This is a genomic window from Geomicrobium sp. JCM 19055, from assembly GCF_000698185.1.
Taxonomy (GTDB): Bacteria; Bacillota; Bacilli; order Bacillales; family Marinococcaceae; genus Geomicrobium_A; species Geomicrobium_A sediminis.
In genome coordinates this window covers 1-57671 of sequence record NZ_BAXL01000008.1, presented here as the reverse complement: position 1 = coordinate 57671, position 57671 = coordinate 1, and the positions used below count along the sequence as shown (strand labels likewise).

The 57671-nt window shown below is 42.0% G+C and carries 53 protein-coding genes, 1 other RNA gene, 18 pseudogenes and 1 other annotated feature; of the genes and pseudogenes, 18 read left to right on the top strand and 54 right to left on the bottom strand.

The genetic code is table 11. From position 1 onward, the window contains the following. Positions 1 to 269 precede the first annotated feature (269 nt). The 10 genes and pseudogenes from JCM19055_RS26300 to cymR form a co-directional block, all read right to left on the bottom strand. Entirely contained in the window at positions 270 to 434 is a 165-nt protein-coding gene (locus tag JCM19055_RS26300; RefSeq protein WP_152549813.1) for a DUF3918 family protein, read from the bottom strand. A gap of 53 nt (positions 435 to 487) precedes the next feature. Then, a complete protein-coding gene (locus JCM19055_RS08500) occupies positions 488 to 697 on the bottom strand; it encodes a hypothetical protein (RefSeq protein ID WP_042413399.1) in 210 nt (69 codons plus the stop codon). Between the two features lie 84 nt (positions 698 to 781). After that, on the bottom strand, positions 782 to 1138 hold the full coding sequence (locus tag JCM19055_RS23310) for an ATP-binding domain-containing protein (protein WP_052366108.1): 357 nt from the start codon (positions 1136 to 1138) through the stop codon (positions 782 to 784). After that, on the bottom strand, positions 1104 to 1853 hold the full coding sequence (locus JCM19055_RS23305; RefSeq protein ID WP_052366107.1) for an AAA family ATPase: 750 nt from the start codon (positions 1851 to 1853) through the stop codon (positions 1104 to 1106). The genes JCM19055_RS23310 and JCM19055_RS23305 overlap by 35 nt, the downstream gene beginning before the upstream one ends. Beyond that, positions 1850 to 3055: a helix-hairpin-helix domain-containing protein gene (locus tag JCM19055_RS23300; protein ID WP_052366106.1), complete on the bottom strand. Its 1206-nt coding sequence runs from the start codon at positions 3053 to 3055 to the stop codon at positions 1850 to 1852. The genes JCM19055_RS23305 and JCM19055_RS23300 overlap by 4 nt, the downstream gene beginning before the upstream one ends. A 24-nt stretch (positions 3056 to 3079) precedes the next feature. Continuing rightward, positions 3080 to 3559, bottom strand: a complete 480-nt coding sequence (locus JCM19055_RS08490) for a tetratricopeptide repeat protein (RefSeq protein ID WP_370543062.1) — start codon at positions 3557 to 3559, stop codon at positions 3080 to 3082. A gap of 17 nt (positions 3560 to 3576) precedes the next feature. Continuing rightward, entirely contained in the window at positions 3577 to 3747 is a 171-nt protein-coding gene (locus tag JCM19055_RS27260) for a hypothetical protein (RefSeq protein ID WP_193745364.1), read from the bottom strand. Next, positions 3744 to 4855 (bottom strand): annotated as a pseudogene (mnmA, locus tag JCM19055_RS08485) (tRNA 2-thiouridine(34) synthase MnmA). The gene JCM19055_RS27260 and the pseudogene mnmA overlap by 4 nt, the downstream one beginning before the upstream one ends. Before the next feature lie 5 nt (positions 4856 to 4860). Next, positions 4861 to 6024 carry a cysteine desulfurase family protein gene (locus JCM19055_RS08480; RefSeq protein ID WP_042359443.1) on the bottom strand — a complete coding sequence of 388 codons (1164 nt, stop codon included), beginning with the start codon at positions 6022 to 6024 and terminating at the stop codon, positions 4861 to 4863. 30 nt (positions 6025 to 6054) lie between these two features. Beyond that, entirely contained in the window at positions 6055 to 6474 is a 420-nt protein-coding gene (gene cymR, locus JCM19055_RS08475; RefSeq protein ID WP_042359442.1) for a cysteine metabolism transcriptional regulator CymR, read from the bottom strand. 228 nt (positions 6475 to 6702) lie between these two features. Between cymR and JCM19055_RS08470 the strand changes: the two are divergent. From JCM19055_RS08470 to JCM19055_RS08460, 3 genes and pseudogenes are all read left to right on the top strand, one after another. Continuing rightward, a pseudogene (locus JCM19055_RS08470) lies at positions 6703 to 7974 on the top strand (replication-associated recombination protein A). Positions 7975 to 8045: 71 nt separating this feature from the next. Then, positions 8046 to 8660: an RsfA family transcriptional regulator gene (locus JCM19055_RS08465; protein ID WP_042359441.1), complete on the top strand. Its 615-nt coding sequence runs from the start codon at positions 8046 to 8048 to the stop codon at positions 8658 to 8660. 122 nt (positions 8661 to 8782) lie between these two features. After that, on the top strand, positions 8783 to 9091 hold the full coding sequence (locus tag JCM19055_RS08460; RefSeq protein WP_042359440.1) for a MerR family transcriptional regulator: 309 nt from the start codon (positions 8783 to 8785) through the stop codon (positions 9089 to 9091). A 209-nt stretch (positions 9092 to 9300) separates the two neighbouring features. Here the strand turns inward: JCM19055_RS08460 and ssrS are convergent. Further along, a non-coding RNA gene (ssrS, locus tag JCM19055_RS25325) (6S RNA) lies at positions 9301 to 9486 on the bottom strand. Positions 9487 to 9605: 119 nt separating this feature from the next. On the opposite strand from ssrS, the gene JCM19055_RS08455 reads away from it, so the two are divergent. Beyond that, on the top strand, positions 9606 to 9890 hold the full coding sequence (locus JCM19055_RS08455) for a hypothetical protein (protein WP_052366104.1): 285 nt from the start codon (positions 9606 to 9608) through the stop codon (positions 9888 to 9890). A 5-nt stretch (positions 9891 to 9895) separates the two neighbouring features. Here JCM19055_RS08455 and aspS read toward each other — a convergent pair. From aspS to JCM19055_RS08405, 12 genes and pseudogenes are all read right to left on the bottom strand, one after another. After that, positions 9896 to 11664 (bottom strand): annotated as a pseudogene (gene aspS, locus JCM19055_RS08450) (aspartate--tRNA ligase). A gap of 29 nt (positions 11665 to 11693) precedes the next feature. After that, a complete protein-coding gene (hisS, locus tag JCM19055_RS08445; RefSeq protein ID WP_042359439.1) occupies positions 11694 to 12956 on the bottom strand; it encodes a histidine--tRNA ligase in 1263 nt (420 codons plus the stop codon). A 54-nt stretch (positions 12957 to 13010) separates the two neighbouring features. Next, positions 13011 to 13237 (bottom strand) — a binding site (T-box leader). Positions 13238 to 13293: 56 nt separating this feature from the next. Beyond that, positions 13294 to 13738 (bottom strand): annotated as a pseudogene (gene dtd / locus JCM19055_RS08440) (D-aminoacyl-tRNA deacylase). 11 nt (positions 13739 to 13749) lie between these two features. Beyond that, positions 13750 to 15947 (bottom strand): annotated as a pseudogene (locus JCM19055_RS08435) (bifunctional (p)ppGpp synthetase/guanosine-3',5'-bis(diphosphate) 3'-pyrophosphohydrolase). Between the two features lie 122 nt (positions 15948 to 16069). Continuing rightward, positions 16070 to 16585, bottom strand: a complete 516-nt coding sequence (locus tag JCM19055_RS08430; protein ID WP_042359438.1) for an adenine phosphoribosyltransferase — start codon at positions 16583 to 16585, stop codon at positions 16070 to 16072. Between the two features lie 110 nt (positions 16586 to 16695). Beyond that, on the bottom strand, positions 16696 to 18693 hold the full coding sequence (gene recJ / locus JCM19055_RS08425) for a single-stranded-DNA-specific exonuclease RecJ (RefSeq protein WP_052366103.1): 1998 nt from the start codon (positions 18691 to 18693) through the stop codon (positions 16696 to 16698). Then, positions 18656 to 18922 (bottom strand): hypothetical protein, encoded by a 267-nt coding sequence (locus JCM19055_RS23295; protein WP_052366102.1) that lies wholly within the window; start codon positions 18920 to 18922, stop codon positions 18656 to 18658. The genes recJ and JCM19055_RS23295 overlap by 38 nt, the downstream gene beginning before the upstream one ends. A gap of 67 nt (positions 18923 to 18989) precedes the next feature. Beyond that, complete coding sequence (locus tag JCM19055_RS08420; protein WP_042359437.1) at positions 18990 to 19301, bottom strand: lipopolysaccharide assembly LapA domain-containing protein; 312 nt, start codon at positions 19299 to 19301, stop codon at positions 18990 to 18992. Continuing rightward, entirely contained in the window at positions 19298 to 20230 is a 933-nt protein-coding gene (locus JCM19055_RS08415; protein ID WP_042359499.1) for a cation diffusion facilitator family transporter, read from the bottom strand. The genes JCM19055_RS08420 and JCM19055_RS08415 overlap by 4 nt, the downstream gene beginning before the upstream one ends. Positions 20231 to 20300: 70 nt before the next feature. Further along, positions 20301 to 21236 (bottom strand): protein translocase subunit SecF, encoded by a 936-nt coding sequence (gene secF / locus JCM19055_RS25320; protein ID WP_152549321.1) that lies wholly within the window; start codon positions 21234 to 21236, stop codon positions 20301 to 20303. Next, positions 21220 to 22536, bottom strand: coding sequence for a protein translocase subunit SecD (secD, locus tag JCM19055_RS25315; RefSeq protein ID WP_081833550.1), 1317 nt, complete (start codon positions 22534 to 22536; stop codon positions 21220 to 21222). Before secD ends, secF begins: the two co-directional genes overlap by 17 nt. Positions 22537 to 22617: 81 nt before the next feature. Further along, positions 22618 to 22926: a post-transcriptional regulator gene (locus JCM19055_RS08405; RefSeq protein ID WP_042359436.1), complete on the bottom strand. Its 309-nt coding sequence runs from the start codon at positions 22924 to 22926 to the stop codon at positions 22618 to 22620. A gap of 112 nt (positions 22927 to 23038) precedes the next feature. Between JCM19055_RS08405 and spoVB the strand changes: the two are divergent. Further along, positions 23039 to 24593: pseudogene (gene spoVB / locus JCM19055_RS08400) on the top strand (stage V sporulation protein B). 51 nt (positions 24594 to 24644) lie between these two features. On the opposite strand, the gene JCM19055_RS08395 reads toward spoVB, so the two are convergent. Next, a complete protein-coding gene (locus JCM19055_RS08395; RefSeq protein ID WP_265181957.1) occupies positions 24645 to 25205 on the bottom strand; it encodes a DUF421 domain-containing protein in 561 nt (186 codons plus the stop codon). Between the two features lie 224 nt (positions 25206 to 25429). Between JCM19055_RS08395 and JCM19055_RS08390 the strand changes: the two genes are divergently transcribed. Next, a complete protein-coding gene (locus tag JCM19055_RS08390; protein ID WP_042359434.1) occupies positions 25430 to 25750 on the top strand; it encodes a TIGR04086 family membrane protein in 321 nt (106 codons plus the stop codon). Between the two features lie 104 nt (positions 25751 to 25854). Here the strand turns inward: JCM19055_RS08390 and yajC are convergent, their stop codons facing one another. The 16 genes and pseudogenes from yajC to hemE all read right to left on the bottom strand — a co-directional run. Continuing rightward, positions 25855 to 26115, bottom strand: coding sequence for a preprotein translocase subunit YajC (yajC, locus tag JCM19055_RS08385; protein WP_042359433.1), 261 nt, complete (start codon positions 26113 to 26115; stop codon positions 25855 to 25857). A 79-nt stretch (positions 26116 to 26194) separates the two neighbouring features. Further along, a pseudogene (gene tgt / locus JCM19055_RS08380) lies at positions 26195 to 27335 on the bottom strand (tRNA guanosine(34) transglycosylase Tgt). Further along, positions 27335 to 28375 (bottom strand): tRNA preQ1(34) S-adenosylmethionine ribosyltransferase-isomerase QueA, encoded by a 1041-nt coding sequence (gene queA / locus JCM19055_RS08375; protein ID WP_042359432.1) that lies wholly within the window; start codon positions 28373 to 28375, stop codon positions 27335 to 27337. Before queA ends, tgt begins: the two are co-directional and overlap by 1 nt. Before the next feature lie 21 nt (positions 28376 to 28396). Further along, positions 28397 to 28627, bottom strand: coding sequence for a DUF2905 domain-containing protein (locus JCM19055_RS08370; protein ID WP_042359431.1), 231 nt, complete (start codon positions 28625 to 28627; stop codon positions 28397 to 28399). After that, a pseudogene (gene ruvB, locus JCM19055_RS08365) lies at positions 28620 to 29626 on the bottom strand (Holliday junction branch migration DNA helicase RuvB). The gene JCM19055_RS08370 and the pseudogene ruvB overlap by 8 nt, the downstream one beginning before the upstream one ends. Before the next feature lie 13 nt (positions 29627 to 29639). Further along, entirely contained in the window at positions 29640 to 30239 is a 600-nt protein-coding gene (gene ruvA, locus JCM19055_RS08360; RefSeq protein ID WP_042359430.1) for a Holliday junction branch migration protein RuvA, read from the bottom strand. Between the two features lie 69 nt (positions 30240 to 30308). Continuing rightward, positions 30309 to 31032, bottom strand: a pseudogene (locus JCM19055_RS08355) (YebC/PmpR family DNA-binding transcriptional regulator). Positions 31033 to 31109: 77 nt separating this feature from the next. Then, positions 31110 to 31925, bottom strand: a complete 816-nt coding sequence (locus tag JCM19055_RS08350) for a YhcN/YlaJ family sporulation lipoprotein (protein ID WP_042359429.1) — start codon at positions 31923 to 31925, stop codon at positions 31110 to 31112. A gap of 80 nt (positions 31926 to 32005) precedes the next feature. Beyond that, positions 32006 to 32587 carry a hypothetical protein gene (locus JCM19055_RS08345; protein ID WP_042359428.1) on the bottom strand — a complete coding sequence of 194 codons (582 nt, stop codon included), beginning with the start codon at positions 32585 to 32587 and terminating at the stop codon, positions 32006 to 32008. Between the two features lie 111 nt (positions 32588 to 32698). Next, positions 32699 to 32920 (bottom strand): SafA/ExsA family spore coat assembly protein, encoded by a 222-nt coding sequence (gene safA / locus JCM19055_RS26295; protein WP_042359427.1) that lies wholly within the window; start codon positions 32918 to 32920, stop codon positions 32699 to 32701. Between the two features lie 91 nt (positions 32921 to 33011). Then, positions 33012 to 33866 (bottom strand): annotated as a pseudogene (gene pheA / locus JCM19055_RS08335) (prephenate dehydratase); the annotation flags it as partial. Positions 33867 to 33914: 48 nt separating this feature from the next. Further along, entirely contained in the window at positions 33915 to 34373 is a 459-nt protein-coding gene (locus JCM19055_RS08330) for an ACT domain-containing protein (protein ID WP_042359425.1), read from the bottom strand. Between the two features lie 23 nt (positions 34374 to 34396). Further along, positions 34397 to 35686, bottom strand: a pseudogene (gene obgE, locus JCM19055_RS08325) (GTPase ObgE). 169 nt (positions 35687 to 35855) lie between these two features. Beyond that, positions 35856 to 37241 (bottom strand): protoporphyrinogen oxidase, encoded by a 1386-nt coding sequence (gene hemG, locus JCM19055_RS08320; protein WP_042359424.1) that lies wholly within the window; start codon positions 37239 to 37241, stop codon positions 35856 to 35858. A gap of 1 nt (position 37242) precedes the next feature. Then, positions 37243 to 38173, bottom strand: a pseudogene (hemH, locus tag JCM19055_RS08315) (ferrochelatase). Between the two features lie 13 nt (positions 38174 to 38186). Beyond that, a pseudogene (gene hemE, locus JCM19055_RS08310) lies at positions 38187 to 39207 on the bottom strand (uroporphyrinogen decarboxylase); the annotation flags it as partial. 374 nt (positions 39208 to 39581) lie between these two features. Here hemE and JCM19055_RS08305 point away from each other — a divergent pair. The 5 genes and pseudogenes from JCM19055_RS08305 to JCM19055_RS08285 all read left to right on the top strand — a co-directional run bounded on the left by JCM19055_RS08305 (position 39582) and on the right by JCM19055_RS08285 (position 42852). Next, the gene (locus JCM19055_RS08305) at positions 39582 to 40616 is read left to right on the top strand and encodes a methyl-accepting chemotaxis protein (protein ID WP_152549812.1); all 1035 of its coding nucleotides are present in this window, start codon (positions 39582 to 39584) and stop codon (positions 40614 to 40616) included. Beyond that, a pseudogene (locus JCM19055_RS08300) lies at positions 40555 to 40762 on the top strand (methyl-accepting chemotaxis protein); the annotation flags it as partial. The gene JCM19055_RS08305 and the pseudogene JCM19055_RS08300, both read left to right, overlap by 62 nt. 108 nt (positions 40763 to 40870) lie before the next feature. Next, the gene (locus JCM19055_RS08295) at positions 40871 to 41161 is read left to right on the top strand and encodes a hypothetical protein (protein WP_042359421.1); all 291 of its coding nucleotides are present in this window, start codon (positions 40871 to 40873) and stop codon (positions 41159 to 41161) included. 7 nt (positions 41162 to 41168) lie between these two features. After that, positions 41169 to 42542, top strand: a complete 1374-nt coding sequence (locus tag JCM19055_RS08290; protein ID WP_042359420.1) for a methyl-accepting chemotaxis protein — start codon at positions 41169 to 41171, stop codon at positions 42540 to 42542. Between the two features lie 16 nt (positions 42543 to 42558). After that, positions 42559 to 42852: a hypothetical protein gene (locus tag JCM19055_RS08285; RefSeq protein WP_042359419.1), complete on the top strand. Its 294-nt coding sequence runs from the start codon at positions 42559 to 42561 to the stop codon at positions 42850 to 42852. Positions 42853 to 42986: 134 nt separating this feature from the next. Here the strand turns inward: JCM19055_RS08285 and JCM19055_RS29010 are convergent, their stop codons facing one another. From JCM19055_RS29010 to JCM19055_RS27255, 6 genes are all read right to left on the bottom strand, one after another. Continuing rightward, complete coding sequence (locus JCM19055_RS29010; RefSeq protein WP_265181956.1) at positions 42987 to 43361, bottom strand: hypothetical protein; 375 nt, start codon at positions 43359 to 43361, stop codon at positions 42987 to 42989. Then, a complete protein-coding gene (locus tag JCM19055_RS29005) occupies positions 43361 to 44098 on the bottom strand; it encodes a penicillin-binding transpeptidase domain-containing protein (RefSeq protein WP_265181955.1) in 738 nt (245 codons plus the stop codon). The genes JCM19055_RS29010 and JCM19055_RS29005 overlap by 1 nt, the downstream gene beginning before the upstream one ends. Further along, positions 44095 to 44697, bottom strand: coding sequence for a transglycosylase domain-containing protein (locus tag JCM19055_RS29000; RefSeq protein WP_265181954.1), 603 nt, complete (start codon positions 44695 to 44697; stop codon positions 44095 to 44097). The genes JCM19055_RS29005 and JCM19055_RS29000 overlap by 4 nt, the downstream gene beginning before the upstream one ends. Continuing rightward, positions 44687 to 45145, bottom strand: coding sequence for a biosynthetic peptidoglycan transglycosylase (locus JCM19055_RS28995; RefSeq protein ID WP_265181953.1), 459 nt, complete (start codon positions 45143 to 45145; stop codon positions 44687 to 44689). The genes JCM19055_RS29000 and JCM19055_RS28995 overlap by 11 nt, the downstream gene beginning before the upstream one ends. Before the next feature lie 167 nt (positions 45146 to 45312). After that, positions 45313 to 45657, bottom strand: coding sequence for a LiaF domain-containing protein (locus JCM19055_RS08275; RefSeq protein ID WP_042359418.1), 345 nt, complete (start codon positions 45655 to 45657; stop codon positions 45313 to 45315). After that, complete coding sequence (locus tag JCM19055_RS27255) at positions 45617 to 46081, bottom strand: hypothetical protein (protein WP_042359417.1); 465 nt, start codon at positions 46079 to 46081, stop codon at positions 45617 to 45619. Before JCM19055_RS27255 ends, JCM19055_RS08275 begins: the two co-directional genes overlap by 41 nt. A gap of 141 nt (positions 46082 to 46222) precedes the next feature. Here JCM19055_RS27255 and JCM19055_RS08265 point away from each other — a divergent pair. Then, positions 46223 to 47402, top strand: a pseudogene (locus JCM19055_RS08265) (M20 family metallopeptidase). Between the two features lie 134 nt (positions 47403 to 47536). Here the strand turns inward: JCM19055_RS08265 and JCM19055_RS08260 are convergent. The 3 genes from JCM19055_RS08260 to JCM19055_RS08250 are packed head-to-tail and all read right to left on the bottom strand — an operon-like array spanning position 47537 to position 50266. Beyond that, positions 47537 to 48280, bottom strand: coding sequence for an EcsC family protein (locus JCM19055_RS08260; RefSeq protein WP_042359416.1), 744 nt, complete (start codon positions 48278 to 48280; stop codon positions 47537 to 47539). 19 nt (positions 48281 to 48299) lie between these two features. Continuing rightward, positions 48300 to 49532: an ABC transporter permease gene (locus tag JCM19055_RS08255; RefSeq protein WP_042359415.1), complete on the bottom strand. Its 1233-nt coding sequence runs from the start codon at positions 49530 to 49532 to the stop codon at positions 48300 to 48302. Further along, positions 49529 to 50266: an ABC transporter ATP-binding protein gene (locus JCM19055_RS08250; RefSeq protein ID WP_042359414.1), complete on the bottom strand. Its 738-nt coding sequence runs from the start codon at positions 50264 to 50266 to the stop codon at positions 49529 to 49531. The genes JCM19055_RS08255 and JCM19055_RS08250 overlap by 4 nt, the downstream gene beginning before the upstream one ends. A gap of 135 nt (positions 50267 to 50401) precedes the next feature. Between JCM19055_RS08250 and JCM19055_RS08245 the strand changes: the two are divergent. The 4 genes and pseudogenes from JCM19055_RS08245 (at position 50402) to JCM19055_RS28985 (ending at position 52721) form a co-directional block, all read left to right on the top strand. Continuing rightward, positions 50402 to 50837 (top strand): annotated as a pseudogene (locus JCM19055_RS08245) (HIT family protein). 49 nt (positions 50838 to 50886) lie between these two features. Then, positions 50887 to 51995, top strand: a pseudogene (serC, locus tag JCM19055_RS08240) (3-phosphoserine/phosphohydroxythreonine transaminase). 164 nt (positions 51996 to 52159) lie between these two features. After that, complete coding sequence (locus JCM19055_RS28990) at positions 52160 to 52453, top strand: hypothetical protein (protein ID WP_052366101.1); 294 nt, start codon at positions 52160 to 52162, stop codon at positions 52451 to 52453. Then, positions 52428 to 52721, top strand: coding sequence for a hypothetical protein (locus JCM19055_RS28985; RefSeq protein ID WP_052366100.1), 294 nt, complete (start codon positions 52428 to 52430; stop codon positions 52719 to 52721). Before JCM19055_RS28990 ends, JCM19055_RS28985 begins: the two co-directional genes overlap by 26 nt. Positions 52722 to 52737: 16 nt before the next feature. On the opposite strand, the gene JCM19055_RS08230 is transcribed toward JCM19055_RS28985, so the two are convergent. Beyond that, positions 52738 to 53280, bottom strand: coding sequence for a YpmS family protein (locus JCM19055_RS08230; protein ID WP_042359413.1), 543 nt, complete (start codon positions 53278 to 53280; stop codon positions 52738 to 52740). A gap of 195 nt (positions 53281 to 53475) precedes the next feature. Between JCM19055_RS08230 and JCM19055_RS27250 the strand changes: the two genes are divergently transcribed. Then, a complete protein-coding gene (locus tag JCM19055_RS27250) occupies positions 53476 to 53601 on the top strand; it encodes a hypothetical protein (protein ID WP_265181972.1) in 126 nt (41 codons plus the stop codon). 55 nt (positions 53602 to 53656) lie between these two features. Here the strand turns inward: JCM19055_RS27250 and JCM19055_RS25305 are convergent, their stop codons facing one another. Further along, on the bottom strand, positions 53657 to 53770 hold the full coding sequence (locus JCM19055_RS25305; RefSeq protein WP_081833545.1) for a YjcZ family sporulation protein: 114 nt from the start codon (positions 53768 to 53770) through the stop codon (positions 53657 to 53659). A 308-nt stretch (positions 53771 to 54078) separates the two neighbouring features. Here JCM19055_RS25305 and JCM19055_RS08225 point away from each other — a divergent pair, with 308 nt between their 5' ends. Next, positions 54079 to 55002 (top strand): peptidylprolyl isomerase, encoded by a 924-nt coding sequence (locus JCM19055_RS08225; RefSeq protein ID WP_193745363.1) that lies wholly within the window; start codon positions 54079 to 54081, stop codon positions 55000 to 55002. A gap of 36 nt (positions 55003 to 55038) precedes the next feature. Here the strand turns inward: JCM19055_RS08225 and JCM19055_RS08220 are convergent, their stop codons facing one another. The 3 genes and pseudogenes from JCM19055_RS08220 to JCM19055_RS08210 form a co-directional block, all read right to left on the bottom strand. After that, positions 55039 to 55311: a sporulation YhaL family protein gene (locus tag JCM19055_RS08220; protein WP_042359411.1), complete on the bottom strand. Its 273-nt coding sequence runs from the start codon at positions 55309 to 55311 to the stop codon at positions 55039 to 55041. A gap of 128 nt (positions 55312 to 55439) precedes the next feature. Then, a pseudogene (yhaM, locus tag JCM19055_RS08215) lies at positions 55440 to 56379 on the bottom strand (3'-5' exoribonuclease YhaM). Positions 56380 to 56418: 39 nt separating this feature from the next. Next, the coding region (locus JCM19055_RS08210; protein WP_042359410.1) for a HAMP domain-containing sensor histidine kinase at positions 56419 to 57671 on the bottom strand (1253 nt) is incomplete at its 5' end.

Sequence of the window (57671 nt, the reverse complement as noted above, 5' to 3'; positions counted from 1 at the left end):
AAATAATCAATGACTGGATGCAATAAATACGCAAACAATCCAGCGATCATAAAAGGAATAAGTATTTTAAACAGACTAACGAGCACGGGTTTCCACACAGGTGTAAGCAAATACAAAACGTACAAACTTACTAATACGATTAGCGCGAATCCAACCCGATACATCCATTTTCGTTCCGACTTAATCACCCCCTCTTCCTTAGGATGGGCAACTAACGAATCCTTATCCAAAACGAAAAAAAAGCCAAACCACTTTGGTTTGGCAAATGTTTAAAAGGCATTCTTGTACGCCTTTTTTAACATTTTTACGTGCTTGTTTTTTTTCATCTTATTCATCCAACGTTTATGAGAACGATCATGCGTGTTCATCATATAAATGGCCGCTCCTACTGTACCGATTCCTGCTACGAGCAGGGATGACGATGTTTTGTTCATGAACCATCCAGCTCCATCCTATGATTTACAATTGGACAGTCACCAAACGTATTTTACATACTTTGCTCGTGTTCAATACAGCTTTCACGCTCAGCTTCTGAGAACACATCGTCTAATGATACGAGTGAACCGTCTTCTTCAACTTGATATACGGACAATGTTGAACCTTTCACGACGAGCTCAATGCAACATTTCCAGCAATAGTATTGATTTGCACCGATCTTTCCGATATCTTTCCACATGCAATTAGGACAATGCATGATGTAACCTCCTTGTGAACCTTCTTAATCACAAGAATGGTCAAAGAAAGCCGATGCTATACGTGGCGACTGTCACTGAGTGTAGTTTTAACGATTAGAATCGGTTTTATGATTGGTAATCGGTTCCTTAAGATGCGCAATTCTTTCGGTTAAGTAAGAATAACGGGAATGATGATCATTATGATCAATCGCAAAGGAATAAGCGCGCTCTTCACCGACCATAATTAAGTAATCACGAGCACGTGTAATCGCAGTATACAACAAATTCCGCTTTAACATCCGACGATAATTCATCACAAGAGGTACAATCACAATTGGGAACTCACTGCCTTGTGCTTTATGAATCGATGAGCAATACGCAAGCATTACTTGCTTTAAATCTTGACGTTCATACTCCACTTCAAGTTGATCAAAACGTATAATTACTTTTTCTTTTTTTATCATCGGTGTCTTTTGCACGCCGAATCGCAACAATTTCTCCACGGTCACCGTTATAGACATTTTCTTCAGGGTTATTAACGAGTTGCAACACCATATCACCTTGACGAAGCGTTAAATCGCCATACGTAATTGAGGACTGCCCTGGTTTCTTCGGATTAAACAGGTCTTGCAACTTTTCATTAAGCGCCGTGATCCCTGCTTCTCCCCGATACATCGGAACGAGTACTTGTACATCACGAGGAGCATACCCGCGGTCAACTGCTTTTTGGCAGACTTTCTCAATGAGTGGCACGATGTTCGCAGAGCTCCCTGGAAAGAATGCACGGTCATGAAGCGGTTGTTTAAAATCATCCGGCAACTGCCCTTCTTTAATGCTATGTGCAAGGTCTGTAATTGAAGAACCTTCTGCTTGTCGATAGACGAGTGACAGTCTAACAGCAGGAAGTTTACCTGAAGAAAGTAAATCACTGAGCACTTGACCCGGTCCGACAGAAGGAAGTTGATCCTCGTCGCCTACGATGATGACTTGCATTTTTGCAGGGATCGCTTTAAACAATTGATTGGCTAACCAAATGTCAATCATCGATGCTTCGTCGATAATGAGCAACTCTCCTTTTAGGGGAGAATCTTCGTCCCGCTCGGTAAACTCTGAATCATCGCCACGCCAACCGATTAACCTGTGAATCGTTACGGCATTTCTCCCCGTCGTTTCACTCATTCGCTTCGCTGCGCGACCAGTAGGAGCTGCAAGTAGATTGGTGACTTCTTCGAGTCATCCTCTGACCAACCGCGAATACGCTGAAACATTTCCACGATCGCCCGTATGACGGTCGTTTTACCCGTTCCAGGTCCACCAGTTAAAATCATCATCGGTGAGGATAATGCTAAACGTACCGCTTCTTTTTGTTGCTCGGCATACGAGATGTTGTAACGTTCTTCCATCTTGCCAAGCTCTTGTAGAAAAAGATCTTCAGAAAAGCTTTCAATTTCACGATCAACCATCAATCGCTCTAAGTTTGTCGATAATCCCTTTTCTGCAAAGTAAAGAGACGGAACGTAACCGCGATCATCATCAACGGCGACTTTTCCATCTTCAGCGAGGTCCACAATTGCTTGGAGTAATTGCTCTTCTTCTGCAAATGGTGAACGATGATTTAATATTTGTTTCGCTTCTTCAACCCATTCTGATTCAGGTAAGTAAACGTGTCCTGAGCTCATACTCGTTGCCACAATAGAATGCATGAGTCCTGCTTTTAGGCGTTTCTGATCAAGTGGCTCGATGCCAAGCTGTGTACCTAATTCATCGGCTTTAAAAAAACCAATCCCATCAATATCTTGAACGAGTCGATACGGATCAGTCTCCACAATACGTAACGTATCATTACCATAATGGCTAATGATTTTTGTCGATAACTCCATCCCAAATCCATAGTTCATGAGCTTATTCATAAACTGTGCAGATTCTTGTTCTTGTTGAAGGGTTTCTATAATTACTTTTCGTTGCTCTGCTTTTATACTCGGCACTGATTGCAAACACGTCGGGTCATTTAACATTTGATCGAGTGCTCCCTCACCTAAATGGGCAACAATCATCGCTGCAGTCTTGCGTCCTACTTTTGGGAAACGTTCACTTGATAAGTATTGAATGAGCGCCTGTCCTTCTCTTGGAATGTGCTTTTCATACGTTTCACTTTTAAACTGCTGTCCGTATTTCGGATGTTCTGTATACTGGCCCCGAAACGTCAGCAATTCACCTTCTGGTGAAGACGGGAAGTGACCGAGAACGGTAAGTGCATGCGTTTCTGCTTTCGGTTCTGACTGCTCGACATCAACAATCATTACTGTATATCCGTTTTCATCGTTACGAAAGATGAGTTGACTTACCGTCCCAGTAACATACGGCATCTCCTCTACAGTCATCCCGTCATCTCCCCTCTCTCAATACTACTCTGTCGTTCCCATTACTTGCTTCAACCCGTGTGACGCAAGCATATGATCTTTTTGGATACGTAGTGCAGATTGAAAGCTTTCTTTCGCTTGATCATGTTGTTCCAAGTACATTTGCGCAACACCTAAGTTATAAAAGGCATCTGCATGTTCGGAGTTTAGCGAAACCGCTCGTTCAAAATGCTTAATCGCATCAGCAATCATGTCTAACTTTGCGTAAGTGAGTCCACAATAAAAATGCGCTTCAGCATCTTCACGATTTAACTCAACCGCACGCATCATGCTTGCAAGTGCAAACGCATGTTGGTCTTCTTGATAGTAGCTAAGCCCAATCATAAAATGGACACTTTGGTCGTCATTAAGTCCTGAAGTAATCGCTTGTTTGTAAAACACAATCGCTTCTTGAAACTTATCAACGTGATAACAAACGTTCCCCGCACCGTAATACGCTGAAGCGTGCTGTTCATCCAATTGGATCGCACGTTGATAACATTTTAAAGCATCTTCATATTCATTGGCAGCAAGAAGAAGCGTGCGAGATTTGTATAAATCGCAGCACGATCGCCTTCTTCATTCTCAAGTGCAAGATGAAATTGTTCGAGTGCTAATTCATCTTCACCTTGGCTCATATAGTCAGTCGCTTTTTGGAACGCACTTTTACTCATGCAATCCCATCTTTCTTTTCACGAATGGCTGACTCAATCGTTCCCCCACCAAGGCACACATCGCCATCATAAAAGACGACCGCTTGTCCTGGAGTAATGGCACGTTGTTCTTCAATAAACTCCACATAGAAAGAGTCTGCACTTTTCACGTGCAACAACACGTCTTGATCTTTTTGACGATAGCGGAACTTGGCTGTTAATCGAACTGGCTCACTTGGAAGATCACCACTAATCCAATTCAAGCCACTTCCGTATAAACCGTGACTGAGTAAACGCTCGTGATTCGACCCTTGTCCAACGACGAGCACGTTGTTCTCAAGATCTTTGTCCACAACGAACCAAGGATCTCCCGCTCCACCAATTCCAAGCCCTTGACGTTGACCGAGCGTATAGTACATTAAACCTTCATGCTTGCCTTTTACTTCCCCTTCAGGCGTTCGCATTTCACCGGGTTGTGCAGGCAAATACGTTTGTAAAAACGATTTGAAATCTCGTTCTCCAATGAAACAAATACCCGTACTATCTTTTTTCGTCGCTGTTGCAAGTTCGCGGTCAAGTGCCATTTGGCGAACGTCTTTTTTCTCATACTTCCCGAGTGGGAATAGCACATGTGTTAACTGGTCTTGGCTTAACTGACTTAAGAAGTACGTTTGGTCTTTATTATCATCGTTTCCTCTTAGCATTTGTACCGTACCATCTTCTAATCGTTCGATTTGAGCATAGTGACCCGTTGCTACATAATCTGCTCCTAAAAGCATGGCATGATCGAGAAACGCTTTGAACTTTATTTCCTTATTACACATAACATCTGGGTTTGGCGTACGCCTTTACGGTGTTCTTCTAAAAAGTATTCAAAGACACGGTCCCAATACTCTTTTTCAAAGTTCACACTGTAATAAGGGATGTCGAGTTGATCGGCAACTCTAGCAACGTCTTCATAATCAACTGTTGCCGTACAGACACCCATTTCATCTTCATCGTCCCAGTTTTTCATAAATACACCGACGACGTCGTACCCTTCTTCTTTTAGAAGTGCTGCTGTAAGTGAAGAGTCTACTCCACCACTCATTCCGACGACGACGCGAGTATTGTGTTTTTCTTTGGCCATCGTATTCACCTCGTTTGCAATCTTGAACGGATTAACGCTGTGACCTCTGCAAGCGTATCCGCTGTATCTATGACTTGTTGTTCTGTATTGGTTGATCCGATACTAAATCGAATGGATGTTTTTATACGTTCATCATCGTCCCCAAACATCGCTTGTAAAACATGTGACGGCTGGAAACTCCCCGCCGTACATGCTGAACCACTGCTCACTGCCACCCCTGCTAGATCCAATTGCGCGAGCAAAGGCTCCGTTGGCACGCCTTGGAAACTGATGTTAACGATATGAGGAAGGGTACTTTCAGCTATATAATCATTTCTTTCATAGTCCACGCCGTTTGCATCAAGTCGCTCTAAAAGCATCTTCTTAAGCGTTAAATATCGTTCGTAGCGCTCTGTTCTTTCTGCTTCTCTTAGTAAAACAGCGGACTCTAGTCCAATAATAGCTGCAGCATTTTCAGTCCCTGGTCGAAGCTTCTTCTCTTGCTCACCGCCATAAGAAAGGGGCAATACGTTCGTCTGATTTTTGACATACAAAAACCCCGCCCCTTTTGGGCCGTTAAGTTTGTGGGCAGAGGCTGATAATAAGTCGATCCCTAACTGCTCAACATTAAGGTCAAGTACCGCATACGACTGAACAGCATCAGAATGGAATACCGCTTGATGAGTTCGTAACATTTCACCAATCTCAGCAATCGGGTTCACGATGCCTGTCTCATTATTGCCGTGCATGATCGTTACGAGAATCGTGTCATCTCGAAGTACAGCTTCTACTTCTTTAGCTGTAACGGCACCGTCAACGCCGACAGGCAAATACGTGACTTCAAAACCTTCCCGCTCTAATTGCTCCAAAACGTGAAGAACAGCATGGTGTTCCGCATTCGTAGAGATAATATGGCGACCGTTCTCACGATTGGCAATCGCTGTTCCTCGAATCGCTAGATTGTCAGCCTCAGTGCCGCCGCTCGTAAAGATAATTTCATCATGTCTTGCTCCAATGCTTTTCGCAACCGTTCTTCTTGCTTTATCAATCTCAACGCGTACTTTGCGACCATAACGATGAATGCTTGATGCATTTCCAATCTTTGTGCCGTCAAAGTACGGTTTCATCGCTTCAAAAACTTCTTCACGAACGGGTGTTGTTGCCGCATGATCGAGGTAAATGTCATGCATGTTTGTCACCTTCAACTTTCTATCGTTAACTTAAATGTAGAACATATAATCTTCTTGCGTATCTGCCTCTTCATAATTCGCAAGATCTAGAAGCGTTGTTGAATCAAGCACTTCTTTAATCGCATCACGAATTTTAATCCATAAATCTCGTTTTGCCGGTTCTTCGTCTTCCATCACTTCTACTGGAGTAATTGGACCTTCTAGAACTCGAATAATGTCACCTGCGGTAATATCACCTGGTTCTTTTGCCAGCATATAACCACCATAAGCGCCTCGTACGCTTTTTACAAAAATGGCATTTCTTAGTGGAGCGATTAATTGCTCCAAATAATGCTCTGATAAGTTATTATCTTTTGCGATTGACTTTAATGAAATCGGTCCTTCACCATGTCTTTTCGCTAATGCAATCATAATTGTTAATCCGTAACGCCCTTTAGTTGAAATCTTCATAATGGACACCTCTCTAACGTTAGAAACCAAACGTTTATATCTATAGTAGTTACGCGCTCGTTCATCGTTGTGCTTTACGTGCCATTATAGCATGTTCACTACTCATTGAACACAAGGCTGTACTTCTTGTCTGTTTTTGGATGTTTGTGCTAAGCTTTGAACAACTAGAACGTGTATTCGCTAGTAGATGGAGTGATTCAATTGAACCATGCCCCACTTGCATACAACATGCGACCAAGGACAGTTAATGAAGTTGTCGGTCAAAAGCATTTATTAGAAGAAGGCGGACTCATAACGCGAATGGTAACTGCTGGTATGTTGCACCCAATGATCTTCCATGGCCCACCTGGTACGGGGAAGACGTCAACAGCTATCGCCATCGCCGGTACGATGAACCTCAAATATAAGTTACTAAACGCGGTAGAGCATACGAAAAAGGATTTACAAATTGCTGCTGAAGAAGCGAAGTTGTACGGGCAACTCGTCTTAATACTTGATGAGTTCCATCGTTTGGATAAGGCGAAACAAGACTTTTTACTGCCCCATTTGGAAAGCGGAACATTAATTGTCATCGGAGCAACAACCGCTAACCCTTATCACTCCGTTAATCCAGCAATTCGTAGTCGTTGTCACATCTTTGAATTACATTCTCTAGAAGTTGAAGACATCACATCGATGCTAAAGCTCGCATTGACGGACCACGAACGAGGCTTAGGTGATGTGCACACAGAAGTAGACCCAGATGCCTTAGAACATATCGCTACTTCTTGCAATGGAGACTTACGGGCTTCTTTAAATGCATTAGAGCTCGCCGTATTGTCAACACCTAAAGATGACAACGGCATTGTGAAGATTGACGTTCGTATTGCCGAAGTATGTACACAAAAAAAAGAACTTTAACCATGATAAAGACGGTGATGGTCATTATGACGTGCTTTCTGCTTTTCAGAAATCGATTCGCGGAAGTGATGCAGATGCAGCGCTTCATTATTTAGCTCGTTTAATTGAAGCAGGCGATCTCGTTAGCATCAATCGCCGCTTACTCGTTATCGCATATGAAGATATTGGACTTGCAAACCCACAAGCTGGCGCAAGGACGTTATCTGCTATTGAAGCGTCAGAACGGCTCGGTTTTCCAGAAGCGCGAATTCCGCTTGCCAATGCTGTCATTGAACTGTGCTTATCACCGAAATCCAATTCAGCATATAAAGCAGTAGACAAAGCGCTTGCAGACATTCGGCAGTACGGCTCACCAAAGATTCCTGATCATTTGCGTGATGCTCATTATAGTGGCGCACAAGCATGAACCGAGGCGTTGGCTACTTGTATCCCCATGACTATGAACATGCAATGGTCACGCAACAATATTTACCAGATTCAATTAAAGATCATCGCTACTTGAAATTATCTGGGAAAAGCAAGTACGAACAAGCCTTTCACGATGCACAACAAAACATTAAATCTCGCACAAAGAAAAAAATAAACGCCCTCTTTCTATGAATGGAAGTATAGAGATTCCGAAGTTTGTCCATAGTAAAACTAGAATCTTTAAGTGGAAGAAGGGACGTTTCATGACAAAAGTTCGACAAGATGCGTGGTCACACGAAGATGATGTTTTGCTTGCAGATACCGTCCTCAATCACATTAAACGAGGAAGCACACAACTTAAAGCATTTGAAGAAGTTGGGGATCAACTGAACCGAACAGCTGCAGCTTGTGGATTCCGTTGGAATGCGGTCGTTCGTGATCAATACGATAACAAAATTGCAGATGCAAAACGCGAACGCAAAAACCACCAAAGAAAAGACGCGGCCAATGCAGTCGCTCATACATTTGGTAATCATAATCATAGAGAAGCGACAGCGACCGCTCAGACAGACGCGGCTAAAGAGCAAGGCGAATCGATGAGTATTGACGATGTGATTTCGTTTTTACAGCAATACAAACATCAATCGCATGATGATTCTAACGTACTCGAGCAAAACAAATCACTAACAGAAGAGAACCAACACTTACGAGAACGTTTACAAAAGATTGAACAAGACCACGATTCATTAATGCAAGTCATTAATCGTGCACGAAATATGATGTTTTTGGATGAATCGACATTAACTGATTCATTTATGAGTTCAAGTTTTCGTATGGATGAGAATGGGAATTTACAACAAGTTTCAAAAGCCGATTAGCGACTATTCCTATAGTCGCTTTTTTAGATTTTTCGATAGAAAATCTAACAATGACCCCCTTGAAGTATGTGAATTTTGCTATCATTAAGGAAACATACATAACATCAAGGGACGGGGATGTCATGAACTATAAGAAGAAGAAAGTCATCACCATCGGTGTCGTTTGTGAGTTAACAGGCCTTAGCGAACGACAAGTTCGCTACTACGAAGAACGACAACTCGTTTTTCCAGAGCGTAGCAAAGGCGGCACAAGAAAATACTCGTTCTTAGACATTGAACGACTCATGGAAATTGCGGAGAAAATGGCAGACGGTATGCAAACATTTGAAATTAAGCGTATGGACAAGCAGCGAAACGCGACGCTTCGTGAGAAAATGTTGAAAGGTCAAATTAACGCACAATTCGGACAGAGAGCTGCGAAACGTCCGTAATTGAATGGCATACAGACGAGCTTCAAGTTACTTCAGATTCATAAGAACCCTCGCACTTCTACTCATAAAGAAGGCGAGGGTTCTCTATTGCCATGAACAATCGACTTAATCACTTCGGTTAGACATTTCAGGAGTATAGTATTACTCTAAACAACGTAAAAAGGACCCACATATTGGGGTCCTTGATCATTCGTTAACTTGTTCGAATATGTAGTCCCGTTGTGCCGTATAAAATCACCAAGTTTTGAAGCCTGCAATCGCAGGTGGGTGCCTTGTTCAATACTCCGTAAGTCCCCAGCTACCGAGGCATTTACTTCCTATTGAAACGTCAAGCTCCCTAGTAAAAAAAATGTTGGCTCAAAACGTATAGTGCGCTACGAACACTACAGGACTTTAACTTGTAAAAAGTATAGCACGAACGTGTTTCTTCTGCAACAAAAGAGTAAAGAATATAGTGGTCTAAAGGTTTCACTCTTTCTTCTCACTGGGTATACTGTAACGAGGAGGGAAAATTATGAGTGAACCAATTAACAGACTACCCATTACCCATATCGTTCAAAAGATCGGGGCAATTGAAAAGCACACCGAGCATTACGATACAGATATGGTGCTTTATGATGATCGCATTACGATCGATCATGAATCCTTTGTTATTGAGAAGGTTTTTGACGTTTCTTATCGCTATCAAGAAGGCGAGATCGGCTTTTTTTTATTTACATACGTCACAAGGTGTACGAACGTTTTACATAAAAACCGATCCATCCGACTTTATTTCAAGTTTTCGCACCGTCGAACGTAAATAGTTTAACGTGGGCGTAAATGCAACTCTTTCCATTGACTAGGACTAACCTGACTTGGTGCTTCAGTGAGTAAGCAACTTGCACTCGCTGTTTTCGGGAAAGCGATCACTTCACGTAAGTTATCAACGCCTGCAAGTAGCATGACGAGACGGTCAAGTCCTAGTGCAATACCACCGTGAGGAGGCGCCCCGTGGCTAAGCGCGTCAATTAAAAAACCGAATTGATCTGTCGCTTCTTTTTCCGTAAAACCGAGCGTTTTAAACATTTGCATTTGCAATTCCGGTTCATGAATACGCTGTGAACCTCCGCCAAGCTCGTAGCCATTTAATACGAGGTCATACGCATGAGCGATGACGTTTTCTGGCTCTGTTGCAAGCTTTTCAACATCTTCTGCAACTGGACGAGTGAACGGATGGTGTAAAGCGACATGACGATCTTCATCTTTGTCGTATTCAACGAGCGGGAAGTCTGTCACCCACAAGAAGTTGTACGCATCTGTATCAATTAAGCCGAGCTCTTTCCCGAACTTCATACGAAGCGCACCAAGAACGTCGTACACGACTTTTGATTCATCAGCTGCAAACATGAGTAAGTCTCCACTTTCAGCATTCATCGCACGTTTCATCTCTTCTTGAATCTCTTCCGATAGGAACTTAGCAATTGGTCCTTTAAGCGCCAATGATTCGTCTACCTTTAACCACGCTAAGCCTTTAGCACCGTAAATTGCTGCAAAGTCTGCTAAGTCATCAATCTCTTTACGACTCATTGCGTCGCCCTGACCTTTTGCATTTAGTCCTTTTACTTTGCCACCTTTTTCAAGAGCACCCGTAAATACTTTGAAACCACTGTCTTTCACAATGTCTGAAAGTCTACGAGCTCCATAGCAAAGCGTGTATCTGGCTTGTCAGAGCCGAAACGGTTCATCGCCTCGTCGTAAGTCATACGCGGGAACGGTGTCACAATGTCTTTATTGTGTACAGCCTTCATAATGCGTGCCATCATCGCTTCTGACATTTTAAACAAATCTTCGCTATCCATAAACGATGCCTCAATATCGACTTGTGTAAATTCTGGTTGACGATCCGCTCGTAAATCTTCATCACGGAAGCAACGAACGATCTGATAATAACGCTCAAAACCAGCAACCATCAGTAGTTGTTTAAACAACTGTGGCGATTGTGGCAATGCGTAGAATTCATGTTCATGAACACGACTTGGAACGAGGTAATCTCTTGCACCTTCTGGTGTGCTCTTTGTAAGCATCGGTGTTTCAGCTTCCATAAAGTCTTGATGATCTAAGAAGTTACGAATTTCTTTTGTCACTTGATGGCGTAAACGGAACACCCGTTGCATGTTCGGGCGACGAAGATCAAGGTAGCGTTTCTTTAAACGAATGTCTTCAGAAATTTGTACGTCTTCATCGATCGTAAACGGTAGTGGTTTTGACACGTTTAAGATCTTCACTTCATCAACGTGTACTTCGACTCTTCCAGTTGGAATTTTGTCGTTGATCGTTTCTTCATCTCTTAAAACGACTTTCCCTTTTACATCAAGTACGTATTCGTTACGAATTGAATCTGCAATAGCCAACGCTGATTCGTTAATTTCTGGGCTAAATACGACCTGTACGACACCACTGCGATCGCGCAGATCAATAAAAATGACTTGTCCGAGGTCACGACGTGTACGTGCCCACCCTTTTAACTGTACGTGTTCGCCAACAATTGCTTCAGTAATTTCTTCGCTGTAATGCGTTCTTCCTACTCCTACCACTTCAACACACTCCTCATCTATTCTCTATATTAAGACGTTAAGTGAGCAACAAGGTGCTCAAAAGAAACTTGCTCTTGTTCTCCTGATTCCATGTTCTTCACATTGACGATACCACTCTCGAGTTCTTGCTCACCAATGACGATCACACGGCTTGCGTTTACTCGGTCTGCGCTTTTAAACTGAGCTTTCATTTTCTTGCCTGCATAATCTTTATCGCAACTAATGCCCGCTTGACGTAAAACATGAAGCAACGTTGTCGCTTTGTCATTCTCTTTCTCTCCAACAGCTACAACAAACACGTCTAAACTTGAGCCAACTTCAGGAAGTTTGTTTCTCGCTTCAAGCGCCATTAACACGCGTTCAATGCTTAACCCAAAGCCTATTCCTGATGTTTTTGGACCGCCAAACTCTTCAACAAGTCCTTCATAACGTCCGCCACCAGTCAGTGTCGTAATTGCACCAAACTCTGGCTCATCAAGCATAATCTCAAATGCTGTATTCGTATAATAATCAAGACCGCGCACTAAATTCGGATCAACTACATACGCAATTCCGATGTCTTCAAGCAATTGCTTCACTTTGTCGAAATATTGAACCGAAGTTTCATTCAAATACTCTTGAATGGAAGGTGCAGATTGCACGAGCTCGTGATTGCGATCGACTTTACAATCTAGAATTCGAAGAGGGTTCGTCTCAAGTCGCCCTTGGCAGTCACTACAAAATTCATCAATGCGATCAGAAAAATGCGCAACTAATGCTTCGCGGTGATTTTTACGTACTTCTTTGTCACCTAAACTATTGAGTACAAGCTTTAAGTTGTCTAAGCCACACGCTTTGTAAAAATCCATCGCAAGGGCAATCGTTTCTACATCGATCGCAGGATCGTCACTCCCAATTGCTTCAACACCGAACTGGTGGAACTGACGCATACGTCCTGATTCTGGCCGTTCATAGCGAAACATCGGTCCAATGTAGTACATCTTTACCGGCTGCGTAACATTGCCGTGCATCTTATTTTCTACGAATGAACGAGCAACGGATGCCGTTCCTTCAGGGCGTAACGATAAGTGTCTTCCACCACGATCTTGGAACGTGTACATTTCTTTTTGAACGATATCTGTGCTATCGCCAACACTACGTTGGAAAATTTCCGTTGTCTCAAAAATTGGTGTACGAATTTCTTGGTAATTGTATTTACGGCTCACTTCTCTTGCAATCGACTCCACCCATTGCCACTGCTCTGATACGCCTGGCAACAAGTCTTGCGTGCCACGAGGAATATTAAATGCCATGAAACGTCACTCCTTCTAAATTAATGCATAAAAAAGCCCCTCTGAAAAACAATTCAGAGGGACGAGTATACCCGCGGTGCCACCCAACTTGAAGTCTAATTAAAGACATCCACTTAGCACAGTTAACGCCTGTGTTACGTCTCGCTCTACTAAACCATTCGTTCGAACGAGCCCCTACGAAGTGTCTTTCCTAAATGGATGAACAGAAGGGCTTCCAGCCATGGCCTCTTCTTCTCTGTGTTCATGAATCATCTAGTACTTTTCTTCATCAACGGTCTGCATGTATGTTTTCTATCATAAATATCTATCTCCACATTGTCAACTATCTTCACAAACTTTATTGCGGAGACTCAAGCATTAGCGTCACTGGACCATCGTTCGTTAATGAGACGTCCATCATCGCACCGAACACACCCGTTTCAACGTTAACGCCTCGACTTCTAATCGCTTCGTTAAATTGCTCGTAAAGATCATTTGCAAAGTCAGGCCTTGCTGCATTCGTAAAACTAGGCCTTCTGCCTTTTTTTCGCATCGCCATACAACGTGAACTGGGAGACAGATAAAACACTTCCACCTACATCAAGTAATGAATGATTCATCTTCCCTTCATCATCTTCAAACAAACGTAAGTGAACGATCTTCTCGGCTAACCAGTCGATATCTTTCGCTGTATCTTCGTGTGTAACGCCAACGAGTAATACGTATCCATAATCGATTTGCCCTACCGTCTCTTCAGCAACGACGACTTGAGCCTTTTTGCTACGTTGTAGTAATACTCTCATGGTCGACTCCTTTATTGCATGACTCTTCGAACAGAGTATACATCTGGCAATTTTTTTAATCTTATCTACGACTTTATATAAATGGTCGATGTTGTTAATTGCAATTGTCATATCAATGGTCGCCATTTTGTTTTTGTCTGAGCGTCCGTTAACAGCATGAATGTTCGTTCTAGACTCTGCAACGACATTTAACACTTCATTCAACAGACCGCGACGGTCGTAGCCTGTCACTTCGATGTCAACGTTGTAATTCTTTACTTTCTGGTCATCTTCATCCCATTCAACAGAAACAACACGGCTGCGATCGTCACCTAAACCTGTGATATTCGGACAGTCTGTACGATGAATCGACACACCTCGTCCTTTCGTAATAAACCCGATAATGTCATCCCCTGGTACAGGATTACAACATCGAGATAAACGAATGAGCAAATTATCAACGCCTCTTACTTTTACACCCGTACCTGAGCGTCTCGTTCTAGTTGGCGTCTGTGGTGACATTTCTTTAACAGCATCGGACACTGTTTTCTTCTCTTGTTGCTCATTTTCTTGACGCTTTTTGTCAGTGAGACGCGTCACGACTTGTTTTGCGCTAATGCCATTGTATCCAACAGCCGCAAACATATCTTCTTCGCCAGAAAAACTAAATTTATCTGCTGTCGATTTTATGTTCTCATCAATAAGAATTTCTTTCGGGTTGAACTCTTGTGACTTCAACTCACGCTCAATTGCCTCACGGCCTTTTTGAACGTTCTCATCTCGGCGTTCTTTCTTAAAGAACTGTTTAATTTTGTTTTTAGCATGGGAGCTTTGCGTGATTTTCTGCCAATCTTGAGACGGTCCATACGAATGCTTTGATGTCAAAATATCAACAATATCGCCGGTTTTTAGTTGATGATCAAGCGGAACCATCTTGCTGTTCACTTTTGCACCGATCGTTCGGTTTCCGATTTCGGTGTGAATGCGATATGCAAAATCAATCGGCACTGAACCTCGAGGCAATTCAATGACATCCCCTTTTGGCGTGAATACGAACACCATGTCTGAAAAGAGGTCGATCTTGAGGGACTCCATAAACTCTTCTGCATCTGTGGTATCGTTTTGCCATTCGAGAATTTCTCTAAACCAACCGAGCTTGTCCAATGATTGTACACCGGTCGGTGTACCTTCTTTATACGCCCAATGTGCAGCTACCCCGTACTCTGCAATCTTGTGCATGTCTTCAGAGCGAATTTGCACTTCAAGTGGCTCGCCTTTTGGACCAATCACTGTCGTATGGAGTGATTGATACATGTTCGCTTTTGGCATTGCAATGTAGTCTTTAAAACGACCAGGCATTGGCTTCCATTGTGTATGAATAATTCCGAGCACTGCATAGCAATCTTTAATGTTCTTAACGATAATTCGAACCGCTAACAGATCATATATCTCGTTGAATTGTTTTTTCTGAATCGTCATTTTTCGGTAAATGCTATAAATATGTTTCGGACGACCTGATATGTCTGCTTCCACATTTAACTCTTTCACATTAGAACGAATGTCTGTCATGACTTCATCAATATATTGTTCTCGTTGTGCACGCTTTTGCTTCATTAAATTAACGATGCGGTAATATTGTTGGGGATCTAAATAGCGAAGTGCTATATCTTCTAACTCCCATTTAATCGTGGAAATTCCGAGTCGATGTGCGAGCGGTGCAAAAATCTCAAGCGTCTCGTTAGAAATTCTGCGCTGCTTCTCTGCAGGTAGATGCTTAAGCGTTCGCATGTTGTGCAGACGATCTGCCAATTTAATGAGAATAACACGAATGTCTCTTGCCATCGCCACAACCATCTTACGGTGGTTCTCTGCTTGTTGTTCAGCTTTGGATTTGTACTTAATCTTCTTTAACTTTGTTACACCGTCAACGAGCATCTTCACTTCTTCACCGAAATGCTCTTCTAGTTGCTCTAGACTCGTCTCCGTATCTTCAACAACATCATGTAAAAAAAGCACCAGCAATTGTTGCAGGCTCTAGCTTCAATTCAATTAAAATTCCAGCCACTTGTACTGGGTGATGAATGTACGGTTCGCCGGACTTCCGATACTGACCTTCATGTTCTTTCTCTGCGTATAAATAAGCACGATGAATAAAATCTACGTGCTCTTGTGACATGTATTCTGCTGCCCGCTCTAATAACTGCTCGATCGTCATGGAATCACCTTTCATCAATCTCTCTACATCTCTATTTAATCTATTATCAATAAAAAATGATTGCCTGTAAAGTCCTTCGGCTTGCTCTTTTAGTTCCCTACAGAAAAAGAGTGCCTGCAATTAGGCACCCTACACGTTTATGAGTAACGAATTAACGAAAAGACGTCGTAATCTTTAATCTTAGCTCGGCTATCAATATACTGAAGCTCGATTAAAAACGCACATCCAACAACAACGCCGCCAAGCTTCTCAACGAGCTTGATCGTCGCTTCAATCGTACCACCCGTTGCAAGTAAATCATCCGTAATAATCACACGATCGCCTTCTTTGATGCTGTCAGCGTGAATCGCAAGTGTGTCCTTACCATATTCAAGACCATAATCTTCTGTCACGACTTCCCGTGGAAGCTTCCCTGTTTTACGAACAGGCACGAAACTCTTCTCTAAAGAGTACGCGATTGGACAACCGACAACAAAACCACGTGCTTCAGGGCCAACGACGATATCAACGTCTTTGGACTTTACGTATTCTGTCATCTCATCAATTGCCTTTTTGTAGGCAGGACCATTTTGCAAAAGTGGCGTAATATCCTTAAACTGAATGCCTTCTTTCGGGTAATTATCAATAATTTTAATGTGTGCTTTGTAATCCACTGCGTATTTCCTCGCTTTCAATTGGCTGCTCAACTAAAAAAAGGATGAAAAAAATGTTTTTAGTTGCTCAGTTGTTGACATTAACAACGTTGTTTCAACTTCAACTTTTTTTACGATGACGCTCGTAAATTGGAGCGTCGGTTAAGGCTTTTTTTAGAAGGTGTGTCATTGAGCTCGACGCGCCCTTCACGCTTCGTAATAAACTGCAACTCTTCAAAAACGACAAACATAAAGCGGACCGTATCGACAGACCATCCTTTATGACGAACAATTTGTTCGATCGTGCGCTGAGCATCAAGTGTACCTTCTTGTTTAATATACGCAAACAACCACTTAAATTGTTCACGCGTTGGAAGCGATGTGAAGTAAGCTTTCGTTTCGTCTTGCAACAACACATATAGCGTATCCATCTGCTTTCCATAATGACGGAAGACGTTCTCTAGCGAAGCTAATTCCTTTGGTAAATCAATGAGCACAAATGTTGTCACCGATTCAGAAACCCTCTCACTCGTACCATCGATAAGTTGATGTTCTGCAATCCCTAAATTAATCAGTGTTTGTTTCATTGCATCTTGGAATACGATGTAGCTCGTCTCATGATCAAAACGCTCAATCGTTTGAATCGGTTTCCCTCTCATATCAAACACTTGCGTTTCACGAACCTCTGCATCACGAATAATCAGTTGGGGTTTTACGTTGCCTCGCCACTCATTATTCTCTAGCTCACCAATGACTGAGATGAGGCTATCATCGCTAACCGTATCATTGATATAGCTTTTTCGAAACCCAATACAATCAAGTGTTGCTCCGTCACTTTCAAGAAGCATCTTTACGTGAGTTTGATCGCTGCCAATCGCTTTCTTTTGCGCAATTGCTGCGTTTCTAATAAGAACACTCGGCTTTGGATTTTTCACACCGAATGGAGCAAGTTGCTCAATTTCTTTAATTAAGCTCGTCGTCACGTCATTCATCTTTAATTCTAATTCTACAGGAGACGTTTTTATGAAATCTTCATCTGTCATCGTTTGTTTTACAGCTTCGTTTAAATGCGCTCGTAACAAATCAATGTTCGTATGATCAATCGTTAAACCCGCAGCCATCGGATGCCCACCGAAATGGGTGAACAGCTCTCTGACCGTTGACAATGACTCATACAGATCAAAACCTTCAATACTTCTGGCAGACCCTTTGCCGACACCTTCTGAATCCAGTGCGATCACGATGCTCGGTCGTTGGTAGTTCTCGACTAATCGCGAAGCAACAATCCCGGTTACACCAGAATTCCAATTTTCGTTTGCGACGACAATGGCATCTTGCTCAGTCAACTTCTCAGACATCGCAACCGCTTCTTTCGTGATCTCTTCAACGGTGCGTTGTCGTTCGACGTTTAATTGTTCAATACGTTCTGCGAGATGATAAGCTTCTTCTTGATCCGTCGTAAGCAAGATCTGGCAAGCAGGATCTGCACTACTCATTCGTCCGGCAGCATTTAAACGTGGACCAAAGCCGAAACCAACATTCTCTGCAGTAAATGGTGGATCGCTAAGTCCACTCAACTCACAAAGTGCCTGCAAACCAGGACGATCAAGTCTTGATAATACCCTTAGTCCTCGTTTGGCAAAATAACGGTTTTCATCGATGAGTGGAACTAAGTCACTAATCGTACCTAATGATACGAGATCAAGACCGTCTTTAGGAACTTCACCTAAAAGTGCATGAGCCACTTTCATCACAACACCAACACCCGCGAGATCACTAAACGGGTATAAACAATCTTTTTGTTTTGGATTAATGACCGCAAATGCATTAGGAATTTCTGGACCTACTTCGTGATGATCTGTAATGATTACATCTAATCCTAATTCGTTCGCATATGCGACTGTATCAACCGCAGCAATTCCCGTATCTACGGTAATGAGTAGTGTTGTACCTTCATCGTACAATTTATTAAAGGCATTCCGGTTCGGACCGTAACCTTCAGTAAACCGATTCGGAATGTACCAATCGTATTTCGCACCTAGCTTAGAAAGGGTCTCACACATAAGCGCTGTGCTTGAAACACCGTCAACATCATAATCGCCAAAAACGACAATTTTTTTCTTGATCAATAATCGCTTGATGAATACGATCAACGGCTTCTTGCATCCCTTTCATAAGAAAAGGATCGTGCATACGATCCTCATTCATATGTAAAAAAGCTTCCGCTTTTTCTTTTGTATCACATCCACGATTGATCAGGAGGTGGGCGGTTAAGCGCGATACCTCTAGTTGTGTAGCTAACACTTGGGCAGATTCCGATTCAGTTTTCAGTTCCCACTTTGTTGTTGGTTGTAACATCGGTAGCGACCTCCTCACCTGACCGTAACTATTATACAGAAGAGACAGCGGAACGACAATGAACTTTTCATGTCGTTTCGTTTTCTTGATTTTCGTCGTTATTATCAACAGGATCTGGATGATCGCTTACTTGTCGGCCTTCCTGTTGATTTTTCTTTAGACGTTTTATTTCTTGTTGGAGTTTGTATACCTTAAGGAGTCCAACCGCCCCAACGATAACGCCGCCCATTAATACCGAGCCTAGAATAATTAAGATCAGTGGAACTTGAGTTGTTGTAAACATAAAGTCTACCGTTACAGAATCCACATTGATCACTGCAAAGATTGAAATGATTAATGCCGCAACTAACCCTAAGATTAATGTCCATTGCCCTCTCATTGTTCGTTCACTCCAGTCTCATCTTCATCTTCCACTTCATCTAATGGATTTACATGAACGAGTACGTTGCGCACACGTTCTTCTTCCATGAGCACCGCCTTGACATTCTTAGCAATGTCATGACCTTCACGTACAGAAATTGTCGGATCTACTCCTATTTTAATATCTACAATTACGTAATGTCCATGCTCTCTTGCATGAAACTCATCAATATGATACACACCTACTACTTTTCGTACATTTTGCTTCATCTCTACTGTATCCTCATCATGCAAAACATGATCAAGCGCATTGTGAACAGCATCTTTTCCGAGTTTAAATGCCATGACCATAACGAGTAATGCAACGAGAATTCCTGCAAACATGTCGCCGTACATTAACCAAGCGATGCCAAAGTGAGCACCGAGTAACGAGGCAATAATCCCCGCCATTGCAGCGATTGAAGAATACGCATCTGAACGGTGATGCCATGCATCCGTAATAATTGCTTCACTATTGTATTTTCTTCCCAAATGAAGCTTATAACGAAAAAGAAGTTCTTTAATGATAATGGAGATGATAATCACATACAATGCAATCATCTGTGGAACTGGGTTTTCTGAACCAATGTCACCGAACGTACTCATCGCAATTTCTAATCCGACCATAAAAAGAAGCACACTCACGATGATGGCTGTAATCGATTCGGCTTTGCCGTGTCCATATGGATGATCTTTATCTGGAGGTAACTCTGCTGCTCGCACACCAATTAAAACGGCAAAGGACGTCACCACATCGGCTGCTGAATGGACAGCATCAGCAATTAATGCTCGACTGTTTGCAAAAACCCCAACAATGCCTTTGACGAGTGCTAAGACGATATTAATAACAATCCCTAACCAAGCAGCAAAATTTATTTTTTTGTAGCGCTCCTTTGTGGCTGTATCCACGTCTTCCCCCACTCCCTTCTCATAGATATGGACGGTAAAGATACCCCTTCATCTTGAAGGGGTATCTGACTTAGTATTCTTCGGCCTCTACAGGTTTATTCTTTTGTCTTTCAAGTGATCGATGTTTCATAACGAGCCAAAGTTGAGCTGCAAGGAACAATGAAGAATACGTTCCGGCAATCAGACCAATAACGATCGCAAAAGCAAACGACATAATCGCTGAACTACCTAGTAACCAAATCGCAACCGCTGCGAATAAAACGGTTAATACCGTATTAATCGAGCGCGTTAACGTTTGAAGTAAACTATCGTTTACTACTTTTGCAAGATGATCAAACCCTTTGATTTCATCTTGTTTCTTCATGTTCTCTCTTATTCGGTCAAATGTTACGATCGTATCATTGATCGAATAACCGACAACGGTTAATATGGCTGCAATGAATGGAATGTTTACTTCTAGTTGGAAGATGCTAAACATCGTCAAGACGAAAAACGCATCATATAAAAGCGCAACGACGGCTGCAACACCATATAAAAATTCAAATCGAAATGCAACATAAATGACGATTCCAAACGCCGCTATAAGCGTTGCGATGATCGCATTTTGTGCAAGTTCTCGACCGATTTGTGGTGAAACCGTACTTACACTTGGTTCCTCACCAAATTCATCAATAAAGTAACTTTGAATGGTCGTTACATCTTCTTGAGGCATCGCACCGATAAACCGTGCGGATGCTTGTTCATTATTATCACCAGCAAGTGTAATGTCATCAGGCTCATAGCCCCCTGCCTGTATAAAGTGATCTGCAACTTCTTCTTCTGTTAACGTCTCACTTGAAGCAACATCTACACGAGTACCACTTTCAAAGTCAATCCCTAAATTAAGACCAACCGTTGAAAGTAAAATAGCTCCGATTAATACAATGATAATGGAAAGACCAAAATACTTCTTTCGATGTTTAATAAGGTCAATGTTCTTATTCGCCATATTAAAGTCCACGAACATCACGTCCCTTCACACCGAATAGCCAATACTTACGATTTAACGCACGACTATTGACCCATAATCCAAGTAAAAGTCTCGCACCCCAGACCGCTGTAATAAAGCTTGTTAGGATACTAACAATTAACATGACCGCAAATCCTTGTACTGCGCTTGTTCCGAAATAAAACATCACTGCTGCGGCAATGATTGTCGTGATGTTGGCGTCAATAATCGTTCCTAAAGCTCTACGACTTCCTGCTTTGTAAGCAGATTTCACTGATTTCCCGTCTTTCAATTCTTCCTTAATCCGCTCATACGTTAATATGTTTGCATCGACTGCCATACCGACACCAAGTATGAGTGCAGCAATACCAGGTAACGTAAGTACACCTTGGATCGCATTAAAGAAAATCATAACGAGGTAAATATAAACAGAAAGCGTAATCGCCGCAATGATACCCATAAATCGGTAGTAACCGATCATATAAAGAAAGATCAAGGCCACACCAATCATACCGGCAAACAATGTTTGTTGTAATGCTTGCTCACCAAGTGATGCCCCAACTGCATTCGAGTACACTTCTTCAAGAGAAACCGGCAATGAGCCTGCATTCAAAATATCTGCTAGAAATTCTGTTTCTTCAAGTGTAAAGTTTCCCGTAATACTTGCATCTGTCGTTAACGTTTGTTGTACCGTCGCTGCTGACATAAATGCCGGGTCTTCTTTTTGCGCTTCCTCTTCAAAGCTCATGCCTTCTTCATAATCAAGCCAAATAACGAGTAAGTTTTCTGGATATGATTTCTGAGCAAGTTCTGTCGTAATTTCTCCGAACAATTCTCCATCACTAATTGTTAATGAGACAATCGGCTCATTGTTCTCATTAAATGTTGCTTGTGATCCCCCTTGTTGAAGCGACTCCCCTGTCATTAATAAGTTGTCATCAATATCACGGAATGATAATTCAGCTTCAGTACCAAGTGTTTCTCGAGCCGTTTGTTGATCTTCAACACCTGGGAGTTGGACACGTATTCTGTCTTCTCCCTCAACAGATATCGCAGGTTCTGATACACCCAGTACGTTAACACGTTGATTCAAAGCGGTTGCGGTTGATTGGATGTCTTCTTGTGTCAACTCTCCATCATCAGGCTGAAGCTCGTACAACACTTCAAAACCGCCTTGTAAATCTAATCCTAAATTCGTATCTCTCGCTACATCAGTCGCTGTTTGTGCGATGAGTACGCCAAGAGCAATGACAATGGCGAAAAACGCACCAATTCTCAGCCCTTTTTTTACCCATAAGAGGTCCTCCTTAGTGAACAAAACAATCACGTTCTGATATGTAAAACATATACAGTTGATTTGGCACAATATCTCTATTATACGGACGTAGAAAATTGAGTGTCAATGACGTAGTACATCATCGAGTAAACTTTCTAAATCATTACGACCCGAATCCATCCCGTCCATCTCGCCTCGATAAGCTGAAATCGTAACATGATTCATATAATCTGTCACTGACAACCGCATAAACGAATTAACAAATTGATAAAACGGAACGAACTCCGGTTGTTTTCGAAGTTTCTGGATTCCTGCTTGCCAAACGAGTTCTTTTGTCGCTTCTTCATAACCAAGTAATTGAAATTCATCTACTTTCAAAATTAAAACAGGCTCTAAATCATCTTTCCACACGTCAAACTGTTGCGGATTCACTTCACTTCACCTCTTTTGTGATCAGGTTCATCAACTAGTCATGCTTGGACAACTTCGGCATACATATGTAAAACGGACAACCCTTAAATGTCTAACATCGAGGAGGGCGGTTATGTCCAAGCAATCGTTTTTTGCAGGCGCGTTAATCTTAATTATCGCCGGGTTGGTAACACGAATACTCGGTTTCGTAAATAAGATTGTTGTTGCTAGAATCATGGGCTCTGAAGGAATGGGTTTGTATATGATGGCGATTCCGACATTTTTACTCGTCATCACCTTAACACAACTCGGTTTACCCGTAGCAATCTCAAAATTAATTGCTGAAGCCGACGCGAATGGCGATCACGTGCGAAAGAAACGCATTCTCGTCGTGTCACTCACAGTAACCGGTATACTAAGTGTAATCTTCACCCTACTCATTATCGTGATTGCACCATTTCTCGCTGAATGGATGTTAACCGACGCAAGAGCACTATACCCGCTACTTGCCATCATTCCGATTGTACCAATCGTGGCATTATCTGCCGTTGTTCGTGGCTATTTCCAAGGCATGCAAAACATGCGTCCGATTGCAATCGCACAAGTGATTGAACAAGTTGTACGTATCGCATTTGTAGCCATTTGTACGAGTGCTTTACTGCCATACGGCGTTGAGTTTGCGGCCGCCGGTGCAATGATTTCTGCTGTACTCGGGGAACTCGCCTCTTTACTTTACATCATTTACGTATTTAAACGGAAAAAAAACGTTAAAAGTTCGCAAAAACTTTATGAGCGCCCTCGAAGGCGGGAAACAAACATTTAAAGACTTAATGGAGATTGCCTTGCCAACGACTGGCAGTCGACTCGTAGGAAGTGTCTCCTTATTCCTTGAGCCAATCGTTGTCGCACAAAGTTTAGCTGTTGCAGGCGTTGCGACAGTGCTTGCTACGAGCCAATACGGTGAACTGAGTGGCTTTGTCGTACCACTCCTATTCTTACCTTCATTCATTACGTATGGCTTATCGGTCTCACTCGTACCTGCCATTAGTGAAGCACATAGCAAAAATGACCACACCCTCATACAGAGACGGCTTCAACAGACAACAAAAGTGGCTTTATTGTCCGGTGGGATCTCAATCGTTGTGCTGTATGTATTTGCAGTCCCGATTTTAACACTCATGTATCATGCACCCCAAGCTGCAATCTATTTAAAACTAATGGCTCCATTTTGTATATTCTTATACTTTCAAGGGCCGCTACAAGCAATTTTACAAGCACTCAACCTGGCCAAATCCGCGATGTACAACAGTTTGATTGGCGCTGTCGTTAAAATTACAGCGATTGCTTTTCTAGCTTCTCGTCCTGAGCTTGGAATGATGGGCGTTGCCCTTGCCATCTGTTGTAGTATGGTGCTCGTAACTTTGCTTCATTTCATAAGCGTCTCACGAGCTGTCGGATTTACCATTCGCATTAAAGATTGGGTGAATACCGCCATCGTCACCCTCCTCACCGTCGGCGCTGCCACGATAAGCTTTAAGACGTTTGTTACAGCAGACCATATGCTTTCAGGTACACTTTTAAGCATTGTCATTTCACTTTTTGTCTACATGATCGGACTATTTATCTTTCGATTGCTTCATTTCAAGAATATCAGTCGTTTGCCGATACTTCAATCACTGTTTCGTTAGGATAAAAGGCCTCCACTTAACCTGGAGGCTTTTCTATGTACTCAGTGCTTCTCATCGATGATCAAGTGACCATTTCGACTTCCTGAACAAACGGCAATTTTTTTTGAGATCGGTATACCCTCGCTTCATCAGTTCTTTTACTAACCAATCTCTACTTTTTCCGATGTGGTTTAAATGTTTCTTCTGAACTTCTCCATCAATAATAAAAGGAAAAGGAAAAACAACATCTCCTGCAGTCGTTTCAATTTCGATCACCGACAAATCACCTGAAGGCTCAAGTATCGCATACGCAACTCTAGAAAAATCCGTAATATCGTGTTGCCTTAATTGCAGCATCAAGTCATCAAAGTTGTATCGCTGTTTGCGCATTTCCGCTTCATTCACTTTTCCATTCTCGATAATTAATGAAGGTACCCCGTCTAATAGATCCCTCATACGATTACTTTTCAATGACACGTACGCCAAAATAATTTGCGTGCATGCTAAAACAACGATCGGAAACGCACCAATCACAATATTACGCTCTTCAATTCCTTTAACTGCAAATTCTGCAATCATAATGGAAACAATAAAATCAAGAAGTGTTAGCTCACCGACTTCTCGCTTGCCCATCACGCGGATTGCAATTAACAAAAAGAAATAATAAAAAAGAATGCGCCAAAAAAATTGAGAACAACTCTTCCAATGTATTCGCTCCTCATAACTCATTAACGAGTAGTATTCCTCAACTGTTGTATGCTCATGTAACTTTTTCTTCTATCAAAGTAACTTCTGCATATGTTTAAGTAGACGAACACGGTCAAGCGTTAACAACTTCAATTTAGAGGAGGAACACTATGGATCACACTTTTACGAGAGCAATTGGTGGTTCATTGCTAACGATGCTCTGTCTCGTATTAGCTAGCAGTTTAATTTTAGCAACAATTTTACGGTTAAGTTCAATATCTGAGCACTCAATCGGTGGCGTTACGATGGCAATTACGTTAATTATTACGTTTATTGGCGGAATGGTCGCTGCGATGAAAGCAGGGGCTAAAGGGTGGTTATTTGGCTTACTAGCTGGTGCGATGTTTGTCATCTTCGCGATTACGATTCAATACCTCGGCTATGGTAATGCATCATGCTTTCTCAACTTCTATTGTTTTCTTTATGTCTAGTCACTGCGATGGTCGGAGGCATGATTGGTGTTGGTATTCGCTCTTCTATACGTTAATAGAAACGCAAAAACCCGAAGCAGTGAGTAACTGCTTCGGGTTTTTAATTAGTTTTGGTTGACTACTTCACGTACTGCTGAACGATCATATGTTAGCTTACGATTATCGTTAACAAGCAAAACTATTTTCTCTTCATCAATTGCATCAATTGTTCCATGCAATCCGCCGATTGTGATGATGTCGTCGCCTTTTTGCAAGTTCGAATGCATCTCACGTACCTGCTTCTGACGCTTTTGCTGCGGACGAATGAGCAGGAAATAGACGATTGCAAACATCAGAACGAGCATAATAATAGGTTCTAATGCCATCTATGTTCACTCCTTTCCTTATTGTACATGTACCACTTTTTGCTTTTCATGTACAATATTTTAAACTGCAAACCCTCATTTAGAAGTTCTTTGCATCTGGACGATTAAAACCATATTGCTCAAAAAAACTCTTCTTTGAAATCTAGAAGACGGTCTTCTTTAATCGCCTCACGAACGTTCACCATTAAGTTTAGCAGGAAATACAAGTTATGGTAAGAGGTTAAACGAAAACCGAACGCTTCTTTGCTCTTAATTAAATGACGAATGTATGCTCTTGAATAATTTTTACACGCATAGCAATCACATTTCTCATCAATCGGACGGAAATCGCGAGCAAATTCGGCATTACGAATGACCTTACGACCTTCAGAAGTCATGCACGTCCCGTTACGACCAATTCTAGTTGGCAATACACAATCAAACATATCGACACCACGAATCGCACCGTCAATAAGCGCGTCCGCGGAACCGACTCCCATCAAATACCTTGGCTTGTTGTCAGGTAAATGTGGCATCGTTTCTTCAAGCACCTTGTTCATGACATGCTTGGGCTCCCCTACGGATAAACCACCGATCGCATAGCCTGGGAAATCCATCGATACGAGATCTTCAGCACTTTGACGTCTTAAGTCTTTATACTCCCCACCTTGAACAATACCAAACAACCCTTGGGTCGTGTTGCCTTCATGCTCACGGAGACAACGCTCTGCCCAACGACTCGTACGTTCTACGCTATCTTTCATATACTTGTACTCAGCAGGATATGGAGGGCATTCATCAAATGCCATCATAATGTCAGATCCTAATGCATGTTGGATTTGCATCGCTTTCTCAGGTGATAAGAAAAGCTTCTCTCCGCTAATATGATTGCGAAAACGTACACCTTCTTCGTCAATATCACGGAGTTTACTCAAACTAAACACTTGGAATCCACCAGAATCGGTTAAGATTGGACGATCCCAATTCATAAATGAGTGCAATCCTCCAGCTTCGCGAATCAAATCTTCCCCAGGACGTAACCATAAATGGTATGTGTTTGAAAGAATGATTTGTGCATCCATTTCTTTTAGCTCGTCAGGGCTCATCATTTTTACGGTTGCGAGCGTCCCGACTGGCATAAACATTGGCGTATCAAAGCTTCCGTGAGGCGTATGCACTTTTCCAAGTCTAGCCCCAGACTGCTTGCATGTCTTAATATGTTCATAATACACGGCTGTCATTAGTTGTTGATTCCTTTCTTCATAACCATCGCATCGCCAAAACTAAAGAAGCGGTAGCGCTTTGCAATGGCTTCTTTATACGCATTCATAATGTGCTCTCGACTAGAAAAGGCACTAACGAGCATCATTAATGTTGATTTTGGCAAATGGAAATTTGTTATCAATCCATCAATCGCTTTCCATTCGTAACCTGGAAAAATGAAAATATCTGTCCAGCCAGAACAGGCTGTAAAAGCTTCATGTTCATTAACGATTGTTTCAAGAGTTCTCGCTGAAGTCGTTCCACAAGCAACGATTGAACGTCCAGCTGATTTCGCTTCATTCAAAACCGTAGCGGTTGCATCATTCATCTCGTAAAACTCCGCATGCATGTCATGCTCTTCAATCGTATCTACACTTACCGGGCGAAACGTCCCAAGACCAACGTGGAGCGTAATATAACAGATGTTCACACCTCGGTCTTTTAACTCGCCCAGCAGTTGTTCGGTAAAGTGCAAACCTGCTGTTGGTGCTGCAGCTGCACCTGAACGTTTTGCAAATACCGTCTGATAACGATCTTGCTCTTCCAAACGCTCCGTAATGTATGGCGGTAATGGCATTTCACCTAAGCTTTCAAGAACTTCGAGAAACACACCCTCATAAGAAAACGACAACTTCCGCCCTCCATGAGCAAGAATCTCCGTACAGGTCGCTTTTAATCTGCCATCTCCAAATGAAATGGTCGTTCCCACCTTTACGCGTTTGGCAGGCTTTACGAGTGCTTCCCACGTATCATTTCCTTCATCTTTCAAAAGCAGGCACTCAATGTTGGCGCCTCCTTGTTCTTTCGTTCCGAAAACTCGTGCTGGGATCACTTTCGTATCGTTTAATACGAGGCAGTCTCCAGGCTCAAACATAGAAACGATATGCTGGAACGTTTCATGTCGAACACTCCCGTCATCAGCATCCAGCATTAACAACTTTGATGTATCTCGTTGTTCTAAAGGAGTTTGAGCAATGAGCTCTTCAGGTAAGTCAAAATCAAAATCTTTTACTTTCATCGTGGTCACTCCTGCATCTAATTAACGAAAACGCCCGATCAAAAATAGCACCAATGATAAAACAACACTAATGATAATCGACGTTACAATCGGAAAATACACCGTCGTATTTTCTCCGCGAAAAATAAAATCACCTGGCAGTTTGCCTAAAGGCAAAAACTTCCCACCAACTTGCCATAACAAACCGATCGCAATGAGCGTAACGCCTATTATTACGAGCCATTTTGGAAACTCTGCCAACTTTTTAGACATCTCCTTTATCGAAGTTAAAGTGTTCGTACGCAAGCGGCGTCACGAGTCTTCCTCTCGGTGTACGTTGCAAAAAGCCGATCTGTAACAAATAAGGCTCATAAACGTCTTCAATTGTTTCTGATTCCTCTCCAACCATCGCAGCCATCGTCTCGAGCCCAACTGGACCACCTTTGAACTTCTGAACGATCATTGAAAGTAAGCGCACGTCATTAGGATCAAGCCCTAGACGATCGACTTGTAGTTGCTCTAACGCCTTTTCCGTCGCTTCATAGCCGACCGCCGTTCCACTGTCTGACACTTGCGCGAAGTCTCTAACGCGTCGTAACAGTCGATTTGCAATTCGCGGTGTAGCACGAGAACGTCTTGCAATTTCGAGTGCTGCTTGTTCTTCCATTTCTAGAGAAAGCAACTTGCTACTACGTATTACAATTGATGCTAGTTCCTCAAGAGAATAATATTCAAGCCGACTCAACACACCAAAACGATCGCGTAACGGTGCGCTCAACATGCCAGCCCTCGTCGTAGCTCCAACGAGTGTAAACGGAGGAAGGTCCAATCGTATCGACTTAGCCTCTGTTCCTTTGCCAATCACAATATCTAAACAAAAGTCTTCCATCGCAGGGTATAACACTTCTTCAACTGAACGATTTAACCGATGGATTTCATCGATAAAAAGAACATCGCCTGGCTCGAGCGTCGTCAGAATCGCAGCCAAATCACCGGGTCGGTCGATTGCTGGTCCAGATGTCGTTCGTATATTGACGCCCATCTCATGTGCAATAATTGTAGCAAGAGTCGTCTTTCCAAGACTGGAGGTCCATACAACAACACGTGATCTAGGCTTTCTTCACGAAGTTTGGCAGCCTGAATAAAAACTTGTAAATTCTTTTTTACTTGATCTTGCCCGATATAATCCGCAAAACTAAGCGGTCGAATCCCTTGGTCTAACTGTTCTTCTTCCTTCGTTAATGCTTCTTTTGAAATGACGCGGTCGTCCAATCAAATCCCCCCTTTACCGTTCAACAAATAATCGAAGGGCTTGCCTTACGTATTCATCAGCAGTCAAATCGTTTCCTTGTAATGCCTTCTCTGCTTTCTTAATCTCACGCTCACCGTAACCGAGCGCTCGTAGAGCATCCATGGCTTCATCTAAGGCGTCGCTTTCTTTAGCAAACAACGGTCCAGTAGCCATCAATTGTTCTTCATCCATAACGAAGTCAAGCTTGCCTTTAAGATCAAGAATCATTTGTCTCGCCGTTTTCTTGCCTATTCCAGGGAACTTCGTCAACATCGTTTCATTCTCTTCTTCAATGGCTTGAATAACGACTTTGGAATTCCCCTCAGCAAGCACCGCTAAAGCCCCTTTCGGGCCAATTCCTGACACTTGCAACAATCGACTAAAGAGCACGCGCTCTTCCCTCGACTTAAAGCCGAACAGCTTAATCGCATCTTGAATGATATGTGTATAAATAAATACGTTTACTGTTGCACTCTCATTAGTTTCATACGCAAATGGATTTGCACAGTAGACGTGATAACCGACACCATGAATGTCGACAGTGACAGACTCGTGGTCACGATAAACAATCGCTCCACTTAAACGTTCATACATGGATTGTCCCCTTTTCCATCGTTTGTCTTCAGTGTAGCATAATGCTCACTTCGATGGGAACACGTATTCTTAGGAAAGCTCAGCATTGTGATAAACGTTTTGAACATCGTCATTGTCTTCAAGTTTATCAATGAGCTTTACCATCGTTTCCTCTTGTTCTGGGTTAAGTTGAGTCGTGACTGTTGGGATCTTTGTGAGTTCTGAGGCCTCAATGGTATAACCTGCATCAACGAGTGCTTTTTTTACATCTTGAAGATCACCGTAAGCGGTTGTAATCAGCGCTGTATGTTCTTCAACTTCAAACTCTAATGCTCCCGCTTCAATCGCTTCTAACATAAGCTCTTCTTCATCAAGATCGCATAAATGGATAACAATTATGCCAGCATCTTCGAAAAGAAAAGATACAGAACCCGCTTCACCAAGGTTGCCCCCATTTCGTGAAAACGCGTAGCGTAAATCTGCCACCGTCCGGTTTCTGTTGTCCGTTAACACGTCAATGAAGATTGCTGTTCCTCCTGGTCCATAACCTTCGTACGTAATTTCTTCATACGTAACGCCATCTTGATTTCCTGCAGCTTTTTTTAATAGTTCTTTCTATATTATCACTCGGTAAGTTTGCCTCTTTACCTTTTTGTATAGCAAGGCGAAGTCTTAGGTTGGTAGCAGGATCATCGCCACCTGCACGAACAGACGCAAAAATTTCTTTCGTAATTTTTGTAAATACTTTCGCTCGTTTTGAATCTTGAGCTTCTTTACGCCTTTTTATGTTGTTCCATTTAGAATGTCCAGCCATTGTCATTCCTCCCCAATATGTAAATATATCACGAATTAGTAAAGCGCAAAAGGACTGGAGTCCTTTTCGCTTGTTGGTTAGCGACTACGTTCAAATGGGCGCTCGGCCATATTGCCAAGGTCACCAAGCATATCTTCAAAAGTCGCTCTTGTTTCATCGACCATTTCCCCACCAGCATTACGGATATCACGTGTGACGTTACGAACTTTCCCGAACATCTCATCATCATCGGTTACATACACGGTTTTGTTCGTATGATCTTCAACGGTATTTTTAATTTTTGCCTTCAGATCATCATCGATGTTACTTCCGCGAACTGCTATGACGACATGGTCTCCATCGACAACAACATGACTATCACCAATGCGATCCATGTTTTCTACTGCATGGTCAATCGTTCTTTCAAGGTCATGTTCAGTACTGTTGTTGTACTTTGCAGTGTGACCTTGATGGTGGTCATTGTTTAGCTGACCACGTTCATTTACCATACCAGGGTGATCCCCGGTTTCGCCATTATACTTTTGGAAACGTGCCTGATTGGCATCTCGTTCACCTTGCGTATAATGGTCTTTATCGACGACATCACGTGGATTACCATATGCCCATGAACTTCCCATTCCGTCATTAACGTTATGAGCGCTATCATGGCGCTCTGTTCTTGTCGTGCGATCGTCGACCGTTAACATGTCAGTAATTGGTCCTTCCCCACGATCTCCACGATTTGACCGGGTCATCTCATAGTCATGATCTGCTCCGCGGTAATCATTGACGTAATTCATGTCGTAATTTGTTCGGTCAGGAATTTGCTCTGCAGCGTTATTATTTCCACCACATCCGGCAAGTCCTGCAGCAAGCATTGTACAAGCTGTAATTGACAGTGCAAATTTTTTCATAAAAGAAAAATCCCCCTCACACCTAGGATGTGATAAAGGGGGAATTGATACACCTGTTATAAAGAGGAAAGCTCTCCAACTTACTCTTTGTGTTCGTCATCCGGACTTGTTGGCTGATAGTAATTTGGCGGGTACATCGGTTGAGCATAATAACCATATGGATCAACTGGAGCATAACCCATATATGGAGACGTCATCTGTGCCGTTGAACCTTCATGTCCGCGGTGGTTCGGCACATCATATGAGCCTTGATATTGCAACTCATAAGGAAGGTTCTCATAACTATAGCCTTCTGCAAATGGATATGATTCATACCCGTGACCGTGATGCATCATCGGTGGCGCCATTTGCTGATAAGGCATCGCACCAGGATACATTGAAGGTGCACATGGATAACAATATTGCATTAAATGCGGCGGTACTGGTTGACCATAATTCATGTGTCCATAAGACGGGTAAGACTCCATACAAGGATGTTGCATTGGCTGAGGCTGAACGTGCATTTGCGGTTGAGGTTTCGGCATTGGTTTTTGCGGTTTTTCTTGCTCTTTCATGACCGGTTTTTTCTCAACTTTCTTCTCAACCTTTGCAGGAGCTGGCTTTGTCATCTTTGACGGCACTGGCTTTTTCGTTTCTTTTTGAGGAACTTTTTTTCGGCTCAACTTTGTACTCTTTTTTTTGGTACTTCCATCTTCGGCATTTTCATCGGCGGCGGCTTCACTGCAGGGGCTTCTTTCGCTTTTGGTTGCTCCTTTTTCGGAGCAGGCTGCTCTTTAGCCGTGTAGTCTTTTGCAGGTTCTGCCTTTTTGGACTTTACCTGTACTTCTTTTTTTAGCTTGAACGCCTTTTCCCGGAACCTTAATTTTCATTCCAGGCATTACCATATCAGGGTTTGCAATTTGCGTGTTTGCTGCTTTAAGTTCCTCAAAGTTCACATCATATTTCTTCGCTAAGTTCCATAACGTATCGCCTTTTTGCACAATATGAATTTTCACAACTAATGTCCCTCCCGTAACCCGTATGATCCGTTACCAATTGGTTCTTCCCATACAAGATATGCACGAGTTACGAGGAGTATTCGTTTCGTTAGAGCGAGCGTTCTTTTACTTGAACAAATAGTGACGGGTACGTACCGAGTACGCGAGTCTCACACCCGAGCGCTTTTAGTTCTTCTAAAGCACCTGGCAACAAAACTTCATCATACGCATGTTCCACATCAATAATAAAGAAATAGTTACCGAGTCCGGTTTTTGTTGGGCGAGATTCGATTTTTGTTAAGTTTAGTTTACGCCAAGCAAATGCCGAAAGCACTTGATGCAATGCCCCAGAGAAATCTGAAGGTAATGTTACGACCACTTTCGTTTTGCTATGCTGTTCGTTGGCTTTTAAAAAGCTTGGCGCCACATCATTAGGCGATACGAGAACAAATCGCGTGTGATTATTTGTAAAGTCATGGATATTTTCTTGTATTATTTTCAATCCATATTTTTCCGCTGCTAATTCATTTGCAATCGCAGCTACATTCGTATGTTCATTCTCACTCACTTCTCTTGCCGCCTGAGCCGTTGAGGTTGCGAACTTTTGTTCAACCTCGTCTAATTCTCCGGTAATAAATTCGTGGCACTGAGCAATGGCATGTGGGTGCGAATAAACGGTATCAATGTCTTGCAAGTCGTTTACAGATGGGTGAACAAGTAAATGTTGTGCAATTGGAATGGCCACTTCTCCAATGATCGGAAATTCGTGTTTATGAATTAAATAATCAAGCGATATGTTTACGGATCCTTCAATTGTATTCTCTAAAGGAACGACAGCTGCATCGACTTGGTTTTTTTCAAGTGCATGTAACGTACTCGGAATGTCTTTATAAGGCATACGCTTTGCATCTGGCAAAAACGCTCGGGCAGCAATTTCTGTAAACGTACCCGCTGGTCCTAAAAAAAAGCTACTTTATTCGTCACAAACTCCACTCCATCTCTTCTTATTCATCTATACTCCAGCAGCGCCAGAGCCGATGATTTCTACTTTTTCTACTGCTTCCATCGCTTTTATATCTGCCATCAATTGTTGAATTTCCACATTGACCATGCTCGTATCGACGGTGAGCGTAATATTCGCTCGACCGCCGAGTGGGATCGTTTGGTTAATCGTTAGCACATTTGAATCGGTATTCGCTACAATTCTAAGCAAATTCGACAATGCACCGGAGCGATCAGCAAGATGAATTGAAAAGGTAATGATCTTCTCTTGAATCATCGTATGAAATGGAAAAACTGCATCGCGGTATTTATAAAATGCACTTCGACTTAAATCCACTTGTTTAACGGCCTCACCAATCGTTTCAGCAGAACCGTTTTCTAATAATACTTTGGCTCGTAATGTCTTTTGCATTGCCTCGGTCAACATATCTTCTCGAACAAGATAAAATTGATCAATTTCTTCTGCCATAGCCCTCACCACCAAAACATTACTTATTCATCGATAAATTCAAATTCAATTCCGGCAAGACGCACGAGGTCGCCGTCTTTGGCTCCACGTTCACGTAATGCCTGGTCAACACCCATTTGTCTCATCGTACGAGAGAAACGTCTCGCACTTTCTGTACGGTTTAAGTCGAGCATGACAATCTTACGTTCAAGCTCTTCACCAGATAACACGTACGTACCTCATCATCACGTGTAATAACGAACGGCTCTTTTTTTCGTGTATTTGTACAAGACGCCTTCTTGCTCTTCTTCACTCTTCTCAAAAGCGTCAATTTCTGGCGCATTTTCAAGCTCATTTACAATCGTTTCAATAAGAGCATGTAACCCTTGACGGTTTAGTGTTGAAAGTCGATAAACCGTGACATTGTCATCATCCAACTTCTCGAGAAATGCATTGAGTGTCTCTTCACTATCTGGCATATCCGTCTTGTTCGCTACGACAATTTGCGGGCGCTTTGTGAGCACCTCATTGTACGCTTTAATTTCTTCATTGATCGTTACGTAATCTTCGTAAGGGTCTCGACCGCTCAAACCTGAAACGTCGATAAGGTGAACGAGTACTTTTGTACGTTCAATGTGTCGTAAGAACTGGTGACCAAGTCCAACGCCTTCATGTGCACCTTCAATTAATCCTGGAAGATCAGCAAGTACGAAACTGCGTCCGTCTTCTGATTGAACAACACCAAGATTAGGTTTAATCGTCGTAAAAGGGTAGTCTGCAATTTTAGGCTTTGCAGACGTTGCTACAGATAGGAATGTTGACTTTCCAACACTCGGGAAACCGATTAGCCCAACATCTGCGAGTAATTTCAATTCGAGAATTAATTCTCGCTCGATCCCTGGTTCACCGTTTTCTGCATGTTCAGGTGCAGGGTTCTTCGGTGTGGCAAAACGAGTATTCCCAAGTCCACCACGTCCACCTTTTGCAACGAGAGCTTCCTCGTTGTGTTCTGTTAAATCAGCAATAACAGTGCCTGATTCTTTGTCTTTTACGACTGTACCTGGTGGCACGAGAACGATCGACGGATTCGCATTCTTTCCGTGTTGGTTCTTTGAACGACCGTGCTCTCCACGATCTGCCTTAAAGTGCTTTTGGTAACGGAAATCCATAAGTGTACGCAATCCTTCATCAACACGAAAGATTATATCGCCACCTTTACCTCCGTCCCCTCCTGCAGGACCACCATCTGGTACGTACTTTTCTCGGCGAAAGGCAACCATCCCGTTTCCACCATCGCCAGACTTAATAAATATATTTACATAATCGATAAACATCCACGTTCACCTCGTTCATTAATGTCATTATTGTAACACAAACCATTGGGGACAGTCCCCCGCTAGAGTACAACGTTACTGCACTGGGGGACAGTCCCCCAGCACGTTAAAGCGTCGGGGGACTGTCCCCTCTGCCAATGAAAAAAAGGAGGGCTATGAGACAGCCCACCTACTGTTTGTCATTATTTTTCTCTTGATTTACGATTTGATTCGCAGCATTTATTCCTTGTCGTACGCAATCAGGCAAACCGACACCATCGTACGAAGCGCCCGCTAAAAGCACGTGGGGATACGTGTTGTTGACCGCTTCTCTCCATTGCTGTACTCGGTGTTTATGACCGACTGTATACGTTGGCATTGCTTCTTGCCATCGTTCAACATCATACCACAGAGGTGTACCATTAATCTCGAGCATTTTGCTCAAACCTTCAATTACGTGTTCGACGATAACGTCATCGCTTTCGTTAACGATTTCTTCTTGCCCTGGTCGTCCGACAAATGATCGAAGTAAGACGTGTCCATCAGGTACAGACGTTGGCCATTTCTTATCAACAAACGTCACCGCTTTAATGACGGTGTCGTTCCCTTTTGGCACGAGAAATCCAGTACCATCCGCCCGTTCACTTACATCACTTTCACGAAACGCAAGGGCAACCGTTGCGACCGACGCACCTCGTAGACGCTCTAACCGCTCAGAAAGTCTGTCTTCAATAAATGTATTGGCTGCGACCGGTTGCGGGACCGTCATAATGACAGCATCCGCAATTTCTTCATGCCCGTTCTCAAAACTGAGTCGATGTTGATTGCCATCACGTTCAACTGAAACGAGCTTATGATCTTTATGAATCGACGCTTGATCTAGCCTGGCTTCTAACGCTTCTATAACCGTAATAAGTCCGTTTTTAAATGTACGAAACTGCCCAGTATTCGTCCCCGCTGTAGGCTGTTTCTTCTGAATTGCTTCACTCGCTTTTATTAGGCTTCGATGCTTTGTTGCAAGTGCTTTAAATTGAGGCAATGTAGACTCTAGACTTAATTCATTTAAAGAACCTGCATAAATCCCTGAAAGCAAAGGTTCTAACAAGCGGTCAACCATTTCATCACCGAAACGGTAACGAAACAACTGCCCTGCCGCTACATCTTCATCCAACTTTGCTTTTGGCTTAACAAGATCCAATGACGCTCGCATCTTGCCTTTAGTTGAAAGTAACGAAGTCGAAAGCAACGGCTTTAAACTTGAAGGGATCCCCATTGAAGACGGCTTTGGAATTGGATGCAACTCTTCGTTATACAAAATAAACGCTTGTCCTGTTTCATTTGTGACGAGCTGATCTTCAATGCCTAATTCAGACACGAGCGCCATTAATTCGGGCTTCCGAGCTAAAAATGAGTCCGCTCCTCGCTCAACGACAAAATCCTCTCGATGATAAGACCGGATCTTCCCACCGAGCATATGATTTGCTTCAAAAAGTTCAGCATCAACTTCAGGATGTTTGCTCAACTCATAAAGGGCGGAGAGCCCCGTGATCCCTCCGCCGATAATCGCTACTTTCATCTTAGCGACTGTATTCCAATTGTTTTAATACCGCATCAGCAAGTCCGTCAATAAACAACGATTTCGCATTTGGCATTGGTGGTCGCTCGTAATTCACTTGGAGATCATCAGTAACAACTTTGCACTCATAATCATTGTCATAAAGAACTTCCAAATGATCAGCGACAAAACCGAGTGGGCAATAAACAAACGTTTCATAACCACGGGCTTCATATAAATCACGTGTTAAATCTTGAACATCTGGCCCTAACCATTTGTCAGCAGTGTTTCCTTCACTTTGCCAGCCAATTTCATAATTCTTTACGTCCGCAGCTTCTGCAACGAGACGACTCGTTTCCCGCAATTGATCAACGTAAGGATCGTTATCCGCAAGGATTTTCTCAGGAAGGCTATGAGCAGAAAAAAATGACGACAGAGTTGTCACGACCAACACGATCGAGCGTTTCCTTTAACTGATCAGACCAATATTTGATGAATTTAGGTTCTGTATACCAGCTTTCAACAGCATGAATCGTTGGTCCATCAATTTCTTCGGATTTCTTTACCGCTCGTCCATTGTACGATTTCACACTAAACGTCGAATAGTGTGGCGCCAAAACAATGCTAACAGCCTCTTCAATGCCGTCTTTTTTCATGCTCTCAACGGCATCTTCAATAAATGGATCAATGTGCTTCAATCCAAGATACGCTTTATATTCAATGTCTGTTTCTCTTTCATTTAAACGATCTTCGAGCGCTTGCATTTGCTCATTTGTAATACGAGCGAGAGGAGAAACACCACCAATCGCTTCATAGCGATCAGTCAAATCTTGCAATGCTTCGTCTGATGGTTTTCTTCCGTGTCGAATGTGTGTGTAGTATGGTTCGATTTCGTCTTGGCTTCTGGGTGTACCGTAAGCCATAACGAGTAAACCGATCGTTTTCTTGCTCATTATTGATTCCTCCGCTGTATTCATGAACAAATTGCGTTAAACGTCTTAACGTATCCGGTGAAATTGAAGGCGTAACACCGTGACCGAGATTAAAAATAAAGCTCGGGTCATTTTCCGTTTCATCAAGTATTTTCTTCGCCCTTGCTTCAATTGTCTCCCACGGAGCTAATAAAATAGCTGGGTCTAAGTTTCCTTGCAACGTCTTTTGGATGCCCATCTCTCTCGCTTCTGTTACAGAAGTACGCCAATCTAAACCAATAACATCAACGTCTAAGTCATTCCATTCCTTAAGCAAGTGTCTCGTTCCTACACCGAACGTAATGAGTGGAATGTCTTCTTTTTTTAAGCTCTGAGAAGATTTTCGCCATCGTTGGCTTTACAAATGTACGGTAATCACTTGCACTTAACGTACCTACCCAAGAATCAAAGATTTGGAACGCTTGAGCGCCTGCCGCAATTTGTGCTTTCGCATACGTAATCGTAAGGTCACTAAGCTTATCCATAAGAAGATCCCATTCTTCTTTGCTTCCATACATCATCGCTTTCGTGTTTTCATACGATTTCGATGGACCGCCTTCAATCATGTAACTTGCCATCGTAAATGGTGCACCAGCAAACGTAATCAACGGTACATCCAATTGCGTTCTTAGCAGTTTAATCGTTTCAATGACGTGTGGCACATCTACACCTGGGTCAAGTGAACCTAATCGTTCAATATCTGCTTTATTTTTAATTGGATTATGAATGACTGGACCAATACCGCTTTTGATTTCCACATCAACGCCAATCGCTGGGAGTGGTGTCATAATATCTTTATAAAGAATTGCCGCGTCATTGTTGTACTGGTCAACTGGAAGCTTTGTTACATAAGCGCAAAGCTCAGGGTCTTTTGTAATTCCAAATAATGAGTACTTCTTTTTCAATTCCCGATATTCCGGTTGTGAACGTCCAGCTTGTCTCATGTACCAAACTGGTTTTGTCTTCTCTCCTACACCATTTGCTGCACGAAGAAAACGATCATTAAAAGCTCCCACAAATAAACACTCCTCTAAACAATCCCTTTAAACATTAAATGATTTACCGATAATAGTATTAGTGCTATGTATGCCTATTCCCATAGCATACCCATTCTTACACGTAAACGTACGCCAAAATGAAAGTTTTACGATAGAAAATCAAAGTCCTATACCTTTTTACCATATAGAAGAATGATTGTCTTGTGTAGAACCTTGGTAAAACGTTCATAAAATCGTAGAAGAATGTCACATTTAAAATGAACTAAAAAGGGGGGATTTGGATATGAAAGGGAATGGAACTAGCTTAAAGTCAAAAATGTTCTCGCACTCACGTTTATAATTTTTTTGTTTTTTTGCTCGGATTTCTTCTTATCTTTCTCTTAATTCGGCAAATGGATGCACAAGTTGAACAACTTAGTGAATGGAACGATTACGCGTTACAAGCACAAGAAGTTTCTTCCACATTCCAAGAAAAGTACATCTTCATTAACAACATTTACTTGTATGATGAGCCTGACTATTCACGTTTTCATACACTCGATGAGCGCATGGATACAATTTTGCTCAATTTAGAAGCAGCAATCGAAAATGAAGAAGCACAATCAGCGCTAGAGCGTTTGCAGTTCTTTAATGAGATGTTTAATACGAGAGTACAGCAGTATGTGACGCTAGAAATTGTACCAAGTTCCAGCACCCTTGATGGTTTCGGCTATTTAAATGCTGAGATGCGTACGTATGCAAGTGAATTAGAAGATTACTTTAACCTTAATGCAGAGCGATCCGAACAAGAAATGCAAGCAGCGATGCAACAAGCAGTGATTGGAAGTTTACTCGTTTTTGTTATTGCTACGAGTATCGGTTCTGTGATTTTCTGGGTCGTTGCACAACGAATCTCGACGATTATTCGTAAAATTTCAAATCGCGCAAGACGTGTAGCAAGTGGTGACTTATCCCGGGCTGACCTCCCTGTTAAAGGGCGTGATGAATTGTCTCAGCTTGCACAAAACATCAACCTTATGACGAATCAGCTTCGATCGATGATTGTTAAGTTATCAGGAGCCAGTCAAACGATTACTTCTTCGTCACAAGAACTCGTTGCGACGACTACAGATGTCAATTCAGGTGCTGAAACAGTGACAAACTCGGTGCAACATATCGCTGAACAACAATCAGAATTGCATGAATCGATCAATCGTTCAAAACAAACATTTACGATAATGGATCAAGAAATCGAACATGCTGCATCGTCACTACAAACCATCGTCACAGACAATGAGCAATCGTATGACCAAGTCGTCTTAGGTCAAAAGAAATTACAACAGTCCGTTGACCATATGCTACACATTAGGACCCAAAACGATCACCATGAAAAAAACAATTGTAGAACTACATCAAGCTGTAGAAGACATCCACCATGTTGTCACTAACATTAAAAATATTTCAAACCAAACGAGTTTGCTTGCATTAAATGCGAACATTGAAGCTTCCCGTGCTGGACGTTCTGGTAGAGGGTTTGCTGTCGTTGCTGAAGAAGTCGGTAAACTCGCATTAGAAAGTGAACATGCAGCGAATCAAATTACGAAAACAATTTCTTCGATGGCAGAAAACATTCAGTCTTCCACTGTCCAATCGAAAAAAAAGTACAGATTTAATTACAGAAGGAACACACGTCCTTGACGAGTTGGCAACGACTTATGCTCAATTTTTAGAAGCGTTTCAAACCGTACAAGCAAGGTCGCTTACGATTCACCGTTTTGTGACTGCTGTTAAAGAACAAAGTGCTGCCGTCTCAAACGAACTATATTCCATCCAACAATCGTCTGAAGATGCAACTGCAAATAGTACGATGATTGCAGCTACGATTGAAGAGCAAACGGCTACGATGGATGCCATCACTTATGCTTCTAAAGAATTGGCAACAATTGTAGAGGACCTTGAGAAGCTCTTCACACAATTTAAGCTTTCATCATAACAAGGGGGTGGAGATCATTCGCTTACGGACGATTCGCTCGAAACTGTTATCCATACTGTTAGTACTCACATTTTGCTTTCTAATTGGGTTTTTAATTATTTTTGTTTTATTACAAAATGCGTCTTCGCAAACCGATGAAATTGGTTTTTGGAACGAGCTGGCACGCGATGCCCAAGAAACAACGACGACGTTTCAACAAAAATACATTATCGTTACAGAACTCACCGAGGGAGAAGATCCAAACTTTAATGAATACATAGCGTTATCTGAACAGATGAACGAACTCACTTCCACCCTCTCAGAGCATGTCGATGGCCGAGAAGAAGTTACTTCTGTAAATCGATTAGAAATGCTCAATCAAATGTTTGACACGCGAATGTCTTCCTATATTGAGAGTGGGACGATCCCAAGCGAACAAACGTGGCAAGGATTTGAGTTTTTGAGTTCAGAGATTATGGATCATGCGAACATTTTGGAAGATCATTTTCTCGTACAAGCAGAGCATGCATCAACCGAAAGCTTTGAAAGCATTCGCTCCATCGGCGTTGTCGCAATCATTGTTAGTATTGTTGCGACAGTGATCGCAGGAAGCATTTTCTATCGCTTTACGACTCGAATGACGTCAAAAATTAAACGATTATCCACTCGGGCATCGACCATTGCTTCTGGTAATCTTGACGGATCACCATTGCCTGAAGACGGTAACGATGAATTATCGAAGCTTTCAGAAGACCTTAATGAAATGAACCGACACTTAGCCGGGACGATGAGCAACATGACGACTGCAAGTCGTTCATTATCATCTTCAAGCCAAGAATTAGCCGCTGCTGTTCAGCAAGTAAACGCCGGTTCAACAGACATTGCGAGTTCGGTGCAAGAAATCTCCGACGTGCAAACGTCGCTTAACGAACATATTCAGCAATCCAATACTCGGTTTACTACGGTACACGACAACTTACAAAACACGTATACCGAGGTGCAATATGTTTTACAAACGAATGATGAATCGAACAATAAAGTTGCGGTCGGCAAAGAAAACTTAGAACGATCACTTCAGAAAATGCAAGCCATTAAAAATCAACACGAACAAACTGAAAAGACGATCCAACTTGCAAAACAATCTTCAGACCAGGTAATTACAATTATTAATCACATTTACGATGTAAATAGCCAAACGAGACTGCTTTCATTAAATGCAAACATTGAATCGGCTCGAACGAAACAGAGTGGTGAAGGATTTTTAGTCGTAGCGAAGCAAATCCGTGATCTCGCTGATGAAAGTGAGCAATCTTCGAAATTAATTAGCAAGACGTTGAAAGAAATGAACGACAAAATCGACAATACGATCACTCAAACGACGATTAGTAAAAAAACAAATTGATGAAGGTCAAGAAACGTTGCTTGACTTATCTGATACGTTTAATCGCATTGAATATACGATTCAATCAACGAAAGAAATGGCTGCCAATATTGAAACGTTAATTAGAGAGTTGCAAACGAGCAGCACGAATGTTCTCACTGAGCTAAAAACGATTCAGTCAAAATCAGAGTCAACAATGATGAACGGCCAATCCATTTCACGCGCGATTCAAGAACAAGCGTCTACGGTTGAATCCATTACGATCACCGCTGACGAGTTACAAAAAGTCTCGATTGATATTGATGATCAATTGCAGCAGTACCGCTCATAATGAGCATGCAAAAGTTCAGAAGTTGTAGTGATTACTGAGATCACTTCTGTGACAATTCTAAGCAGACAATCATTCAGTGAACGTACCTCCACAACACAAAACCCGTATCCATGAAAGGATACGGGTCTTTTTAATTAAAACAGTGACATAAATTGAACACCGACAACATTAGACGGTTCACCTTCTTGACCGGTTTGTGGATTGTAAGGAACAACCATATAGTCATTTAAAGAGAACACATTGGCACGGTTCACCGTGTACGTTCCCTCACCCGTTACTTCTCCAACTTTACTTGCTTCTCCACCTTTAACTTCATAAATGTTGTAGACGAGACGATCATCTTCAGCTGCCGTCCACCTTAGTTCAACATTCAAAAACCCTTCTCCTTCTAACGTTAGTTCCGCATCTAAATCATCGACTTGTGCTAATTGTACCGGTGATTCAAGATCTTGCACCCCATCTGGTTTCATAAACGCGACGCCTTGTTCAGTGACTGGCTCAGTATTCACTAACTGCTTAAACAGTCTCGTAGGTATGCACTGCCTTCTTGCAAATGCTGCTCTTCTGTTGTGCTGTCATAGCCCATCCATAAAGCGCCAGTGTATTGCGGGGTGTAACCGACAAACCAAGCATCACGGTTGGCTCCTTCTACACCTTCAAAGTTCGTTGTACCCGTTTTCCCTGCAAGTGCATGGTTCGTCTCACCCGGTCGGCCTGTCCCTTCTTCTACAGCGCCTTCTAACATCCGCGTCATGTACCATGCATTTTGCTCACTAAGCAGCCGTTGCTGCTCAATGGCAGGTTCAATTAAATTGTTTCCTGACTTCGTTCTGATTGAAGAAATAAAATACGGATCTGACTTCACACCACCATTAGCAAATGACGTATACGCAGAAGCCATATCTAGTGGCGTCACACCTTCAGACATCCCGCCAAGAGCAACAGAAAGGCCCTCGTCTTTAAACGGCGTTACAGCTTCGTTTGCCCATTCTAGACCTTGATCGATTCCCATTTCATTTAAAAGCCACACAGCAGACGTGTTTGTTGATTGCACAATCGCATCTCGCATCGTAATGTTCCCTTGATACTCGTTCGTTACGTTACTCGGGCTATAATCCCCGTACTCGAGCTTTTCATCTTTAAGCATTGAATAGGGTTTGTATTCGCCACTCTCAAGTGCAGGTGCAAAAACTGATAACGGCTTAAATGATGATCCAGGCTGTCGCTTAATCGTCGTACGGTTCAACCTTTACGAACGTAATCTCGTCCACCTTGTACGGCTTTTACAGCACCAGTGTCATTATCTAAAAGTACATAGGACGCTTGTACTTGCTCACTCTCACCAGGAAAGTTGCCGTTCTCTTGAAAAGCTTCATATGCAGCCATTTGAACATCTTTATGAATCGGAACTTCAATTCGGTACCCACCTGTTAGTATTTGTTGTTCAGATATGCCGTGCTTCTCAATGCTTTCTGTAATGAGCATATCCACATACGTAAACCAAGCCGGGTGCATGTCGGGTTCTGTGTGTAAATCGGTTTGAATAGCAGTTTGAGCCGCTGCTTCTCTCGTTTCGTTGTTAATGTAACCATGTCGTTCCATAAGCGCAAGCACCGTCCCACGGCGCTTTTCTGCTCGTTCAACATCCGATGCTGGAGAATAGTTATACGGCGCTTTAGGAATGGCTGCGAGTAGCGCCCCTTCAGCAATTGTTAAGTCTTTTGCGCTTTTGCCGAAGTATTGCTCAGACGCTCGTTCAATTCCATACACTCCGTGTCCGAAATAAATTTGATTCAAGTACATCTCAAGAAGCGTATCTTTTGAAAACTGTCGCTCAAGATTCATACTGATTAAGACTTCTTTTGTTTTTCTCATGAGCGTTTTTTTCATTTTCTAAGTAGACATTCTTCGCAAGTTGTTGGGTAATCGTACTCCCACCTTCTACTGCTGCACCCGCTAGAATATCTCGGTAAAGTGCTCGCCCAATCGCTATAAAATCCACACCTTGATGATCATAAAAGCGATGATCTTCCACAGAGATAAAGGCATGTTGAACATGCTCAGGAATTTCATCGATCGATACATTCTCACGGTCTTCAATGTACAATCGAGCAATTTGATCCCCTTGCTCATCAACAACTGTCGTTGTTTGCGCAAAATTCAACTTGTCTTCATCCGTTAATAAGTTGCCAGCAATTAACGCACTCGCATAACTACCGAACGCTAATACGAATGTCGATAAAACTGCAACAATACTTATAAAAACATATTTATTCATTTTTTTTGGTTTCATCGTTAGCTTCCTCCAGTACACGTAAAACAAGGAGCCTTTTACTAGTTAAATGTTACATGCTTACCCTATTATAGTACAATAAACTTGGCAAAATCATGTAACTGGTGGGGAAGACCTCAAATTTTGTAGAATAAAGCTAGAAAAGTCCTGCGCTTTTTTTCTCTTTTTCAAGCTTTAATCGAGAAGCTTCCGAGAACGTTAATGAGCTTAATATGAATATGCCCTAAAGACGCTTGGTCCGTACCAAAGCGTAACGTCTTTTGTTTAAACATCCCCTCAAGTGATCGATTAAATGCACGGGTCGACCCCATCACAATATTCGATTCAACTTCAACTGACCAATCGCGCGGAACGATAATCCGCACGTCACCGAACGTATTTAAGATGGATAATTCCACATGATCATGCTGAAGGTCCGCACGTGTTAGATCTAGATGTAGCGTTCCGAAAATCACGTTGAAGTTCGTCTCATCACCTAGCGTAAAGGCTTGTTTTTTTATACTTTTCTTCATCAAAAATAATCCATTGTTGATTTGGAATTTGTTCAATGTTGTTATCAAATGACTCAGGGCTTGCCTGACTGATTTTAGCTGATTCATTTAGATCAACCTTCTCACCTGCTGATAACCGGTCCACATCAATTTCTTCTGTATTTGCTTTAAAAAGGCGCACACCAAGAATATAAAGAAGTGGTGTGAACAGGAACAAAAATGATGGAATTGGCACCCACGGGCTAGCCGCGAGCCCAGCAGCCAACACACCGAAAAGATAAGCACTCATCGGTTCCTTACTCATTAACAACCACGTAAAAATCATGGCGCTAATAAGTGGTACTATAAATCCAACGCTGTTATACCTAATAAGGTTACATTCAAAAAAAATACTACTAAACACTATCATTACGAACACAATGTGTAACGCCCATTTTGTCGTCATGTCTTACCTCCGTATGAGTTGCTACTATAGTTACGTAACAACGCTCATTTAAGTTTCAGATTTATTATAATATTGCGCTTCAGACATTGCTAATTTTTTTTACTATGTTACAATAGACAAATACTTAAGGAGGAATCCACGATGCAAGATAAACTGTTCCAATTGTTAGACAACCACTTTGACGAAATGGTCGAAATTCGTAGACATCTTCATGAAAATCCAGAAGTTTCATTCCATGAAACGAACACTGCTAAATACATTGCAGATTATCATAGAAAATTAGGAAACGAAGTTCAGGAACATGTCGGTGGCAACGGCGTCGTTGCGAAAATTAGTGGCAAAAACCCAGGACCTGTCGTAGCCCTTCGTGCCGATTTTGACGCCCTACCAATTCAAGACCAAAAAGATGTGCCGTATAAGTCAAAAGTAGACGGAGTGATGCACGCTTGTGGTCACGACGGTCACACAGCGACGTTGCTCATCTTAGCAAAGGCGCTAAAACAAGTTGAAGACGAGCTTCACGGAACGGTCGTATTCCTTCATCAGCATGCAGAAGAGTTATCACCTGGCGGTGCTGAACCGATGATTAAAGACGGAGCCTTAGATGGTGTGGATGTTGTATTTGGAACGCATTTATGGTCACAAGATCCCCTCGGTACAGTTCAACATTGTAGCGGTCCTTTTATGGCATCTGCAGACCATTTTACGATCAAAGTAAACGGTAAAGGCGGTCACGGCGCTCTTCCACATACGACAAAAGATGCCGTTGTTATCGGTTCACAAATCGTAAATAACATCCAAACAATCGTTGCCAGACGTGTAAATCCTCTCTACTCTGCAGTAGTTTCGGTTGGCAAGTTCATTGCTGACAACCCGTACAACGTCATTGCAGATTCAGTCGAAATGGTCGGAACCGTTCGTACGTTCCAAGAAGATGTTCGCAATCAAATAGAACAAGATATCTTTGAAATAGCTGAAAACACAGCAAAAGCCTATGGTGCAACGATTGAATATGACTATGGCAGAGGGTATCCTCCTGTCGTTAACCATTCAGCAGAGACGAACTACATCGCGAAGATCGCTTCTGGCATTACAGATGTCAATGGCGTACATGAACGAGAGCCTGTACTTGCAAGTGAAGATTTCTCTTACTACTTACAAAAAAACGAAAGGTACATTTTTCTTCACCGGTGCAGCCTTTATGGATGGAAGAAACAATGCGCCTCACCACCATCCCCTCTTTGACTTCGATGAGCGAGCGATGCTCGTCGCAGCAAAGACACTTGGAAAAGCAGCAATTGATTATTATAAAGAATCATAATGAAAAGGAAGTCCACGTGGACTTCCTTTCATTCTTGAATCCGGCAAGTTCTCCTCTATGTTGGGATTAGCCAAACGAAGCAAACAAATGCCAAAAAGAAAAAGCTCTGATTCTCAGAATCAGAGCTTTCCTCTTTATTGTTTTAACTGATCTTGAAACCAGCGAATCCGGTAACAGTATTGTGCAGCTTCTCCGAGTTGAATGAGTAGTTGATAATTAATTGTTGCACCAACAAACAATCCAAACCCTGGGATGAGCTGCAATGTCTTTGGTACGTCGATGAAGTCTCGATATTCCAGTTGGAACGTTACCCAGTCAATCGCTTGGTCAATCGTTAGCTCTTCTCCGAACTCGTCAACGAACGTCTGCCACTGCTCCATTCTCGCTAACGTTTCTCGTTGTGTCTTGCGGCTTGAGAAGGCCATTTGAAAAACGTTTAGCAAAAACAAACGTTCATCGACACGCTTTGGATCATAACCATATATCTGAGCGGTTGTGAATAGAAAGCGCATCTTTATGGCAAGCAACATCGGGAAGTCACTCATGCCAAGGAGTATGCCTCCAGCACCTGTGCCCGCTCCTTCTAAGCTTGCAGTTCTCCGGTACGAAACGATTGCTTTTTGTAACGCTTTGTCTCTTTGTTCTAATGACAGGTGTTGTAGCGGTTCTTTCTTTTGGACGTATTCACTCGTATTCATCGTCGTATCAATCATCTGTCGTATTGCATTCCCGATGGTCACGTGTACTTTGTCAGGAACGTACCCGTTCATTTTTGATTGAAATGACTTTGTCCAATCTTTGACCATCGATGGGTTTTTTTCCAGTTTGCGTTTCCAAGCATTTAGCTCCATAAGAGCTTCCTTTTCATATGCTTCCATTACAACGTCCTCCCCAACATTAAGATAACGCGTGTAGTGATTGTTTAAACCATTTAGGAAGTTGAACTTTAACATAAGCAATGACCATTAAAAGCATCATAAACAAGGCAATCATACTATAGAAGATCGACCAAGATGTGATAATCGTAATGATCGTAAACCAAATCGATTGAATGACCATGACATTGCGAACGAGCGACTGTACCGATTGTTGCCTCACTTGTTCAGGAACTGGATATAGTTCAGGCCAAACCATCGTCTTATGATGGTGGTAAATCGTCACCAGTTGTGAACCTGTAATGTACGTGAACAAAATCGCAATAACAACAGCGAGTCCTTGAAGGTCTTCTGGTGTTGCGTAAATTAACAGCGCTCCTACAATGGCTAACCGAATCATAATACCGAAATAATCACCAGAACGTGCAAACGTTTTACCGTACAAAAATACGTACGTATTGCTTCGCTTTGTTACTAAGCGATTCCATTGATTCGAAAGGATGCTTCGTCTTCTTACTCTTGCCTTAATGTGTGGCACATCAACGAAAGCATTCGCAAACGTGTAAAACGAATTTAGCCGTTCTTCTTCTAATGAAATTAACTGATCCCATTTCAAACGGTATTTCTCGTGTAACGGTCGATAATATCCGAATAAGAGTAGAATCATAACCACCCCTACAGCAAACACGAACCACCACTCGAGCATAAATACGAAAAACACAAATACGAGGTTTACCGCAAATCGTAGCCATCGCAACTTCCACTGTTGAGAAACGTACTGATACCGAAGCTCCGACCAGTAAGCAAACACATTCCATCCTTTCGCTGCAATTAGAATAAGAAATGTAATGAGCAATTGATTAAATTCACCAATTCGATCGGTATAAAGTGGTCCGAGTAAAAACAACACGAGCGCAAGCACGATACTTTGCATGAACCAACTATAACGGAGGGCGCTTTGTAAATAATGATTCATCTTCGCTTCCATAGGTAGCAAGTAAACGAGATCGCCCGTTTGGAAAAACGTCCGTACAGACGTCTTCGTCAACATAAAAGCAAACAAGACAGCTAGAACTTGTACGACCGGAAATGTGCTTGGAAGCCAGTCCAAAAACGAATTATAGTAAATGCCGATGATGAGTACGATCCCACCGATGGCAACCATTAACCCGCTATTCGCCATGAGCGTTATGTAGCGTCTACTCACTGACCAAAACTCTCTAGCCCTCTCTTGCCACAATTGATCAATACTCATCGATCATCTTCCTTTGTCATTTCAACATAAATCTCATCTAGGCCTGCGTTTGGCATATTGGCTTGTGTGCGAAGTTCAGCAAGCGTCCCCTTTAAGTACACCGTGCCGTGGTGTAACAATACGAAACGATCACAATACTTTTCTGCCGTAGTCAAAATGTGGGTAGACATTAAAATGCCTGCACCACTATTTTTCATTTCGACCATTTGGTCGAGTAGTGACTGGATTCCGACAGGATCGAGTCCGAGAAATGGCTCATCAACAACATACAGCTCTGGTTTCACTAGAAATGCACACATGATCATGACTTTCTGGCGCATCCCTTTCGAGAAATTACTCGGAAACCAGTGTTTCATTTTTGCCATTCGGTATGTTTTCAAAAGCGATTCAGCACGTTCTTCCCAATCGGTAAGATCATATGCCATCGCTGTTAAGCGAAGGTGTTCCCATAACGTTAATTCATCATATAAAATCGGGGTTTCAGGAATAAAGCTCATCGCTTGTCGGTACGTATCTAAGTCATCTGCAATCGTCTTCCCATTTAGCGTAATGGCTCCATCTGTCGGCTCTAACAATCCTAAAATGTGCTTGATCGTCGTACTTTTCCCAGCGCCATTCAAGCCAATGAGACCGACAATCTCACCGCGCTCAACGCCAAACTCGACCTTCTTGATGACAGGCTTGTTCGGATTATAACCGCCGGAAACGCTTTGAACGTGTAGTAGTTGTGTCATTGTGTCCCTCCATATCTTGCCAATACGTTTATTGTACCCTTAACCTTTAAAATTGAAAACGGATGTAAGTTTAGAAGTGTGAATTAACGTCAGATTTGCTATAGTAGACTTACAAGTAGTAAAGGAGGACTCACATTGTCTGCACACGAAGAAAACTGTGTATTTTGTAAAATCATTGCAGGAGACATTCCATCAACAAAAGTATACGAAGACGAAAACTGTGTGGCATTTTTTTGATATTAGCCAAGTAACGAAAGGTCACACGCTCCTTATTCCAAAAACACACGAAGAAAACATCTTCGAGTTACAAGAAGAAACGGCTGCAGCGCTCATGAAGAACGCACCTAAAATTGCTAGAGCGTTAAAAGAACAATTTGGCAGTGTCGGGATGAACCTCGTCAACAATAATGGTGAAGCTGCCTCTCAAACGGTATTTCACTATCACCTTCATTTCATCCCACGTTACGGCGATGATGAAATTTATTCGAACTGGGATCAAAATCAAGGTGACAAATTAAGCACAGACGACATGCAAAAAATCGCAGCACAATTACAAACACGACTGGCGTAATTGATTAAGGAGGTGATCACCTTCTTAATTCAATGGAAGGAGAATGAATATGCCTAGCGAAAGAATACATAATTTTAATGCTGGACCTGCCGCTCTACCTGAATCGGTTTTACGAGTGGCTCAAGATGAGCTACTGAATTATAAACAAACAGGCATGTCCATTATGGAACATAGCCATCGCGGGAACAGTTACGAGCAAGTGCATGAAGAAGCAAAGACGCTTATTAAAGAGCTTATGAATATTGACGATCGTTATGAAGTTCTTTTTTTACAAGGTGGTGCTAGTCATCAGTTTGCGATGATTCCATATAACTTTTTAAAGCGTGGCACGAGAGCGAACTACGTTTTAACCGGTTCATGGTCAGAGAAAGCTAAAAAAAGAAGCAAATTATATCGGGCAAACGTACAGCGGTGCTTCGTCTAAAGCCGATCATTACACACACATTCCAGCTTTTGATACGATTAAAACGAGTAAAGATGACGCTTATATTCATTTGACGTCAAATAATACGATTTACGGAACAGCCTGGACAGATTATGAGCCTCTTAAAGAGTGGAATGCCCCAGTTTTTGCAGATATGAGTAGTGACATCTTCAGTCGTCCAATTCCGGTTGATCATTTTGACTTGATTTACGCAGGAGCTCAAAAAAAATCTTGGACCGTCTGGTGTTACGGTTGTAATCGTTAAACGCGACTTAGTCGAGCGCTTTGCAGAACATGCGGAACAACTTCCAGCGATTATGCGTTATCAAACACATATAGAAGGAAACTCGTTGTATAACACCCCTCCGACGTTTGCGATCTACATGATGAAAACGGTATTAACTTGGATCAAAGAACAAGGTGGCCTTGAAGAGATGAAACGTCGCAATGAGCAGAAAGCTGCGCTTCTTTATCATGCGATTGACGAAAGCAACGGGTTTTATAAAGGACATAGCGAAAACACGTCTCGTTCATTAATGAACGTCACATGGACGTTACCGACTGAAGAATTAACTAAGCAGTTTTTGACAGAAGCTTCTGAAAAGCTCTTTAGCGGATTAAATGGGCACCGCTCTGTAGGAGGAGTACGAGCTTCGATTTACAATGCTGTCCCTCTGGAATCTTGTGAAGTTTTACAAAATTTCATGGACGAATTTGCGAAAAAGCACCGATAAAACAGAAATATCTAAAGAAAACCACAATGAATTTCAAAGACATTGTGGTTTTCTCTTCCATTTTAAATACTTTTTACCTATACTAAAGCTAAGACATCTTTTTACAATATTTATAAAAACTTCTGAATCGTGTAGTGAAATGACACAAATTGTGGAGGACTGTTATGGACCAGGCTAGAAAAGATTGGGAACAATCGCTTGCTTTTAAGCATCGTCTTGCGTATTTGAGCAAAGCACTTTGGAAGTCAGTTGAGAAAGACTGGCAACGATGGCTACAACCCCACGGGTTAAACATTAATGAACATCAAATTCTTTGGATCACTTATCAATTCGGCTCACCTGTATTATCTGAAATTGCTAAATATGGTGTAATGCACGTTTCAACAGCGTACAATTTTTCAAAAAAAGTTAGAAGAAAGAAACTTAATCGTTATGGGGAAGCAAGAAGAAGACCGTAGACATACTTATGTTCAATTAACTGAACAAGGCAAGTCTCTGTTCTTAAAGACGATGGAATCCTTTTCATCTGAATCGCATGATACGCTCCAAAGCACACTTCCACTGAAGAGTTTATATGGTAAATACCCAGAGTTCTCTGAAGTGGCTACTGTTGTCCGCCATATTTACGGTGAAGATTTCACAGATCAATTTAACACACTTACACTTGAAGAAGAGCCTACGCCTCTCATTTCAGCAAGCTCTTCTCCACGTATAGCGCCTCAATGACATTGAGGCGTTTTTTTTAATAATTGCCTCGAATCGTAATTTGACCGTCTTGAAACGATTCAGCTTGTATAACTAGATCGTTGTCTAATTCAATCTCTGTAAGACGAACATCAATAACACCTTCGTTAGCATTTACATAAATCCAATCCGGAAAGTCAGCCGCCTCATCAACGAGACGAAGAACTGTACTTGCTGGTAACGATAACGCACCAACTGAAAAGCCATCTTCTATTAAACGGATATTGCCGTTCTCCGTTATTTCTGGGATAAATTGAACTTGAATGTCCACATTCATACCGAGTACTTCATAGGTGCTTCGTAAACGTAATTGACCTTCCTCGCTATCCAAGGTAAATGGTTCATCAAACTCTGATTCAATGTAACGATTCACCCGCTCTAAATCTGTTTCCACGGTGAATAAAGGTACAAGTCCATCTTCAACCTGTCGTTCTTCTGGAATCACTCGCTGGTCGGATGATGATGTAAGTAGTAAAACGACAACAAGGAAGCCTCCGATGATGATTGCAAGTAACGCGAAAAAGGCAATCTTCCATTTCATGTATGTGCACCTCATTTCATTGAATTACCCCTTACTTTACACGATTCATGGCAACGAGTCGAAAAAAATTGTATTGCTATCTTTTTTTCCTTAAATTTTGGTACAGTTGTTGAAGATAAGGGTTTGGAGGTCTATGGATGGAAGTAATTTTATTTATCTTTTTTTGCTGCGGGTTATTTGCTCGTCATTAATTCAATGACGAATGCCATGGTCGTTCAAAAAGAAATTGCAGAAGAAAAGATTCCGAGCATATTTACGACCATAAACGTATTAATTATTATTTTACTAACCTCTACGTATGTACGGTTACTGATTATTTAATATGCACGAAAAAAGGAAGGGATTTTGGATCCCCTCCTTTTTAGTATAACGGCAATTAGCAACCGCCGCCGTACCCTCCACCCCAAGATGCACCGATGATAATAAGAAGGATGAAAAGAACCACTACTAATGCAAATCCTCCGCCGTAACCATATCCACCGTAACTCATGATCAAATCTCCCCTTCTAGAAGTATATTGGTCTGAACAGGACAATATCTCGAGTGAAACGACGTTGTCTTTGTGTCTGTTTCTCTCTCCCATTCTTAAGCTATCTTATGTAGAAGTGGCGAGTTGGATTGGGCGATATACCTAGAAAAGCATTTTTTTCTTATTCTTCTTTATGGTATAGTTATGGTTGTCTTGAGAAATCTTACCTGTATATTCATGCTTACGCTACTTAGAATCGCTGGGGGGCGGCTTGTAGCCTAAGAACATAGATCTTATTATGGATGATTACACATGAGGGAGTGTTTGTTTTGAAGAAGAAACACCTTATGGTTGCACTAGGGATGACATTAGTGCTTGCCGCTTGCAATAACGACGATGAGCAAAACAACGCTACAAACGTTGATGAAAGTGCCGATATCGCATCAATTAATGATGAGTCGATTACAGAAGGCGAATTCGTTGCCTACATGAAAAATGAATTCGGAGAAATGGCCTTTAATCAAATGATACAAAGTTACGTCTTTAACCAAGCTGCTGATGAACTCGGTATTTCTGAAGAAGAAATTCAAGCAGAATTAGATGATGTAAAAGAACAGTTCGGTGTAGAAAATGACGAAGATCTCTTGGAAATGTTGCAAATGCAACAAGTACCTGTAAGTGATCTTGACCAACTTAAAGAAGACTTTATTATTCCGCAAGTTGTCATTGATGAACTTCGTTTCCAAGACGTTGAGATTAGCGAAGAAGATCTAGAAGCATATTATGAAGAAAATCAGGACAGCCTCCACCAAGTGGAAGCTCGTCACATTCTCGTTGAAGATGAAGAAACAGCTGAAGAAGTCATTGCTGAGCTTGAAGGCGGTACAGACTTTGAAGCAGCTGTAGAAGAATACTCAGAGGACACTAACAGCATTCCAGCAGGCGGAAACGTTGGTTTCTTCCCACGTGAAGGAGTTATGGAAGAGAACTTCTCTGAAATAGCTTTTGAACTTGAAGTTGGTGAAATTAGTGAGCCGGTTGAATCGAGCCTCGATTACGGATATCACATTATTGAAGTATTAGATCGTCATGACTCATTTGAAGACGTTCGTGAAGATATTGAAGCGATCCTCAACGAACAAGAAGCAAGAAGTCCAAATGAAGTTGTTGAAGAGCTTATGAATGAAGCTGACATTAACATTTTAGAAGATGACTATGAAGAATGGTTTCAGCTACCTGAACCGATGATGTAAGAACAAAGACCACGACGAGTTGTCGTGGTCTTCTTTTTAATGATTATGTTCCATTCTACGTTTCTTTTCATCTTCCATTCTCCGAATATACACGCGTCCTTCTTGTTCAATCCATTCATCGGATACTTTCTTCTCTTCTAATGTTGATTTAATCCACATGTATCCAGATGCGACCGCTGCCAATACGACGACAAACACCCACCAAGGTAATGATGTTACTGCTGTATCAGCAGTAAATCGTTGTACGATGGCAAGTACGACAAACAAGCCCGCTAACGTCAATAACATTCGCTTTGAACGAATTTGCATAAGTCCACCCCTTAACACTTGTCCAAGTCTTTACTAATAAAACTATGTCGGAGGACAGTTGCTTATGACAACCAAATTACATAACTAAAAAAAACGACCCGAGCAATGAATTGCTCAGATCGCTGTTCTTACATTGATTTCGGTCGATAAAAGGTACGATTCTCAAGTGGCATAATGCGTTCACTAAACTGTCCAGGTTCAACCTTTTGAAGTGCTCGGTCCATCATGTTCATCTTCGCATCTAAATTATCAATGTAGTGAATGATTTCCGCCTCACGAAGTAGTGGTGGTTTCGGACTTCCCCACTCCCCTTTTCCGTGATGACTAAGAACGATATGTTCTAAGAGCATCACTTCTTCGCCTTCAATCCCAAGCTCGTTCGCTGCTTGATGAATTTCTGAAGCGATAATTGAGATATGCCCAATGAGCTTCCCTTCAATCGTGTATTCCGTATCAATCGGTCCCGATAACTCACGTACTTTCCCAAGGTCATGTAAAATAATGCCAGCATATAATAGATCCGTATTTAACGACGGGTACAAATTGGCAATTGATTTTGCCAAATGCAACATGCTTACAACATGATAAGCAAGTCCTGACATAAATTCATGATGGTTACGCGTTGCTGCTGGTGCTTCCATGAATTCTTCTTGATATTTTTTTGACAAGATGGCGTGTTAGCTTTGCACATTGGCGTTTTGAATATCAAAGATATATTGATTAATCGTCTCTTGCATATCTCTTTTTTTGTAACGGTGCGCTTTGCACAAGGTCTTCTAAATTCACTTGGTCGCTTTCATTCGCTGGGCGAATGCTAGCAATCTTAAGTTGCAAGCGTCCTCGATAATCAAACACTTCTCCTTGAACGAGCACAACGGTTTTGCCTACATACTTTGATTCATCTTCTTGGGAGACACCCCAAAGCTTTGCTTCAATCTCACCTGTATCGTCTGAAAGTCTAAGCGTTAAAAACGCTTTTCCGTTGCTTGCAATCCCGCGAACCGATTGCCTAATGAGCATATAGCGCTCAATTTTATCTCCAACTTTTGCATAAAAGATTCCTTTCATCGTCAGTGACAGAGCCAAAAACTCTGTGCTCCTCCTCTCCTACTCATGATCAGGGATCGTCATTTGAAATGATACCCTACCTTTACTGTTCTCAACATGATGTTCCCCGTGATGCAGTTCAACGATTTGCTTCACAATTGCAAGTCCCAAACCGTATTGACCTTTATTCCCTTTTCTAAATGGATCAAAGATCGCATGTCGTTCATCTTCAGGAATCGGTTCCCCATCGTTCTCAACATACAGTGTAACATGATGCAGCGACTGCTTGGCACTAATCCAAATGCCAGTTTCTGCATACCTCATCGCATTTTCGATGAGGTTTTCTAGTAGAATTTGTATTTGCTCTAAATCGCCATGGAATTGTATTTCTGCTCCTTGGATGACAAAGGACAGATCTGGACGTTGAATTCGATATCGTTCTTCTAGACGATAAGCCAATTCACCAAATGAAATTCGTTCACGGTTAATCGTCTCCGTTTTCATCGCCCCAAGTTTCGTAAAGTAGAGCATATCCTTTACACGTTTGTCCATCCGATTTGCTTCTTGCAAAATTACATCCATTGATTCTTCTACTGTATTCTTCGGTAAGATCCCATCTTTCACAGATTGGGCATACGTTTTCACGACCATAATTGGCGTTTTAAGCTCATGTGAAGCGTGTTGAATAAACGTCTTCTGAGCTTTATCATGACGGATCAAATTCTGTCTCATTAATTCAAATTGGTCCGATAGCTTCTGGAAATCTTCATCGCCTTTCCAATGAAAAGGCTCTTTCCAATTTCGTTTTGCAATTTGCTCAAAATGATTACCTAGAAGTCGCAAAGGTTTGCGCAAATATCGTGTTAGCCAAATGGCTGGTAACAAAGTGAACGCTGTTGTTAAAATCAACAAGTAAACAAAGTTCCCCCATAAACTGTTAATTAAGCTATCACGATAAGAATCCCACATGAACGAAATAAGATAATTGTCGTTATCTTCACTATCGAATTGCTTAATCACATAAAACAATGTGTTACCTTCAAACGTTAGCTCATACCGCTCAGTATCTCCTTCTTGAGAGACCGCATTGTTAATGATCGTATCAATGGCATCAGGCGGAATGGCATGTAACGTTAACGGCCGAACGACAGAATCCTCAATAAGTAAATGCCCCGTTTCACGGAGCTCTGGATCAATAAATGCACTTTCTTCATCAATCTCAACGAACTGACCGCTAAACGGATTGATTTGGCGATTCTGTGCTTGTTCAATAATACGATACGTTTCTTCCGTTAACGTTCCTTGAATGTACA

What these genes read in the sequence shown, in the direction of transcription:
- JCM19055_RS08455 (WP_052366104.1), top strand. Translation starts at nt 9,606, where the DNA reads ATGAGTGAACCAATTAACAGACTACCCATTACCCATATCGTTCAAAAG.
- JCM19055_RS08465 (WP_042359441.1), top strand. Translation starts at nt 8,046, where the DNA reads ATGACAAAAGTTCGACAAGATGCGTGGTCACACGAAGATGATGTTTTG.
- JCM19055_RS23295 (WP_052366102.1), bottom strand. Translation starts at nt 18,922, where the DNA reads ATGTTACAACCAACAACAAAGTGGGAACTGAAAACTGAATCGGAATCT.
- JCM19055_RS28995 (WP_265181953.1), bottom strand. Translation starts at nt 45,145, where the DNA reads ATGAAACCAAAAAAAATGAATAAATATGTTTTTATAAGTATTGTTGCA.
- JCM19055_RS29000 (WP_265181954.1), bottom strand. Translation starts at nt 44,697, where the DNA reads ATGAATCTTGAGCGACAGTTTTCAAAAGATACGCTTCTTGAGATGTAC.
- JCM19055_RS08230 (WP_042359413.1), bottom strand. Translation starts at nt 53,280, where the DNA reads ATGAAATGGAAGATTGCCTTTTTCGCGTTACTTGCAATCATCATCGGA.
- JCM19055_RS27255 (WP_042359417.1), bottom strand. Translation starts at nt 46,081, where the DNA reads ATGACGACAAAATGGGCGTTACACATTGTGTTCGTAATGATAGTGTTT.
- JCM19055_RS23310 (WP_052366108.1), bottom strand. Translation starts at nt 1,138, where the DNA reads ATGATAAAAAAAGAAAAAGTAATTATACGTTTTGATCAACTTGAAGTG.
- JCM19055_RS08420 (WP_042359437.1), bottom strand. Translation starts at nt 19,301, where the DNA reads ATGAGAGGGCAATGGACATTAATCTTAGGGTTAGTTGCGGCATTAATC.
- JCM19055_RS08370 (WP_042359431.1), bottom strand. Translation starts at nt 28,627, where the DNA reads ATGTCTAAAAAGTTGGCAGAGTTTCCAAAATGGCTCGTAATAATAGGC.
- JCM19055_RS08305 (WP_152549812.1), top strand. Translation starts at nt 39,582, where the DNA reads ATGGATGCACAAGTTGAACAACTTAGTGAATGGAACGATTACGCGTTA.
- JCM19055_RS27250 (WP_265181972.1), top strand. Translation starts at nt 53,476, where the DNA reads ATGACGAATGCCATGGTCGTTCAAAAAGAAATTGCAGAAGAAAAGATT.
- JCM19055_RS08395 (WP_265181957.1), bottom strand. Translation starts at nt 25,205, where the DNA reads ATGGGCAAGCGAGAAGTCGGTGAGCTAACACTTCTTGATTTTATTGTT.
- JCM19055_RS08330 (WP_042359425.1), bottom strand. Translation starts at nt 34,373, where the DNA reads ATGGCAGAAGAAATTGATCAATTTTATCTTGTTCGAGAAGATATGTTG.
- JCM19055_RS08260 (WP_042359416.1), bottom strand. Translation starts at nt 48,280, where the DNA reads ATGGAAGCATATGAAAAGGAAGCTCTTATGGAGCTAAATGCTTGGAAA.
- JCM19055_RS08250 (WP_042359414.1), bottom strand. Translation starts at nt 50,266, where the DNA reads ATGACACAACTACTACACGTTCAAAGCGTTTCCGGCGGTTATAATCCG.
- ruvA (WP_042359430.1), bottom strand. Translation starts at nt 30,239, where the DNA reads ATGTATGAACGTTTAAGTGGAGCGATTGTTTATCGTGACCACGAGTCT.
- JCM19055_RS08480 (WP_042359443.1), bottom strand. Translation starts at nt 6,024, where the DNA reads ATGCATGACATTTACCTCGATCATGCGGCAACAACACCCGTTCGTGAA.
- secF (WP_152549321.1), bottom strand. Translation starts at nt 21,236, where the DNA reads ATGTTCGTGGACTTTAATATGGCGAATAAGAACATTGACCTTATTAAA.
- hisS (WP_042359439.1), bottom strand. Translation starts at nt 12,956, where the DNA reads ATGGCATTTAATATTCCTCGTGGCACGCAAGACTTGTTGCCAGGCGTA.
- queA (WP_042359432.1), bottom strand. Translation starts at nt 28,375, where the DNA reads ATGAAAGTAAAAGATTTTGATTTTGACTTACCTGAAGAGCTCATTGCT.
- JCM19055_RS23300 (WP_052366106.1), bottom strand. Translation starts at nt 3,055, where the DNA reads ATGACTGTAGAGGAGATGCCGTATGTTACTGGGACGGTAAGTCAACTC.
- JCM19055_RS08390 (WP_042359434.1), top strand. Translation starts at nt 25,430, where the DNA reads ATGGATCACACTTTTACGAGAGCAATTGGTGGTTCATTGCTAACGATG.
- JCM19055_RS26300 (WP_152549813.1), bottom strand. Translation starts at nt 434, where the DNA reads ATGAACAAAACATCGTCATCCCTGCTCGTAGCAGGAATCGGTACAGTA.
- JCM19055_RS08460 (WP_042359440.1), top strand. Translation starts at nt 8,783, where the DNA reads ATGAACTATAAGAAGAAGAAAGTCATCACCATCGGTGTCGTTTGTGAG.
- JCM19055_RS08350 (WP_042359429.1), bottom strand. Translation starts at nt 31,925, where the DNA reads ATGAAAAAATTTGCACTGTCAATTACAGCTTGTACAATGCTTGCTGCA.
- JCM19055_RS08220 (WP_042359411.1), bottom strand. Translation starts at nt 55,311, where the DNA reads ATGCAAATTCGTTCAAAGCGAATGTTATTGACGTTAGCGGGCTTGTTT.
- yajC (WP_042359433.1), bottom strand. Translation starts at nt 26,115, where the DNA reads ATGGCATTAGAACCTATTATTATGCTCGTTCTGATGTTTGCAATCGTC.
- JCM19055_RS27260 (WP_193745364.1), bottom strand. Translation starts at nt 3,747, where the DNA reads ATGAGTAAAAGTGCGTTCCAAAAAGCGACTGACTATATGAGCCAAGGT.
- JCM19055_RS08275 (WP_042359418.1), bottom strand. Translation starts at nt 45,657, where the DNA reads ATGAAGAAAAGTATAAAAAAACAAGCCTTTACGCTAGGTGATGAGACG.
- JCM19055_RS08255 (WP_042359415.1), bottom strand. Translation starts at nt 49,532, where the DNA reads ATGAGTATTGATCAATTGTGGCAAGAGAGGGCTAGAGAGTTTTGGTCA.
- JCM19055_RS23305 (WP_052366107.1), bottom strand. Translation starts at nt 1,853, where the DNA reads ATGAGTGAAACGACGGGGAGAAATGCCGTAACGATTCACAGGTTAATC.
- cymR (WP_042359442.1), bottom strand. Translation starts at nt 6,474, where the DNA reads ATGAAGATTTCAACTAAAGGGCGTTACGGATTAACAATTATGATTGCA.
- JCM19055_RS28985 (WP_052366100.1), top strand. Translation starts at nt 52,428, where the DNA reads ATGGGGAAGCAAGAAGAAGACCGTAGACATACTTATGTTCAATTAACT.
- JCM19055_RS28990 (WP_052366101.1), top strand. Translation starts at nt 52,160, where the DNA reads ATGGACCAGGCTAGAAAAGATTGGGAACAATCGCTTGCTTTTAAGCAT.
- hemG (WP_042359424.1), bottom strand. Translation starts at nt 37,241, where the DNA reads ATGAAAGTAGCGATTATCGGCGGAGGGATCACGGGGCTCTCCGCCCTT.
- JCM19055_RS25305 (WP_081833545.1), bottom strand. Translation starts at nt 53,770, where the DNA reads ATGAGTTACGGTGGATATGGTTACGGCGGAGGATTTGCATTAGTAGTG.